At 59.9% G+C, this 55791-nt stretch carries 57 protein-coding genes and 2 tRNA genes (2 of these 59 running past the window's edge); 37 read left to right on the top strand and 22 right to left on the bottom strand.

Features of this window, described 5'->3' with window-relative positions:
- A protein-coding gene (gene ldtR, locus RIB87_RS02690) for a transcriptional regulator LdtR (protein ID WP_350143527.1) crosses the window boundary here: on the top strand, window positions 1-40 show its end. 479 nt of this gene lie to the left of the window's left edge; only the last 40 of its 519 coding nucleotides appear in the window; its start codon lies off the left edge, out of view; it ends in the stop codon at window positions 38-40.
- Between the two features lie 5 nt (window positions 41-45).
- Here the strand turns inward: ldtR and RIB87_RS02685 are convergent, their stop codons facing one another.
- Entirely contained in the window at window positions 46-846 is an 801-nt protein-coding gene (locus RIB87_RS02685; protein ID WP_350143225.1) for a DUF1295 domain-containing protein, read from the bottom strand.
- A gap of 346 nt (window positions 847-1192) precedes the next feature.
- Here RIB87_RS02685 and RIB87_RS02680 point away from each other — a divergent pair, with 346 nt between their 5' ends.
- The 4 genes from RIB87_RS02680 (at window position 1193) to RIB87_RS02665 (ending at window position 4992) form a co-directional block, all read left to right on the top strand.
- Window positions 1193-2515, top strand: coding sequence for a L,D-transpeptidase family protein (locus RIB87_RS02680; RefSeq protein ID WP_350143223.1), 1323 nt, complete (start codon window positions 1193-1195; stop codon window positions 2513-2515).
- A gap of 26 nt (window positions 2516-2541) precedes the next feature.
- The gene (locus RIB87_RS02675) at window positions 2542-3330 is read left to right on the top strand and encodes a glycerophosphodiester phosphodiesterase family protein (protein WP_350143221.1); all 789 of its coding nucleotides are present in this window, start codon (window positions 2542-2544) and stop codon (window positions 3328-3330) included.
- A 213-nt stretch (window positions 3331-3543) separates the two neighbouring features.
- Entirely contained in the window at window positions 3544-4764 is a 1221-nt protein-coding gene (gene hemA, locus RIB87_RS02670) for a 5-aminolevulinate synthase (RefSeq protein ID WP_502943200.1), read from the top strand.
- 6 nt (window positions 4765-4770) lie between these two features.
- Complete coding sequence (locus RIB87_RS02665; RefSeq protein ID WP_350143217.1) at window positions 4771-4992, top strand: DUF6898 family protein; 222 nt, start codon at window positions 4771-4773, stop codon at window positions 4990-4992.
- A gap of 48 nt (window positions 4993-5040) precedes the next feature.
- On the opposite strand, the gene RIB87_RS02660 is transcribed toward RIB87_RS02665, so the two are convergent.
- On the bottom strand, window positions 5041-5484 hold the full coding sequence (locus tag RIB87_RS02660) for a Ros/MucR family transcriptional regulator (RefSeq protein WP_350143215.1): 444 nt from the start codon (window positions 5482-5484) through the stop codon (window positions 5041-5043).
- A 429-nt stretch (window positions 5485-5913) separates the two neighbouring features.
- Here RIB87_RS02660 and glyA point away from each other — a divergent pair, with 429 nt between their 5' ends.
- From glyA to RIB87_RS02615, 9 genes are all read left to right on the top strand, one after another.
- Window positions 5914-7218 carry a serine hydroxymethyltransferase gene (glyA, locus tag RIB87_RS02655; RefSeq protein WP_350143213.1) on the top strand — a complete coding sequence of 435 codons (1305 nt, stop codon included), beginning with the start codon at window positions 5914-5916 and terminating at the stop codon, window positions 7216-7218.
- A 45-nt stretch (window positions 7219-7263) separates the two neighbouring features.
- Window positions 7264-7734, top strand: a complete 471-nt coding sequence (nrdR, locus tag RIB87_RS02650; protein ID WP_350143211.1) for a transcriptional regulator NrdR — start codon at window positions 7264-7266, stop codon at window positions 7732-7734.
- Window positions 7735-7813: 79 nt separating this feature from the next.
- The gene (gene ribD / locus RIB87_RS02645) at window positions 7814-8947 is read left to right on the top strand and encodes a bifunctional diaminohydroxyphosphoribosylaminopyrimidine deaminase/5-amino-6-(5-phosphoribosylamino)uracil reductase RibD (protein WP_350143209.1); all 1134 of its coding nucleotides are present in this window, start codon (window positions 7814-7816) and stop codon (window positions 8945-8947) included.
- Between the two features lie 7 nt (window positions 8948-8954).
- A complete protein-coding gene (locus tag RIB87_RS02640) occupies window positions 8955-9572 on the top strand; it encodes a riboflavin synthase (RefSeq protein WP_350143207.1) in 618 nt (205 codons plus the stop codon).
- 60 nt (window positions 9573-9632) lie between these two features.
- On the top strand, window positions 9633-10766 hold the full coding sequence (gene ribB / locus RIB87_RS02635) for a 3,4-dihydroxy-2-butanone-4-phosphate synthase (protein WP_350143205.1): 1134 nt from the start codon (window positions 9633-9635) through the stop codon (window positions 10764-10766).
- Complete coding sequence (ribH, locus tag RIB87_RS02630) at window positions 10763-11233, top strand: 6,7-dimethyl-8-ribityllumazine synthase (RefSeq protein ID WP_350143203.1); 471 nt, start codon at window positions 10763-10765, stop codon at window positions 11231-11233. The genes ribB and ribH overlap by 4 nt, the downstream gene beginning before the upstream one ends.
- Before the next feature lie 13 nt (window positions 11234-11246).
- Window positions 11247-11750, top strand: a complete 504-nt coding sequence (gene nusB / locus RIB87_RS02625) for a transcription antitermination factor NusB (protein WP_350143201.1) — start codon at window positions 11247-11249, stop codon at window positions 11748-11750.
- Complete coding sequence (thiL, locus tag RIB87_RS02620; protein WP_350143199.1) at window positions 11751-12743, top strand: thiamine-phosphate kinase; 993 nt, start codon at window positions 11751-11753, stop codon at window positions 12741-12743.
- A 262-nt stretch (window positions 12744-13005) separates the two neighbouring features.
- Window positions 13006-15123: a sodium-translocating pyrophosphatase gene (locus RIB87_RS02615; protein ID WP_350143197.1), complete on the top strand. Its 2118-nt coding sequence runs from the start codon at window positions 13006-13008 to the stop codon at window positions 15121-15123.
- 275 nt (window positions 15124-15398) lie between these two features.
- Here RIB87_RS02615 and RIB87_RS02610 read toward each other — a convergent pair whose 3' ends face one another.
- Window positions 15399-15911 carry an outer membrane protein assembly factor BamE gene (locus RIB87_RS02610; RefSeq protein ID WP_350143195.1) on the bottom strand — a complete coding sequence of 171 codons (513 nt, stop codon included), beginning with the start codon at window positions 15909-15911 and terminating at the stop codon, window positions 15399-15401.
- Window positions 15912-16006: 95 nt separating this feature from the next.
- On the opposite strand from RIB87_RS02610, the gene RIB87_RS02605 reads away from it, so the two are divergent.
- From RIB87_RS02605 to RIB87_RS02575, 7 genes are all read left to right on the top strand, one after another.
- Window positions 16007-16639: a ubiquinol-cytochrome C chaperone family protein gene (locus RIB87_RS02605; RefSeq protein WP_350143193.1), complete on the top strand. Its 633-nt coding sequence runs from the start codon at window positions 16007-16009 to the stop codon at window positions 16637-16639.
- Window positions 16632-17180: a YceD family protein gene (locus RIB87_RS02600; protein ID WP_350143191.1), complete on the top strand. Its 549-nt coding sequence runs from the start codon at window positions 16632-16634 to the stop codon at window positions 17178-17180. Before RIB87_RS02605 ends, RIB87_RS02600 begins: the two co-directional genes overlap by 8 nt.
- A 172-nt stretch (window positions 17181-17352) precedes the next feature.
- Entirely contained in the window at window positions 17353-18423 is a 1071-nt protein-coding gene (gene plsX / locus RIB87_RS02595; protein ID WP_350143189.1) for a phosphate acyltransferase PlsX, read from the top strand.
- A complete protein-coding gene (locus tag RIB87_RS02590) occupies window positions 18420-19388 on the top strand; it encodes a beta-ketoacyl-ACP synthase III (RefSeq protein WP_350143187.1) in 969 nt (322 codons plus the stop codon). Before plsX ends, RIB87_RS02590 begins: the two co-directional genes overlap by 4 nt.
- Before the next feature lie 120 nt (window positions 19389-19508).
- Entirely contained in the window at window positions 19509-19847 is a 339-nt protein-coding gene (locus tag RIB87_RS02585) for an integration host factor subunit alpha (protein ID WP_350143185.1), read from the top strand.
- Between the two features lie 61 nt (window positions 19848-19908).
- Window positions 19909-20400, top strand: a complete 492-nt coding sequence (locus tag RIB87_RS02580) for a MerR family transcriptional regulator (RefSeq protein WP_350143183.1) — start codon at window positions 19909-19911, stop codon at window positions 20398-20400.
- A gap of 125 nt (window positions 20401-20525) precedes the next feature.
- A tRNA-Pro gene (locus RIB87_RS02575) sits at window positions 20526-20602 on the top strand.
- A 58-nt stretch (window positions 20603-20660) separates the two neighbouring features.
- Here RIB87_RS02575 and RIB87_RS02570 read toward each other — a convergent pair.
- The 3 genes from RIB87_RS02570 to RIB87_RS02560 are packed head-to-tail and all read right to left on the bottom strand — an operon-like array spanning window position 20661 to window position 23838.
- On the bottom strand, window positions 20661-21935 hold the full coding sequence (locus RIB87_RS02570) for an O-antigen ligase family protein (RefSeq protein ID WP_350143181.1): 1275 nt from the start codon (window positions 21933-21935) through the stop codon (window positions 20661-20663).
- Complete coding sequence (locus tag RIB87_RS02565; protein WP_350143179.1) at window positions 21907-23148, bottom strand: glycosyltransferase family 4 protein; 1242 nt, start codon at window positions 23146-23148, stop codon at window positions 21907-21909. The genes RIB87_RS02570 and RIB87_RS02565 overlap by 29 nt, the downstream gene beginning before the upstream one ends.
- Before the next feature lie 12 nt (window positions 23149-23160).
- Entirely contained in the window at window positions 23161-23838 is a 678-nt protein-coding gene (locus RIB87_RS02560) for a polysaccharide biosynthesis/export family protein (protein ID WP_350143177.1), read from the bottom strand.
- Window positions 23839-24056: 218 nt separating this feature from the next.
- Here RIB87_RS02560 and RIB87_RS02555 point away from each other — a divergent pair, with 218 nt between their 5' ends.
- Window positions 24057-26375 carry a GumC family protein gene (locus RIB87_RS02555; RefSeq protein WP_350143175.1) on the top strand — a complete coding sequence of 773 codons (2319 nt, stop codon included), beginning with the start codon at window positions 24057-24059 and terminating at the stop codon, window positions 26373-26375.
- 2 nt (window positions 26376-26377) lie between these two features.
- Here the strand turns inward: RIB87_RS02555 and RIB87_RS02550 are convergent, their stop codons facing one another.
- The 6 genes from RIB87_RS02550 to RIB87_RS02525 all read right to left on the bottom strand — a co-directional run bounded on the left by RIB87_RS02550 (window position 26378) and on the right by RIB87_RS02525 (window position 33567).
- A complete protein-coding gene (locus tag RIB87_RS02550; RefSeq protein ID WP_350143173.1) occupies window positions 26378-27286 on the bottom strand; it encodes a JmjC domain-containing protein in 909 nt (302 codons plus the stop codon).
- Complete coding sequence (locus RIB87_RS02545; protein ID WP_350143171.1) at window positions 27283-28554, bottom strand: GNAT family N-acetyltransferase; 1272 nt, start codon at window positions 28552-28554, stop codon at window positions 27283-27285. Before RIB87_RS02545 ends, RIB87_RS02550 begins: the two co-directional genes overlap by 4 nt.
- Before the next feature lie 112 nt (window positions 28555-28666).
- The gene (locus tag RIB87_RS02540) at window positions 28667-30103 is read right to left on the bottom strand and encodes an oligosaccharide flippase family protein (protein WP_350143169.1); all 1437 of its coding nucleotides are present in this window, start codon (window positions 30101-30103) and stop codon (window positions 28667-28669) included.
- The gene (locus RIB87_RS02535; RefSeq protein ID WP_350143167.1) at window positions 30100-31341 is read right to left on the bottom strand and encodes a GNAT family N-acetyltransferase; all 1242 of its coding nucleotides are present in this window, start codon (window positions 31339-31341) and stop codon (window positions 30100-30102) included. Before RIB87_RS02535 ends, RIB87_RS02540 begins: the two co-directional genes overlap by 4 nt.
- Window positions 31342-31347: 6 nt before the next feature.
- Window positions 31348-32277: a hypothetical protein gene (locus tag RIB87_RS02530; RefSeq protein WP_350143165.1), complete on the bottom strand. Its 930-nt coding sequence runs from the start codon at window positions 32275-32277 to the stop codon at window positions 31348-31350.
- Window positions 32278-32346: 69 nt separating this feature from the next.
- Window positions 32347-33567 (bottom strand): GNAT family N-acetyltransferase, encoded by a 1221-nt coding sequence (locus RIB87_RS02525; RefSeq protein ID WP_350143163.1) that lies wholly within the window; start codon window positions 33565-33567, stop codon window positions 32347-32349.
- Window positions 33568-33708: 141 nt separating this feature from the next.
- Here RIB87_RS02525 and RIB87_RS02520 point away from each other — a divergent pair, with 141 nt between their 5' ends.
- Window positions 33709-34779, top strand: a complete 1071-nt coding sequence (locus tag RIB87_RS02520) for a polysaccharide deacetylase family protein (RefSeq protein ID WP_350143161.1) — start codon at window positions 33709-33711, stop codon at window positions 34777-34779.
- 286 nt (window positions 34780-35065) lie between these two features.
- On the opposite strand, the gene RIB87_RS02515 is transcribed toward RIB87_RS02520, so the two are convergent.
- Entirely contained in the window at window positions 35066-35290 is a 225-nt protein-coding gene (locus tag RIB87_RS02515) for a DUF2842 domain-containing protein (RefSeq protein ID WP_350143159.1), read from the bottom strand.
- 122 nt (window positions 35291-35412) lie between these two features.
- Here RIB87_RS02515 and RIB87_RS02510 point away from each other — a divergent pair, with 122 nt between their 5' ends.
- The gene (locus tag RIB87_RS02510; protein WP_350143157.1) at window positions 35413-36480 is read left to right on the top strand and encodes a COX15/CtaA family protein; all 1068 of its coding nucleotides are present in this window, start codon (window positions 35413-35415) and stop codon (window positions 36478-36480) included.
- A 125-nt stretch (window positions 36481-36605) separates the two neighbouring features.
- Here the strand turns inward: RIB87_RS02510 and RIB87_RS02505 are convergent, their stop codons facing one another.
- The 3 genes from RIB87_RS02505 to RIB87_RS02495 form a co-directional block, all read right to left on the bottom strand.
- Window positions 36606-37883, bottom strand: a complete 1278-nt coding sequence (locus RIB87_RS02505; protein ID WP_350143155.1) for an O-acetylhomoserine aminocarboxypropyltransferase — start codon at window positions 37881-37883, stop codon at window positions 36606-36608.
- Between the two features lie 32 nt (window positions 37884-37915).
- On the bottom strand, window positions 37916-38335 hold the full coding sequence (locus RIB87_RS02500) for a CoA-binding protein (RefSeq protein ID WP_350143153.1): 420 nt from the start codon (window positions 38333-38335) through the stop codon (window positions 37916-37918).
- A gap of 61 nt (window positions 38336-38396) precedes the next feature.
- A complete protein-coding gene (locus RIB87_RS02495; protein ID WP_350143151.1) occupies window positions 38397-39218 on the bottom strand; it encodes an enoyl-CoA hydratase in 822 nt (273 codons plus the stop codon).
- A gap of 290 nt (window positions 39219-39508) precedes the next feature.
- Between RIB87_RS02495 and rplM the strand changes: the two genes are divergently transcribed.
- The 3 genes from rplM to RIB87_RS02480 all read left to right on the top strand — a co-directional run bounded on the left by rplM (window position 39509) and on the right by RIB87_RS02480 (window position 41778).
- The gene (gene rplM / locus RIB87_RS02490) at window positions 39509-39973 is read left to right on the top strand and encodes a 50S ribosomal protein L13 (protein WP_350143149.1); all 465 of its coding nucleotides are present in this window, start codon (window positions 39509-39511) and stop codon (window positions 39971-39973) included.
- 5 nt (window positions 39974-39978) lie between these two features.
- Entirely contained in the window at window positions 39979-40479 is a 501-nt protein-coding gene (gene rpsI, locus RIB87_RS02485; protein ID WP_350143147.1) for a 30S ribosomal protein S9, read from the top strand.
- A 507-nt stretch (window positions 40480-40986) separates the two neighbouring features.
- Window positions 40987-41778: an esterase/lipase family protein gene (locus RIB87_RS02480; RefSeq protein WP_350143145.1), complete on the top strand. Its 792-nt coding sequence runs from the start codon at window positions 40987-40989 to the stop codon at window positions 41776-41778.
- 21 nt (window positions 41779-41799) lie between these two features.
- Here RIB87_RS02480 and RIB87_RS02475 read toward each other — a convergent pair whose 3' ends face one another.
- Window positions 41800-42336, bottom strand: a complete 537-nt coding sequence (locus tag RIB87_RS02475; protein WP_350143143.1) for a winged helix-turn-helix transcriptional regulator — start codon at window positions 42334-42336, stop codon at window positions 41800-41802.
- A gap of 40 nt (window positions 42337-42376) precedes the next feature.
- Between RIB87_RS02475 and RIB87_RS02470 the strand changes: the two genes are divergently transcribed.
- From RIB87_RS02470 to RIB87_RS02430, 9 genes are all read left to right on the top strand, one after another.
- Complete coding sequence (locus RIB87_RS02470; protein WP_350143141.1) at window positions 42377-42748, top strand: VOC family protein; 372 nt, start codon at window positions 42377-42379, stop codon at window positions 42746-42748.
- A gap of 154 nt (window positions 42749-42902) precedes the next feature.
- Entirely contained in the window at window positions 42903-43859 is a 957-nt protein-coding gene (argC, locus tag RIB87_RS02465; RefSeq protein ID WP_350143139.1) for an N-acetyl-gamma-glutamyl-phosphate reductase, read from the top strand.
- A gap of 246 nt (window positions 43860-44105) precedes the next feature.
- On the top strand, window positions 44106-45626 hold the full coding sequence (locus tag RIB87_RS02460; protein ID WP_350143137.1) for an OmpA family protein: 1521 nt from the start codon (window positions 44106-44108) through the stop codon (window positions 45624-45626).
- Window positions 45627-45839: 213 nt separating this feature from the next.
- A complete protein-coding gene (locus RIB87_RS02455; protein ID WP_350143135.1) occupies window positions 45840-47090 on the top strand; it encodes an LL-diaminopimelate aminotransferase in 1251 nt (416 codons plus the stop codon).
- Window positions 47090-48409: a homoserine dehydrogenase gene (locus RIB87_RS02450; RefSeq protein ID WP_350143133.1), complete on the top strand. Its 1320-nt coding sequence runs from the start codon at window positions 47090-47092 to the stop codon at window positions 48407-48409. Before RIB87_RS02455 ends, RIB87_RS02450 begins: the two co-directional genes overlap by 1 nt.
- Window positions 48410-48501: 92 nt before the next feature.
- Window positions 48502-49497, top strand: a complete 996-nt coding sequence (glpX, locus tag RIB87_RS02445) for a class II fructose-bisphosphatase (protein WP_350143131.1) — start codon at window positions 48502-48504, stop codon at window positions 49495-49497.
- Window positions 49481-51292: a single-stranded-DNA-specific exonuclease RecJ gene (gene recJ / locus RIB87_RS02440; RefSeq protein WP_350143129.1), complete on the top strand. Its 1812-nt coding sequence runs from the start codon at window positions 49481-49483 to the stop codon at window positions 51290-51292. The genes glpX and recJ overlap by 17 nt, the downstream gene beginning before the upstream one ends.
- Window positions 51293-51458: 166 nt before the next feature.
- Window positions 51459-51533 (top strand) — tRNA-Glu (locus tag RIB87_RS02435).
- 60 nt (window positions 51534-51593) lie between these two features.
- Window positions 51594-52211, top strand: a complete 618-nt coding sequence (locus RIB87_RS02430) for a PAS domain-containing protein (RefSeq protein WP_350143127.1) — start codon at window positions 51594-51596, stop codon at window positions 52209-52211.
- A 22-nt stretch (window positions 52212-52233) separates the two neighbouring features.
- Here the strand turns inward: RIB87_RS02430 and RIB87_RS02425 are convergent, their stop codons facing one another.
- The 4 genes from RIB87_RS02425 to RIB87_RS02410 are packed head-to-tail and all read right to left on the bottom strand — an operon-like array spanning window position 52234 to window position 54550.
- Complete coding sequence (locus RIB87_RS02425) at window positions 52234-52830, bottom strand: YceI family protein (RefSeq protein ID WP_350143125.1); 597 nt, start codon at window positions 52828-52830, stop codon at window positions 52234-52236.
- 9 nt (window positions 52831-52839) lie between these two features.
- Entirely contained in the window at window positions 52840-53460 is a 621-nt protein-coding gene (locus RIB87_RS02420) for a cytochrome b (RefSeq protein ID WP_350143123.1), read from the bottom strand.
- 22 nt (window positions 53461-53482) lie between these two features.
- Window positions 53483-54118 carry a hypothetical protein gene (locus tag RIB87_RS02415; RefSeq protein ID WP_350143121.1) on the bottom strand — a complete coding sequence of 212 codons (636 nt, stop codon included), beginning with the start codon at window positions 54116-54118 and terminating at the stop codon, window positions 53483-53485.
- Between the two features lie 12 nt (window positions 54119-54130).
- Complete coding sequence (locus tag RIB87_RS02410) at window positions 54131-54550, bottom strand: VOC family protein (RefSeq protein ID WP_350143119.1); 420 nt, start codon at window positions 54548-54550, stop codon at window positions 54131-54133.
- Window positions 54551-54652: 102 nt separating this feature from the next.
- On the opposite strand from RIB87_RS02410, the gene RIB87_RS02405 reads away from it, so the two are divergent.
- Window positions 54653-55387, top strand: a complete 735-nt coding sequence (locus tag RIB87_RS02405; protein WP_350143117.1) for an SIR2 family NAD-dependent protein deacylase — start codon at window positions 54653-54655, stop codon at window positions 55385-55387.
- Between the two features lie 19 nt (window positions 55388-55406).
- On the opposite strand, the gene RIB87_RS02400 is transcribed toward RIB87_RS02405, so the two are convergent.
- Window positions 55407-55791 carry the 3' portion of a PAS domain-containing protein gene (locus RIB87_RS02400; protein ID WP_350143115.1) on the bottom strand. The gene runs 221 nt beyond the window's last position, so only the last 385 of its 606 coding nucleotides appear in the window; the start codon falls outside the window, past its right edge; the stop codon is at window positions 55407-55409.

Below are 55791 nucleotides of genomic sequence, written 5' to 3'. Positions count from 1 at the left end.
TGAACGGTTCTGGACGGATCAGATTCGCTACCGGCTGTAGTGGTTTTATCCCGCGTGCTGCGTGCGTTTTTTGCGCGGCGGGCGGGGGATGAACTTGGGCGTGCGGGCGACATAGTCTTCGTATCCCGGCTTCGACTTTTGAAGCCCGCGCTCAAGCAGGTCCGCGCCTGATACCCTGATGATGAGCCATGTCATGATGGCGGGGCCTATCAGGGTCCACAGGTTTGTATGGTCAGCGACGGCGATTGCGAACAGGCCCCACCAAATGAGTGTATTGCCAAAATAGTTGGGGTGCCGCGTCCAGGCCCATAGTCCGGTGTCCAGCACCTTGCCGTTATTCGCTTCATCGCGCTTGAAGGCGGCAAGCTGTGCATCAGCGATCGACTCAAAAAGAAAGCCTGCAGTGAACGCGATGACGCCAATCGCATCCAGCACACCCAGCGGCGCATTGGCATTGGCCATGCCAAAGATGACGGGCACGCCGACTATCACAATGAGCGCGCCCTGCAACCCGAACACCACATAAATGCTTTGCCATTTGAAGTGTGGCCGTTTGCGGCGCATGGCCTGGTAGCGTTTGTCTTCGTGGGGTTCACCCAGCCAGCGGGCAAACAGATAGGTGCCAAGGCGGATGGACCAAAGTGACGTGAGGGAAAGCAGCAGCATGGCACGGGGGTGCTCAGGCGACAGAGCAAACCAGGTGGTCCAGGCCACCACGCCAAAGCCGACCGGCCAGAACGCATCAACAAAGCTGACGTCAGCAAGGCGAAGGCTGATGAGCCACAGTACAAACACGGTGGCGGCCATGACTGCCACGTTGAGCAGGATAAGGTCGATGCCTGACAAAAGCGGGCGCCTTTTCGTTTTTCACCGCGCGCGAACAGCGCTGCGGTCTCCCTGAATGCCGACGTGTTTTCTGGTGCCGGTCGCTTTTGAGCGTAACAAACATTTGAAGGCGGGGCCTAGCCCGGTCTTTCAAAGCAGGCTAGAGTTTTTTGGTGCTGTTTCAGGGGCTTGGGGGAGTATCCTGTGGCGCAGTGCCGGTTGTTGACCGGCTGATTTTTTGGGGGTCTTGAAGCACGTTGTGATCTGTCGTCCTGTAGGCGCGCATTTGCACCAGACTTGCAGGGAATGAGTGGATTCTAAGGGTTTGCCCCCTTTTTACGGCTTTTGGAATTGGGATTGTTCCGCTTTGGCACGCACTTTGATCAAAACCGTCCTGTTTGCCCTCAGCGTTGTGGCGCTTGGCGCGCTGGCGGCTGTTGCAGCGAATGCCGAGACGGCGCGCTCCTATGATGTGTTTGGCGGCGGCCAACAGGCAGCCCCAACCCAGGCATCCCCAAGTTCGACCTTTGTGGATGATCCCTGGGCAGTGGACTGGATTGACCCGTGGGATGCGCCGCGCCGCATTGAAGATTTTGAAAATGCCAAGGCGCCCTTGTCCGACGCGCCGACATTGGGGGATGCGGGCTACTGGCCGCTGCTGCGCGCCATATCGATGTATTCCAACATCGTGGAGTGGGGCGGCTGGCAACGCATTCCCGACGGTGAACCGCTGGAAGAAGGCACCATCGACGAAGCCCGTGTGCCGCTGCTGCGCAAGCGGTTGATTGCTACCGGCGACCTTGATGGCTCGGCCGGCAACCCGACCGTGTTTGATGCCACTGTCACCAAGGCCGTGCAGCGCTTTCAGGCGCGCAATGGTTTGCTGCCCGACGGCGTTATCGGCAAGCGCACGCTGGACGCACTGAATGTGTCCGCCAAGGCACGGCTGGCGTTGCTGGAGCGCAACCTCAAGCGCATCAACAAGCTGTCTGAAAATCTGGGTGATCGCTACATCTTCGTGAACATCGCAGGCCAGAAGCTGGAAGCCGTATCGAACGGTCGCGTTGAACGGCGACACCGGGTTGTCATCGGCAAGGTGGATCGTCAGACCCCGGAATATACCTCCAAGATCACGTTTTTGGCCTTCAACCCGTATTGGCATGTGCCGCAGTCCATCGCCACCAAGGATATTCTGCCGCAGGTGCGCCGTGACCCAAGCTATCTGAAGCGGCTCAACATGCGGGTGTATAGCGGTCGTTATGGCGGGCGCGAAGTGAACCCCTACAGCGTCAACTGGAACCAGGCGACCGGCAGTTCATTTCTGTTCCGGCAGGACCCCGGCCCGCGTAACTCGCTGGGCACGGTCAAAATCCATTTCCCCAATCCTCATGCGGTATATCTGCATGACACGCCCTCAAAGAGCCTGTTTGGCCGCAACATCCGCGCCAACTCATCGGGCTGTGTGCGGGTTGAAGATGTGCATGACCTCACGACGTGGCTGCTGAAGCCGCAGGGCTGGGATAGGGCGCGTGTGGATGCACTGGTCAACAGTGGCGACCGCAAGGACATTCGCCTTGATGAGACGGTGCCGGTGTACATGATCTATCTGACCGGCTGGGTGGACGAGCACGGCGTGGTCAATTTCCGCGATGATATTTACGGGCGCGACGGACGGCAGGCATCGCTCTAAAGCCGGTCTCGCTTTAGAGTATGCAGATGACTCGTTCTTCAAAGCGTCCCGTCCGCCCCGCTCGTTATGCCTATCTTGAGCATGACGGCATTCTTGCCTTTGCGCATCGGGGCGGGGCTGTGGATTTTCCCGAAAACACCATGGCCGCCTTCGAGGCGGCCGTTGGCATGGGCTATCGCTATCTTGAAACCGATGCCTATGCCACGCGCGATGGTGTGCTGCTGTCTTTCCACGACGACAGGCTGGACAGGGTCACGTCGCATTCGGGCGCCATCGAAGAACTGGATTATGCGCAGGTTGCGCCCGCCCGCATTGAAGGCCGCGAACCCATTCCGCTGATGGAGGATCTGATCGGGTCGTTCCCTGATGCACGCTTCAACATTGATCCCAAGCACGATGCCTGCGTGGGCCCGCTGATTGATGTCATCAGGCGTACCAATGCTGTTGAACGGGTATGTGTCGGCTCATTTTCAGACAAACGCATCGGTCAGCTTCGCGACGCGCTTGGACCAAAGCTGTGCACCAGCATGGGACCCTGGGCGACAACACGGATGCGGTTTTCAGCCTGGGGGGTGCCGGTAGGCCGCTTCACGAATGTGGGCGCAGCGCAGATACCCGTGGTGCAGTTTGGTGTGACGCTGGGCAACCAATCGTTCGTCGAGCGCTGCCATGATCATGGTCTGCAGGTGCATATCTGGACAATTGATGACCCTGTCGAGATGAACAGATTGCTGGATATGGGCGTGGACGGGCTGATGACTGACCGGCCAGCGGTGCTGCGTGATGTGCTCCAAAAGCGCGGACTTTGGGCCTAAAACCGATTGCCGGGGTCGGCCGGGGGTGGACATCGGGGGGATTGGCCCCCATTTTCCTGCGGCAATCCGCACTTTGCGGATATGGACTCCGTGTCCTAGATTTATGTCAATGAATCCAGCACGTTTGCTGGAATAATATGACGTCACCCGAAGGTCCGCTGCGTATGTTCAGGCGGGTGGGAAGACGAAAGGACCGGATCGAACATGAACCGGATTGATTACGACGCCGCCCTGCAGGGGGCCCTCGACACATTGCGCGCCGAGGGGCGGTATCGCGTGTTTGCGGAGCTTGAGCGTCAGCAGGGCGCATACCCCACCGCCAACCGCTATATCGACGGTACGCTGGACGGCAAAATCACCGTGTGGTGCTCGAACGATTATCTGGGCATGGGTCAGCACCCCGATGTGCTGGCGGCGATGCACGAGGCGCTTGAGACAACCGGCGCGGGCTCCGGCGGTACACGGAACATTTCCGGCACACACCATTATCATATTTCGCTTGAGCGCGAGCTTGCGGACCTTCACCAGAAGGAAGCAGCCCTGCTGTTTACATCCGGCTACGTGGCCAACGAGGCAACGCTCTCAAGTCTCGCGCGCATTCTCAAGGGCTGCGTGATTTTTTCCGACGAAATGAATCATGCCTCCATGATTGAAGGCATCCGCCATGGCGGCGGGCCCAAGCGCATTTTCCGCCATAACGATCTGGCGCATCTTGAAGAGTTGCTGGCTGAGACAGACCCGGCGCTGCCCAAGGTGGTGGCATTTGAGAGCGTGTATTCGATGGATGGCGACATTGCCGATATCGGCGCTATCTGCGACCTCGCCAAAAAATACAACGCGCTGACCTATCTTGATGAGGTTCATGCCGTTGGCCTGTATGGAGCACGCGGCGGCGGCATTGCCGACCGTGATGGCGTGCTGGACAAGGTGGACATCATAGAAGGCACGCTGGCCAAGGGGTTTGGCGTGATGGGCGGCTATATTGCCGCCTCGGCGCGCGTGGTGGATGTGGTGCGCTCCTACGCGCAGAGCTTCATTTTCACAACCTCCCTGTCGCCGGTGCTGACGGCAGGCGTGCTTGCCAGTGTGCGGCATCTCAAGGCCAGCAACGTAGAGCGCGAGGCGCAGCAGGCACAGGCTGCCAAGCTGAAGGCGGCTCTCAAAGAGCGCGGCCTGCCGGTGCTGGAAACCCCCAGCCATATTGTGCCCGTCATGGTGTGGGACCCGGTTGCGTGCAAGGCAATCTCGGATCGGTTGCTGGAGGTGCACAACATCTATGTGCAGCCGATCAATTACCCCACAGTGCCGCGCGGCACGGAGCGGTTGCGCTTTACGCCGGGGCCGTTCCACGACGACACGAAAATCGCCACTCTCGTTGATGCGCTGGACCAGGTGTTTGTCGAGTTCAAGATTGACCGCAGTCGGGCGGCCTGACCCCGCATGGCCCGGTCACGCCTCCCCTCCGGTGGTGCCAGGGGCGGCGTCATTTTTGAGTTCTGGCCACGGGGGGCTTATGTCAAAGTCAGCGCAGTTGACGAGGCGACGGGCACCGAAGTTTCCATTGTCGGAGATGCGCGGGTAACGCAGGCAGACCTGCAACGCATTGCCCTGCGTAAGCTTGAAAAAGCACTTGCCGCCGACCAGCCAAAGAAAAGGCGCTGAACCCAAGACGGGCCGGCGCCTTTTCTTGTTTCTGTGGGGCGCGCAGGTCTAGCGGCGACCACGACCGCCACGACCGCCGGTGCCAAGGCCGATGTCCTTGGCAAACTGGGAGCGCTGTTTGGAGTAGTTGGGGGCGACCATGGGGTAGTCCGTCGGCAGGTTCCATTTGGCGCGATAGTCATCCGGTGACATGTCGTAATGCGACCGCAAATAGCGCTTGAGCATTTTCAGGCGTTTGCCGTCTTCAAGACACACGATGTAGTCCGGCGTGATGGACCGCTTAATGGGCACGGCCGGCTTCTGCTTTTCGGCGGGGGCCTGTGCTTCCACACTGCCGACGCCACCAAGAGCTGAATGCACCGTGCGAATCAATTCTGGTAACTCGCTTGGAGAAAGCTCGTTATTGCTGACATAAGCCGCGATCACGTCTGCGGTAAGGCGGACAATTTCTTCGCGGTCCATAGCGTCCAAGTCTTTGTCAAAGTCACTCATGTTATGACGGCCCTTGTTCATGGGTTTTTATTTCTTGCGATGCGTATATCGCGCGCGGTTACTGATAGCAACATGCTGTGCGGGGCCCTTTACACAAACACAATGACCGTTTTGTGTTTTCGCGCTCCGGGCGCAGCCGGTTGCACCGGTTTTGACTTTAGACATTGCCGTAAACCCGGTGTTCGCGTGCCCATGCAGTTTGCACTGGCAAAAAAAGAGGGCGGGGAACTACAAAGTGTTGCCACAAGGCTGGTGTTCAGCGACGGGGCATGTGGTATGCCTGTGCGCACCACACACTATATGCGCACGGCAGATGTGCCTCAGGTGGCTTGCTTAGCCGGGGGAACCGGCTTACCTCCTGTGTTTAAGGGGCGCGATCTCAACCGCGTCGTCCCCGCTATTTGCGTTTTTCAAGGATGAGGGCCGCCCATGTCGCTTCAGGACACCGCAGACCAGCCATATTCAACCGAAACGTTTTTCAGCCGCTCGCTTGCCGACACCGACCCGGATGTGTCCAAATGGGTTGGTCGTGAGCTTGAGCGCCAGCAAACGCAGATTGAACTGATTGCGTCGGAAAACATCGTCAGCCGCGCCGTGCTTGAAGCACAGGGGTCAGTCCTCACCAACAAATATGCCGAAGGCTATCCCGGTCGCCGCTATTATGGTGGTTGCGAGTTTGTGGACGAGGTTGAAACGCTGGCTATTGAGCGTGCCAAAAGGCTGTTCAACTGCGGTTTTGCCAATGTGCAGCCCAACTCAGGCAGTCAGGCCAACCAGGGCGCCATGATGGCCATGATAAAGCCCGGCGATACCATTTTGGGCATGAGCCTTGATGCAGGCGGGCACCTGACACACGGGGCCAAGCCCAACCAGTCCGGCAAGTGGTTCAACCCTGTGCAGTACGGTGTGCGCAAGCAGGACGGGCAGATTGACTATGAGGAAGTGGCGGCTCTCGCGCGTGAACACAAACCGGCGCTGATTATTGCCGGTGGGTCTGCCTATTCGCCGGTGATTGATTTCCAGAAGTTCCGCGACATCGCTGATGAAGTTGGCGCGTTTTTGATGGTGGACATGGCGCATTTCGCGGGCCTTGTGGCGGGCGGTGTCTATCCCAGCCCGCTGCCGTTTGCGGATGTCTGCACCACCACCACCCATAAAACCCTGCGCGGTCCGCGTGGCGGCATGATCCTGACCAATGACGAGAAGCTGGCCAAGAAAATCAATTCGGCGATTTTTCCCGGCATTCAGGGCGGACCGCTGATGCACGTGATTGCCGGCAAGGCTGTGGCGTTTGGCGAGGCGCTGCGTCCGGAGTTCAAATTGTATGCGCGCAACGTGGTGGACAATGCCCGTGCGCTGGCGTCATCGCTGCAAAAGGGCGGCGTGGACATTGTGTCAGGCGGCACCGACAGCCACCTGATGCTGGTTGATCTGCGGCCCAAGGGCCTCACCGGCAAGGTGGCGGAAGCAGCGCTCGAAAACGCACATATCACCTGCAACAAGAACGGCGTGCCGTTTGACCCCGAACCGCCGGCGGTTACGTCGGGCGTGCGGCTGGGCACACCGGCGGGCACCACGCGCGGCTTTGGTGTGGCAGAGTTCACGCTCGTGGGTGATCTGATCACCGAGGTGCTGGACGGGCTGGTAGCGAACGGCGATAACAACGGAAGTGTTGAAGCTTCCGTCAAGGCGCGCGTTCTGGAGTTGTGTTCACGATTCCCGATTTACGGCTAGCGGCACCAAAAACGGACCAAAAACAAAAGTATCAGGGGATAGGGTATGCGCTGTCCGTTTTGCGGCAACGAAGACACGCAGGTTAAAGACTCGCGGCCAACCGAAGATGCAGCGGCGATCAGGCGGCGGCGTTTTTGCACCGGCTGCGGGGCGCGGTTCACCACATTCGAGCGGGTTCAGCTTCGCGACCTCACGGTGGTGAAACGCAACGGCAAGCGCGAACCGTTTGACCGCGACAAGCTGGTGCGGTCGTTGCAAATCTCATTGCGCAAACGTCCGGTTGAGCCTGAACGGGTGGAGCGTATGGTGTCGGGCATTATCCGGCAGCTTGAAAGCACCGGCGAGAGTGACATTCCGGCCTCGATGGTTGGCGAGTTGATTATGGAGCGTTTGAAGCTGCTTGATGAAGTGGCCTATGTGCGCTTTGCCTCTGTGTACCGGAACTTCCGGGAAGCAAAGGATTTTGAAAAGTTTCTGGGCGGCCTGAATGACCCGCTCGAAAAAATGGACGACTAGCGGGTTCGCCGTCGGGCATGTGGCCGGTTTCGGTGTCACGCTGGGCAGTGCCGCCAGGCGTTGATGCCGAGACACACAGATGGCAGCAGGTTTTACACAGCAGCAGACGGATGCACGCTTCATGCGTGCTGCACTGACGCTTGCCGCGCGCGGGCTGGGGCAGGTGGCGCCCAATCCGTCCGTAGGCTGCATTATTGTTGCAGATGATGCGGGCACACCGATTGTTGTCGGGCGCGGGTGGACGCAGCCGTGCGGGCGTCCGCATGCAGAGACCGAAGCGCTGCGGCGGGCAGGCAACAAGACGCGCGGCGCAACTGTCTATGTGACCCTTGAACCGTGCGCGCACTCTGGCAAGACCGGGCCATGCGCACAGGCATTGATTGAAGCCGGTGCGGCGCGTGTGGTGGTGGCGTGCGGTGATCCTGACGACCGCGTCAATGGCAAGGGCATTCAAATGCTTCGGGGTGCCGGTATTGAGGTGACAGCCGGCGTGCTTGAGGCCGAAGCCCGTGAGCTCAACGCGGGGTTCATGACACGGGTCACGGCCCAGCGACCACTGGTGATACTCAAGATTGCGTCAACGCTGGACGGCAAGATTGCCACCCATACCGGCAAGAGCCACTGGATCACCGGAGACATGGCACGCGAACGCACTCACCTTATGAGGGCGCAGGCGGATGCCATCATGGTTGGCAGTGCCACGGCCATTGTGGATGATCCGCAACTCACCTGCCGGTTGCCGGGCCTGTCGCACCGTTCGCCGATCCGGGTGATTGCAGACGGGCGGTTGCGGCTTCCGCTCACTTCTAAACTTGTGCAAAGCGCGCGCGAGCATCGGCTGATCGTTCTCACACGCGGGGACGCTGAAAGGCATCGTCACGATGCCTTTGAAGATCTGGGTGTAGAGCTGGTGGATGTGCCTGTGGGTGCTGACAACCGCATGGATATGACAAAAGCACTTGTGTTGCTTGCGGGACTTGGCATCACGCGCGTGATGGTGGAGGGCGGCGCGCGGCTGGCTGCCTCGTTGTTGCGCGCGGACCTGGTTGATCGTATCGAGTGGTTTCAGGCGCCCAAGATCATTGGTGACGACGGGTATTCCGCCGTGGCCGGTCTGGGGCTCGACGATATTGATCTGGATGCGGGCTACGAGCAGGTGGCGGTTACGCCACTTGGAGAAGATGTGCTCACCAGCCTGCGCGTAAGGACATAAGGCTTCAATGTTTACCGGCATCATCACTGACATCGGCAAAGTCACCGAGATAGAAGAGCGTGGCGACACGCGGTTTCGCATTGCCACGCGTTATGACGCTGACGGTATTGCCTTGGGGGCATCCATCGCGTGTTCCGGGGCATGTCTTACGGTGATAGGGAAAGGCCGCAGCGATGCACAAACATGCTGGTTCGATGTTGAAGCATCAGGCGAGACATTGGCGCACACCAAGCTGGGAAGCTGGCGTGTTGGGTCACGCATCAACCTTGAGCGCGCCCTGAAGGCGGGCGACGAGTTGGGTGGTCATATCGTGAGCGGGCATGTGGATGGCGTTGGCAGTCTTTTGTCCAGCGTGCCGGAGGGCGATAGCTGGCGGCTCACATTCAGGGCACCTGCCGAGATGATGGCGTATATTGCGCCCAAGGGCTCAATCACCATTGACGGTATCTCGCTGACGGTGAACGAAGTCGGGGACGACACTTTCGGGGTTAACATCATTCCGCACACCCAAAGCGAAACCACGCTTGGCGACCTCACGAACGGCGACCCGGTCAATCTGGAAATTGACATGCTGGCGCGCTATGTGGCCCGTCAGGTTGCAGCGCTTGCCGGCAATAACGCATAAAAGACAGTAACAAGGCCGTACCGCACATATATGTGCGGGGCTGAAAAAGGACACCTGCGCATGAGCGAATTTACCAGTTATCTGTCTCCGATCGAGGATGTAATCGAGGACGCGCGCAATGGCAGGATGTTCATTCTTGTTGACGCAGAGGATCGCGAAAACGAGGGTGATCTGATTATTCCGGCACAAATGGCGACGCCGGACGCGGTGAACTTCATGGCCAAATATGGTCGCGGGCTGATTTGTCTGGCGATGGGCGAAGACCGGGCGGCGCAGCTAAATCTTGAGCTGATGTCGGCTCACAATCAGTCGCGCCACCAAACTGCCTTTACCATTTCCATTGAGGCGCGCGAAGGTGTGACGACGGGCATTTCAGCGCATGACCGGGCACACACGATTGCGGTGGCGATCGACCCCACCAAAAACTATGCCGACATTGCAACGCCGGGCCATGTGTTTCCCCTGGTGGCGCGCAAGGGCGGCGTGCTGGTGCGTGCGGGCCATACGGAAGCTGCTGTTGATATTTCGCGGCTTGCGGGGCTTAACCCTGCGGGTGTCATCTGTGAAATCATGAACGATGACGGCACCATGGCGCGGTTGCCGGACCTTGTGCAGTTTGCCCAGTTGCACAGCCTTAAGGTTGCTACCATCGCAGACCTCATCGCCTATCGCCGCAAGCACGATAATTTCATGAGCCGTGCCATTGAAAAGCCCTTCCACAGCGAAGCAGGTGGTGAATGGCAGATGATGGTATATCAGAATAAAGTTCAGTATGCGGAGCATGTGGCTCTGGTAAAGGGTGATGTCAGCACCGCCGAGCCGGTGCTGGTGCGGATGCACGCGGTCAATGTGTTTGATGATCTGTTGCTGGGCTCGGGCGGCCGGGCGGGCATCATCGAGGACAGTATGCGGGCTATCGCAGACGAAGGCCGCGGGGTGATCGTGATTATTCGCGATACGGACGCGACCATTGTGTCTGACATGCTGCTGATGGATGAGAAAACCCGTAAGGAGCAGGGGCCACGGCGTTTGCGTGAATATGGTATCGGCGCGCAGATATTGCTGGATCTGGGGGTGCGGAAGATGGAGCTTTTGTCCAATTCGCCCAACCCGACGATTGTGGGCATTGAAGGCTACGGGCTTGAAGTTGTCGGCCAGCGGCCCATTACGCAGATGAAGGAGGCGGGCGAGTGACCGGCACCAAACCTCCCCACATTCTCATCATTGAAGCGCGCTTCTATCCCGAACTGACGGACGAGATGGCGCGCGGTGCGATTGCTGAAATTGAAGCTGTTGGCGGCACCTATGAGCGCATGGAAGTACCCGGCGTGTTGGAGATACCGGCGGCGGTGGTGTATGCGCTACGTGCCATGGCTGTGACCGGGCGACAGAAGCAGTATGATGGCTTTGTCACGCTTGGCTGCGTCATTCGTGGCGAGACGGCGCATTTTGATATTGTTGCATTTGAAAGCGCGCGGGCGCTTATGGACCTGAGCGTCGAACATGCGCTGGCGCTGGGCAACGGCATTCAGACCGTTGAAAACGAAGATCAGGCGTGGGCGCGCGCCAACGTGGATGACAAGAACAAGGGCGGCGGTGCTGCGGTGGCGGCGTTGGCCATGATTGCCCACAAGCGCGCGATGCGCGTGGACGGACTTTAGCGGTGGAACTCTCTTGAACGCCAAAGCAAAGCCTTATGAGCCGCACGAAGCACGCAGCAATGCGCGGCTGGCTGCCGTGCAGGCGCTGTATCAGATGGACATTGGCAGCGCCGACATTGGCGATGTCATTGCCGAGTTCCGCGCCGCGCGCCTTGGCCGTACCTATGATGGCGAGACGGCGCAGGAACTCCGCGATGATGCGCCGGCAGACGCGGACTTTTTTGAGTCGATCGTGCGCGGCGTTGTTGACCGGCAGGGCGACCTTGACCCGGCGATCGACGGTGCGCTTGCACAAGGCTGGCGGTTGCCGCGTCTCGACGCCACCTTGCGCGCGGTGTTGCGGGCGGGGGCATTCGAGATTCACGGTCGCAGCGATGTACCGCCCAAGGCCGTTATCAATGAGTATGTCAGCGTTGCGCACGCCTTTTTTGACGGCGACGAACCCAAGGTGGTGAATGCGGTGCTGGACCGGCTGGCCCGCGAACTGCTGGGGTCGCAGACGCTGGATCAGGCCTAGGTGGCGGTGCCGCCCGACAGCGAGTTTTCCCTTATTGCGCGCCTGTTTGCGCCGCTCTCTGATGCGCCGCACGGGCTTGGCCTGCGTGATGACGCGGGTTTTGTGCCCGCGTCTGAGCCGGGCCAGCGTACCTGCATCACCAAGGACATGATCGTCGCGGGCGTGCATTTTCTGCCCGACGACCCGCCGGACCTGATCGCGCGCAAGCTGGTGCGGGTGAATGTGTCTGATCTGGTTGCCAAGGGTGTGGTGCCAAATGGCTGCCTGCTGGCTGCTGCCTTCAATGAGAACCGCGACGTTGCCTGGCTTGACGCCTTTGCTGCCGGCCTCGCGCAAGACCTTGAAACTTACGGCATGGTGCTGATCGGCGGTGACACGGTCCGCACGCCGGGGCCGGACAGTTTTTCACTCACAGCGCTTGGGCATGTGGCCGATGGCGGGTTTGTGGGCCGCAATGGTGCGGGCGAGGGCGACGGGTTGTATGTCACCGGCACCATTGGCGACGCGGGCCTCGGCCTCAAAATCCTGCGCGGTGACCTGGGTACAGTCGCCCTTGGCCGTCGCACGCCGCTGATAGAGCGCTATCACCTGCCGCACCCGCGTGTGGCGTTTGGCGCAGCGCTGGCCGGGTTTGCGACGGCAGCGCTTGATGTGTCAGACGGGCTGGTGGCGGACGTGGGCCACCTCACGCAGATGTCCGGGCTGTGCGCCCGTATTGAGCTTGAGCGTGTGCCGTTGTCTTCCTCAGCGCAACGGCTGGTCAAATCGGACCCGGCATTGCGCCTGTCGCTACTGGGAGCAGGGGATGACTACGAAATTGTGTTTTCAGCGCCTGCCGACGCTGCTGAGGCGATTGCTGCCGCATCGGGTGCCAGCGATACGCCGGTGACGCGCATAGGCCATATTCTGGCCGGTGAGGCGGGCCGGGTGGATGTTGTTGATTCGGCTGGCAGCGTTATTGATGTCCCACGTGCAGGGTTCCGGCATTTCTGACGGTTTCCGGACGGTCCAAGCATCTATGGGTGACCGGGTACAGCGGCGCTGCTAACCCCTCGTGATCTTCAACATCATCGCCGGTTGCCTTGTGGGGGTACATTTGGCATGTTCCGCGCGATCTTCAGGGGTGGGGACGACAGGGCGTGACGGGCCGGATTAGCGGCTTTTTCACGCCTGCCATAAATCCACCGCTCAGTTGTTTAACCAAAACTCAAAGGCTGCCGGGCCAACCGGCTGCCACATTAGGAAGCACACGCAAATGAGCACGACGATGATGGCCATTCTGGCCGCTGGCGCTCTGTCGCTTGTCTATGGGGCCTGGGCTATTCGCTCGGTTCTGGCGGCAAGCGCGGGCAATGCGCGCATGCAAGAAATTGCAGGCGCAATTCAGGAAGGCGCTGCTGCCTACCTCAACCGTCAATACTCCACGGTTGCCATTGTGGGCATCGTGATTTTCGCCATCGTCTGGTGGTTGCTGGGTATGCTGACGGCTATCGGCTTTGCTGCCGGTGCCGTGCTGTCGGGTATCGCCGGCTATATCGGCATGATTGTGTCGGTGCGCGCCAATGTGCGTACCACGCAGGCGGCATCCGAAAGCCTGGCCGCGGGCCTCAACATCGCGTTCAAATCCGGTGCTGTCACCGGCATGTTGGTGGCCGGTCTCGCGTTGCTCGGTGTGGCGGTTTATTACACCGTGCTGACCGACACGCTGGGCCATGCAGCCAATTCGCGTCAGGTGATTGATGCGCTGGTGGCGCTTGGCTTTGGTGCCTCCCTCATTTCAATCTTTGCGCGTCTTGGCGGCGGCATCTTCACCAAGGGTGCGGATGTGGGCGGCGACCTTGTGGGCAAGATCGAAGCGGGCATCCCCGAAGATGACCCCCGCAACCCCGCCACCATCGCCGACAATGTGGGCGACAACGTGGGCGACTGCGCGGGCATGGCGGCTGACCTGTTTGAAACCTATGCGGTGACGATTGTCGCCACCATGGTTCTGGCGTCCATCTTCTTCGTTGGCGCTGCCGGTGAAACGATGATGCTGTATCCGCTGGTTATCGGTGCCACCTGCATCGTGACGTCGATCATCGGCACGTTCTTTGTGCGGCTTGGCTCGAACGGCTCCATCATGGGGGCGCTCTACAAGGGCTTTATTGCATCAGCAGTGCTGTCGTTGATCGCGCTCTACTTCACCACTGATTATGTGGTTGGTCTGGATACCACCTATACGCTGGCCAGCGGTCTCAGCTTTACCGGCATGAGCCTGTATCTTTGTGGTGTTGCGGGTCTGGTGATTACGGGTCTCATCATCTGGATCACTGAATACTACACGGGCACGAATTACCGTCCGGTGCAGTCCGTGGCGCAGGCATCTGTGTCCGGTCACGGCACCAACGTGATCCAGGGTCTGGCTGTGTCGCTTGAAGCAACGGCGCTGCCTGCCATCGTCATTGTTGCGGGCATCATTGTGACTTTCAACCTTGCGGGTCTGTTCGGCATTGCCATTGCAGTGTCCACCATGCTGGCGCTTGCGGGCATGGTTGTGGCGCTTGATGCGTTTGGTCCGGTGACGGACAACGCAGGCGGCATTGCTGAAATGGCCGAGCTGGACGAAAGCGTCCGCAAGACCACTGACGCGCTGGATGCTGTGGGGAACACCACCAAGGCTGTAACCAAGGGCTATGCCATTGGTTCTGCCGGTCTGGGTGCGCTGGTGCTGTTTGCGGCCTATACGGAGGATCTGAAGTTCTTCGCGGCTGATCCGGCAACGTATCCGTATTTTGCAGGCATCAACGTCGATTTCTCGCTGTCCAACCCTTACGTCGTGGTTGGTTTGCTGGTCGGCGGCATGTTGCCGTTCCTGTTCGGGGCCATGGGCATGATGGCTGTGGGCCGTGCGGCTGCGGCCATCGTGGAAGAAGTGCGCCGTCAGTTCAAAGAAAAGCCCGGCATCATGCAGGGCACGGAGAAGCCTGATTACAAGCAGGCCGTTGACCTGCTGACCAAGGCGGCTATCCGCGAGATGATTGTACCGTCCATGCTGCCGGTGCTGTCACCCGTGGCGCTGTACTTCATCATCATGTGGGTGGCAGACAAGTCGGCGGCATTCTCAGCCGTTGGTGCCATGCTGCTGGGTGTGATCGTGACAGGTCTGTTCGTGGCTATCTCGATGACTGCCGGTGGCGGTGCATGGGATAACGCCAAGAAGGTGATCGAAGACGGTGCCCATGGCGGCAAGGGCTCTGATGCTCACAAGGCGGCCATCACCGGCGATACGGTGGGTGACCCTTACAAGGACACTGCCGGTCCGGCGGTGAACCCGATGATCAAGATCACCAACATCGTGGCATTGCTGCTGCTGGCGGTGCTTGCTCACTAGGGTTTAGGGCTTTAGCAAAACAAGAAGGCGGCGTCCTGATCGGGACGCCGCCTTTTTTCTTGTGGCTGTGGAAAGGGGCTCTGGGCCCCGTGGTCAAGCCACGGGGAGGCAAGTGAGAGTGCGGCGAGCCCTAACCTCCCACTTCTGCCGTGGCTTGGGGCTCTGGGCTCCGTGGTCGAGCTGCGGGGAAGCAAGTGAGAGTGAGGGGAACCCTAACTTCCCACTTTTGCCTTACCGCGACTTGATCGCGGTATCCAGGGGCAGCTTGTAGCCGGCTACAGACCCGGCGTCGGGTCGGCGCGGGTGCCGGAGCCGAAGCGGCCGAGGTTGCCGAACATTTGTTGCAGGAACGTCAGCTCCTTGCCGCGGGTGGGTGTTTCGCGGTCGATGAAATTGACGATCTTGCCGTCTTCCAGCCCGAAATAGCCAAGCTGTTTGACGTTGTTATCCTCGTCAAAATAAACCGCGACAATTTCGCGGTCCACGGTCTCCTCGCGGAAGAACGCAAACTGCTCTTCGATGCTGGAAATGTAATACCAGGTGCCGCCATCCACCGTGGACAGGGTGGAGGGTGACCCGAATGTGGTCAGCACGCTGTCCTTGTTGTCGATGCCGACGCGGATTTCGGCCAGCAAATCCTCGTTGGGCACGTAGCCGCGCTGGCTCACAACAGGGGCGCAGGCCACCATCAGTCCGGCAAGCGCTGCGGCTGCCAGTGTCTGTTTGAGGGGCAGGGTCTGCTTGAGGGGGCCAATCGGCCGCAGTTGGTTTTTCGTGAGCCTGCGCACATCTCTCTCCATGAAGCCAAAGCGGTGCTGCCAATTTTTGAGTGACAATACATGAAGAGCCGCGCGCCGCTTGGCAAGAGGGGCCTTTGGGCTTAATGCCCTCCTGTGAAGCGTCTCAGGCGGGCGCAGCTAAGACCTACGAAAGCGGATACCTCATGGTGATGCAGCGGATATTGGCACCTTTCAGGGCAGCCCGACGCAACAAGCCGGTGCTGGACGCGCTGTATGGCGTGATCATGGCCCAGGCGCGCGACCCCTATTTTTACGCGCAGCTTGGCGTTCCCGACACCGTTGAAGGCCGTTTCGACATGGTGACGCTGCATACATATCTGGTGAATGCCCGGTTGCGCGGTGGCGGCGAGGCCGCGCAGGCGCTGTCGCAGGACCTGTTTGACCATATGTTCAGGGATATGGACCATGCCCTGCGCGAAATGGGAGTGGGCGACATGGGCATCGGCAAGCGCATTCAGAAAATGGCCTCCAAGTTTTATGGCCGCACGGATGCGTATGAAAAAGCGCTTGCTGACGCAGACCCGGCAGCGTTGCGCGATGCTGTTGGACGCAACATCTATGCAGGTGTTGCGCCGAACCCCACCGGCGTTGCGGTTATCGCCGCCTATATTCGCCAGGCCCGCGCCGACCTTGGGATACAGTCGCTGGACCGGCTGATGGAAGGCGAGTTGCACTTTCCCGCCATTGCCACTGCCAAGGGTGACGGCGATGTCTGAAGTGCCTGAGTTTTCCTATCGTGTTGATGTCGCGAGTCTGCCGGGCACCGGCATTGAACGGCCGCTGCGGCCCACGGCAGACGAACTGGCAGCGGTTGCCAGGCGACTTGATCTGCAGGCCATTGAGCAGATGGACATCAAAATCCGCGTGACGCCGTGGCGCAGTTTCGGGGCCAAATTGCACGGCACATTCAGCGCGGATGTTATCCAGACCTGCGTGGTTTCGCTGGAGCCGGTATCAGCCCATGTGGAAGATGAGTTCGACATTCGCTATCTGCCCGCACGGATGATCGAGGAGGATGCGTCGAAAGGCGAGGTCTTGTCTGACCCGTCGTCTGACGAGGATGCGCCGGAGGCTTTGGGCGGTGATACAGGCTCAATACTCGATGCGGGGGAGGCTGTGGTTCAGTATCTGTCGCTGGCGCTTGATCCGTATCCGCGTCACCGCGATGCGAGCCTGCCGGACGAGGCATCGCTGCCTGATGAGCCATCCCCGTTCGCGGTACTGGCAGCGCTGAAGCTGCAAGATAAAGACAAGTAATTTCAAGCAGTTAACCCTAAGGTTGAGTTAGCCGGGGGTTGCTTTATGTTGCAGCCGCGTGCGCCGGACAGGTGAGTTCACGATTCGTGGAATCCTTCGCTTCGGGGCGTGCGGTCATTTTCGTGTCATGGCTTTATGCGCCACTGACACCAATCATGAAGCGGAGTTGCGCTTGGCTGGCGGCATTACCATCGCGCTGGACGCTATGGGCGGCGATCTTGGCCCTGAGGCTGTGGTCGGCGGCGCATCCCTTGCCCGCATCCGCCATCCGAATGTGCATTACGAGTTTCATGGCGATGAAAAGTTGCTGGCCCCGCTGCTGGAGACAGACGCTGAGCTGAAAGCTGTATCGAGCATTCACCACACCGATGTGGCGGTATCAATGTCGGACAAGCCCAGCCAGGCCCTGCGGGCCGGGCGGCGCGTTTCCAGCATGTGGCTGGCGATTGATGCGGTAAAGCAGGGCCGCGCGCAGGCGGCGTTGTCGTGCGGTAATACCGGCGCGCTGACGGTGATGTCGCGGATGATTTTGAAGACCATGCCGGGCATCGACCGTCCGGCACTCGCCGCCATCTGGCCCACCATGCGTGGTGAAAGCATCGTGCTGGATGTGGGGGCCAATGTGGTGGCCGAGGAAAAGAACCTCGTCAATTTCGCCATCATGGGCGAGGCCATGGCACGTACAGCGCTGGGCCAGCCCAAGCCGACTGTTGGCCTGCTCAACATCGGTGCCGAAGAAATGAAGGGCAACGAAAACGTCAAGGGTGCCGCGCAGGTGCTGCGCAACACGGACCTTGAGTTTGAGTTTTACGGGTTCGTGGAAGGCGACGACATTTCAAAAGGCACGGTGGATGTTGTGGTGACCGACGGCTTCACCGGCAACATTGCCCTCAAGACCGCCGAAGGCACGGCGCGGCTGATCGGGGATTATCTGTCCAACGCCATGCGCCGGTCGCTGGCTTCGCGCATCGGCTATTTGCTGGCACGCGGCGCTTTCAACGTGCTGCGTAAGCGGATGGACCCCAGCAGCGTCAATGGCGGTGTGTTTTTGGGGCTTAACGGCGTGGTGGTGAAAAGCCACGGGTCGGCAACGGCTGCGGGTATCGCAAGTGCGCTTGATCTGGCCATCGATATGGCCCGCCATGACATCATCAAAAAAATATCGGCTGATCTTGAAACGGTTCACACCGATGAGGCGTCTGCGGGTGAGGCTACAGCCGAACCGGAGCCTGTCGCATCATGATCCGATCCATCGTCAGGGGCACAGGCGCGTATCTGCCTGAGCGCATCGTCACCAATGCCGAGATGGCGACTTTGGTGGATACATCGGACGAGTGGATTGTGGCCCGCACCGGCATTACCCAGCGCCACATTGCTGCTGACGGCGAGATGACATCCGACCTTGCCATTGCGGCTGCCAAAGCCGCGCTTGCGGACGCCCAAGTGCATGCGGATGACGTGGACATGATTGTCATGGCTACGGCAACACCGGACGATACGTTTCCCGCGACGGCAACCGTCGTGCAGGCGGCGCTTGGCATTGAGCGCGGGTTTGCGTTTGACATGCAGGCGGTGTGTTCGGGTTTTGTGTATGCGGTGGCAACGGCGGATAACTTCATCAAGGCGGGGCAGGTCAAGACAGCGCTTGTTATCGGCGCTGAAACCTTCTCGCGCATTCTCGATTGGGAAGACCGGACCACGGCTGTGCTGTTTGGCGACGGCGCGGGGGCGCTGGTGTTGCAGGCGGGTGAGGGCGAGGGCACCACGGATGATCGTGGCGTCCTGACCTCGCACTTGCATTCAGACGGGCGCTACCGCGATAAGCTGTATGTGGACGGCGGGCCATCGCGTGGCACGGTGGGGCATCTGCGCATGGAAGGCCGGGAGGTGTTTCGTCATGCGGTTGTGAATATAGCCGACGTGATTGACGAGGCGCTGGATGCCACCGGGCTGAGCGCTGCCGACATCGACTGGTTCGTGCCGCACCAGGCCAACCGGCGCATTCTGGATGCCACGGCAAAGCGCATTGGTCTGCCACCGGAAAAGGTGGTGATGACGGTCGGCCAGCACGCCAACACGTCCGCAGCCTCAGTGCCGCTGGCGCTGGATGTGGCCCGCAGGGACGGGCGGATCAAGCAGAACGACATGGTACTGCTCGAGGCGATGGGTGGCGGGTTTACCTGGGGGTCAGCCCTGGTCCGCTGGTAAAGGCCACTTTGGAGCCGCAATTTGCGTTAACATATTAGTTTAAGTCACTGGTGGCATTGGCTTTTGTCTGGCTGTAAGGTCATTGCGGGCAAAGCGACGCCGGAGTACAAATAGAGAATCATGAGCAAGACACTTACACGCGCCAATCTGAGCGAGGCCGTCTATCAGGAAGTCGGCCTGTCCCGTAACGAATCCGCGGATTTTGTGGAACGGGTGCTCGAAGAAATCTCGTCTAGCCTTGAGCAGGGGGAAACCGTGAAGGTGTCATCCTTTGGTGCTTTTTCCGTGCGGGAGAAAGGCGGGCGTGTCGGGCGCAACCCCAAGACCGGCGAAGAGGTGCCAATCAAACCGCGCCGTGTTTTGGTGTTCCGCCCCAGCCATGTTCTCAAGGACCGGGTCAACAAGTCTGCGGCGCGTGATGCCATGACGGACAGTTCCGCAACGCCTGAGACTGTGTGAGACATAAGCGTTGAGCCCGGATTCCGGAGACAGCGCGGGTGGACCGGGAGGTTCACAAAGTATGCAAAAATCTCCCGATGCATTCCGCACCATTTCAGAGGTGGCTGTTGACCTCGACGTGCCGCAGCATGTTCTGCGTTTCTGGGAAACCAAGTTCACACAGATCAAGCCGCTGAAACGCGGCGGTGGCCGACGCTATTACCGGCCCGAAGACGTGGACCTGCTGCGCGGCATCCGCACGCTGCTGTATCACGACGGCTACACCATCAAGGGCGTGCAGAAGGTGTTTCGCGAGCAGGGCGTACGCCATGTCAGCGAAATTGGCCGTGAGGAATATGAAGCCGAGCTTGCCGAGGCGGAGGCCACACAGGATATGGATGAGGGGGCTGAGGAAGCCGCCGCACCAGACCCTGTAAAGCCGCATATTGCGCCTGCACCGTTTCCGCCCCAGCCGCTCACCGAAGAGCAGATGGATGAACTTGAGCGCATCCTTGAAGAACTTGAGGGGCTGAAAAGCCGGATTGAGGCGGCGCGGCAACCCGCCGTTTTCTAGTCTGAAAGGTGCCGCGACCGTGTGGCAATTTTCTGGGGTTTGCGGCGTTGCGATAGGGCAGAACCGCCCCTATAGTCCGCCTCCCTCCCGGCGGCATGTGGGCCTTCGCCCGCCGCTGATCTTAACGGAGCGTAGCGCAGCCTGGTAGCGCACTTGTCTGGGGGACAAGGGGTCGTCGGTTCAAATCCGGCCGCTCCGACCAATCGGCAAAAGCCGCATAGCGGGCCGGATCTGGCAACTGTCAGGTGCGGCCCGTTTTGTTATGGCTGTTTTGCATCCTGTGCCGGCGGCAGGGCCAGCATCAGGCCCCAGACAATGCCCATCAGCACATACATGTGCCGCCAGTGATTGACGTCGATGATTATGGCTTCGCCAAACAGGCCGGCAAGGGTGGCGTAGGCGACAATGAACACGCCCCGGCGCGGACCGTTAAGCGCATAGCGCCAGCCGCGCACCATGGTGATGGCAAATGCGCCAACAAGACCCACAAGGCTGATGAAGCCGCCACCTACAAACACGTTGAGGTAAATGTTGTGGGTGTCCTGACCCGCCAACATGCCCCAGTTGTTGGGGCCGATGCCAAACGGATTGGTCATGGCCATTTTCAGGGCGGCAAGCTGGCCCGAAAAACGTCCGCCTTCGCGGGTGTCGTAGCTTTGCAGGCCCAGCCGATCGCCCAGCAGGTCACGGATTTCGGGAATGGTCAGTGCCCAGGCAATGGCCATGGTCAGCATCACACCGAGCAGAATGAGAATAAGCACAATGCGCCCGCGCTGACCGCGCGCCTGGGGTGCCATGCTGGTGAGCAGGGCAAAAACTCCGGCTGATACCAGCAGATGTATCCATGCGCCGCGCGAAAAGCTGAGAAACAGGCCAAGCGCCAGAATGGTGGCGATCGGGCCCCAGAAAAAAACTGTGGCGGCCGCACTGCGCGTGGTCATGCGCCATACGGCGTAGAGTGTCGGCGCCACGAGAAACGGTCCGTACACGTTGGGGTCTTCAAACAGGGCTTTGGCACGTCCTGCGCCCAGCAGTATTTCGCCGCCGGGGATGACATTCAGATAGGCCCCGATACCCAGCATGGCGGCGCTCATTCCCGCCACAAGATACCCGCCCCATATGGCGCGCAACGCCTTGTCGGGGGAGGCCGCCACAACGCTGGTGAAGAAAACGAATGTGAGGGTCAGAAATGTAGAGGTCTGCATGAAGGTGATGGACAGATCGATGTACCGCGCATTGGTGCCGCCGATCATATAGCCCAGCAGCACCAACGAAAGCAGACCGAAGGGCAGGGCCACGCCTGCGGGAATGCGCATCCCGAACACAAAGGCGACACCCGCGATTGCAATGACTGCCAGGTCATAGGGAGACGGCTCGCGCAACACGTAATGCGACACAGACAGAGCACAAAACAGCAGTACACTGATGAAAGTAGAGTTGGCAATGTTGGTGGTGCTGGTGAAAGTGTGCGCTGGTGCACCAGCCGTGTGTACACCCGCGCCCATGTCAGGCACCGGCAGTGGTCTGCTGGCCATGCGACGCGTCAAGAATGCGTTCGTCGCGGGCCTTACTGTCGGCCATTACGGTGCGGTACACATCATCAACACCTTCCACCATGGTGCCGACGGAGAACCGGCGGGCGATGTCCTGACGCATTTCGAGGGCTGTTTCCAGCGCCTGTTCGCGGTGGTCGAGGGTGTGGGTTAGTTCAGCCGCAAGGGCACGCGCATCGCCAGGGGGCACAAGCTGGTTTTCACGGCCTGCAAAAATCTCAGGAATGCCGCCTGAGCGGGTTGTGACAACCGGCATACCGGCGGCGATGCTTTCAAGCACAATGTAGGGGAGTGACTCCGCCAGCGACGGCACCACTACCATGTGGGCCTGTGCAAATATCTCGCGGGCTGGTTTAGCACCGGGAAACGTAACCTGCGGAGCAAGCCCCAGGTCACAGGCACGGCGTATAAAGTGTTCGCGGTCAGGACCATCACCGGCGATCACCGTGCGCAGATTGCGGCCGGCTAGCGCTGCGAGCGCATCAAGCAGCACGTCCACACCCTTGAGCAGGCGCAGCTCGCCGACAAAGGCAATGTCATAGCGTTTTTGCGCGGGCGGCAGCGGGCGGAAATCACCTTCGCCCACACCGTTGTGCACAATGCTGGAATAGGCGGCCGGCGTGCCAACCTTCATGGCAAAGGCTTCGCGCGCAAACATGCTTTCAAAAATGAACGCATCGGTGCGGCGGTTCAGCAGGCGCTCAGCGCCCAGATACAATATGCCCGCAAGCGAGCGCGTATCGTAGTGCAGTGAACCGCCATGGGGCGTGTAAATAGCGCGGGCCTGGCGGTCGGGCGTTCCTGCAGTCACGTTGGCAGGCGGGCGGTGTACGCCCAGCCGCGCCATCATGCCGCCTTTGGCACCGTGGCCATGCAATATGTCCAGGTGAAGTTCAGAGCGCAGCGTACGGACGGTTGCGATTGCAGCAAGGTCGCGTGGGTGTGCAATGCGGGAAATAGGAATGCGCCGCAATCCCAGACGCAGGCCGGGGCGCAGAGCCTCAAGTCGGGCGGTTGCTGAATCGCAGGTGCCGTTTGAGGCGCACAGAATACCCACGCGATGCCCGGCGGCAATTTGTCCGCGTACCAGATCTTCCACATGGCGCAGCAGGCCGCCTGCGGGTGCGCGAAAAACATGCATGATGTTGAGGCGGCTATCCGTGCCGCGTGGTTTTACCGGCATGAGGGAGGCCATCTGTGTACCCCCTTAAAAAAAGCGTTCGCGGATAAACACCGTGTCGCCCGGCATTATCTGCGCGCTTGTATCGGTCTTGAACTCGCCACCTGTGGCTGGTGTGCCGCGGGTAATGCGGGCACGGGATTTGTTGGCCCGGTAGGTGTACCCACCGGCAATGGCGACAGCGGTTTCAACGGTCATGCCCGCTACATACGGGTACTGGCCCGGCGCGTTGACCTCGCCCAGAATGAAGAACGGACGAAAGGCTGACACCTCAACGGAGACGTTGGGGTTGCGCAGCAGGGTTTGCGCCAGCGTTTGTTCAATGTTGCGCTTGGCTTCATGGGCGGTCTGGCCGCGCACGATGAGCGGCGGCAGCAGCGGCATGGTGATGGCGCCGCCATCATCCACGCGGAACGTGCCGGACAGATTTTCCTGGCCGAACACGATCACGCGCAGTTCGTCACCAGCATCAAGGCGGTATTGGGAGGTGGCGCCAGGGCGCTGCATCAGCGGTGCGCCCGCCTGTGCCTGGGCCTGTGCCGGGGCTTGTGCCTGGGTATTCTGGGCCGCATTGGGGTGCGCAGGCAGGGGAGCTTGCGGGGCTGTATGTGGCTGGCCTGCAAAAGTGCCACAGCCCGCCAGCGCCGCACACAGCATTGCCGCAAGCGCTGTTTTCAGCCGATATGAAATATGCAGAACCGTCACCGCATCACCCGTTTGTCGTAGGTCGAGTGTGCGAGACTAGAACGGGCACAGTTACCATCGCCTTAGCGCGGCAGCACCTGCGCGGATACTTTTTGCGGCGATACAAGCCAAAAACGGGGGCGGTTAACACCCCGGTTACCTTAAGCCCGTTAAAAAACAGGATTGAAACGTAAATGCGCGCCCGGCGATTCGGTCGCGCGTGCCCGCAGCAGGAGCATGTGAGCCAGACTATGACCTACGGCGTGGCCAACCGCGACATGCAGCAGGCATCCTCAGAGGGGAGTGGTGCCGACGGAATCGACATCTGGTCGCTTCTGGTGCGGGTGTGGGCGCGCAAGTGGTTTTTGATGCTGTTTGTGAGTGCGGGTGTTGTGCTGGCCTATGTCGCGGTCAGCATGGTGACACCGCATTATACGGGCGAAGTCCGCATACTGATTGAGGGTCGCACGGCGGACCCTACCGTGCCGCTGTCGTCGCAAAATGTGCGCGAGGCCGACCAGCAAAAAATCGAGAGCGAGATACAGGTGCTGCTGTCACGCACCCTGGCAGACAGCGTCATTACTGCGCTGAAGCTGGAGACATGGGATGAGTTTTCCTCGTCGGGTGGCGGGTTGTTTGGGCTGGGTGCAAAAAAAGCTGCCAACCGTGCGGATGTTGTGGATGCCTATTTCGAGCGCCTGAATGTGTATCAGCTTGGCGAGTCCCGTGTGATCGCAGTCGATTTTTGGGCTGAGCATCCGCGCAGTGCCATGATTGTGGCGAACGCGATTGCTGATCTGTATGTCTCCGGCCAGCTTGATGCGCAGGTCGCTGTCACGCGGCGAGCCAGTTCGTGGCTTGACCAGCAAGTTGAGAAACTGCGCGGCGATGTGCAGGCGTCGGAAGCAGCCGTAGAGACTTTTCGCCGCCAGAACGGGCTGTTTGAAACCAACGGCAACCTGCTGAAAACAGAAGAACTGTCTGAGCTCAATACGCAGCTTATTCTGGCCAGCGCTGCCAAGGCGGAAGCTCGTGCGCGGCTTGATGGTGCGCGGGCGTTGCTCAATTCGCCTGCGGGTATTGAAACCTCGTCTGAGGTTCTGGACAGCAATCTGATCCAGCAATTGCGCGAGCAGGAGGTGGCGCTGCAACGTCAGATCACGGAACTTTCCGCTGACCTGCTGCCGCAGCACCCCGACATGATTTCGCGTCAGGCGGAGCTTGATGATCTGCGGCGTGCCATTGGTGCTGAGGTCGGAAAAATTGTTCGGCGGCTTGAAAACGAAGTGCGTGTGGCGGCGGCGCGCGAGACGGCGTTGCGCCGGTCTATCGCGGGCCTGAAAAAGGAAGTCAGCACGGAAAAACAACGCGAATCCGAATTGCAGTCGCTGGAGCGTGAAGCAAGTGCCAATCGCGGATTGCTTGAGTCGTTTCTGCTGCGGGCAAGCGAGGCCGGTGCGCGCGACGACCGTTCAATTCAGCGGCCGGAAGCGCGCGTCATTTCGCGTGCTGAAACGCCGGAAAGCGCATCGTTTCCTCAAAAAGCTCCCATTTTGATGCTGGCTTTCATGGCGTCTTTGACCATAAGCCTGCTTATTGTTCTGGGTACTGAGATGTTGGCGGCTGCACCGCTGGCAACGCCGGTTGCGTCGCGCCAGCCTTCGTTCAGGTCTCAGCCCTTTGTGGCGTCCCCGGCAAGTTACGACCAACAGGTGCCTGTTCAGCCAGCCTATGGCGGACAGCAGGGGGATGGGCAGACGGCATACCAACAGCCTGCACACGCCGCTTTTTATCCTGCCTATCGTTCTGCAGATGGCCTGGCAGATGGCCTCGCAGATGGGACGGGCTATGGCCCTGTCCATCGGTACGGTGAGCAGTATAAGCCCCCACGTGCCGCTTACCCCGCACAGCAGGCAGCACCACAGGCAGCACCACAGGCATTAGAGCACGCGTATTCCTATCAGCAGGTTCGGCGTCGGGTTCCGGTAACACAAATGGTGACGCGGCTTCCTGGCAGCCCGACCATGACGCAGCATGACCAGTGGCTGCTTGGGCAGGCGGCACAGGATATTCTGCGATTTGTCGCCTCGCGGCCTGTTCTGTCGGGCGCGCGGCGGTCAAGCCGCATTGTGCGGGTGGCCGGTGGCAATCGGGACGGGCGCGACCTGGCAGGCCTTGCGCGGCTGTTGTCACAGCAGGGCGTGAGCGTTGTGGTGATTGGCGGTGGCGCACGGCCCGACGCGGGCTTTACGGATGTGGTTGCACGGCATGCCGGTTTTGAACACGTGACGCGCCGTGATGCACATTCAACGGCACGGTTCATAAGCTGGGGCAGTATTCCCGTAAGTGATGATCCAACGACAATTCGCAGCGCGCTTGAGGCGGTTGCCCAAACCGCACAGCTTGTGCTCGTCGGCGATCCGGATGGTGCGGCCTACGGACTGAACAGGTCGTTCGATGCCGCCGCCGACACAGCGCTGGTGCTGATGCGGGGCAGCCAGCCTCTTGCAGACGGGCTGCCGCAAACGCAGGCCGCCGGTCTCATTCAGATCCAGTAATGTTATGACGTGACGGCTGCTCCGCGCAGCAGATGCCGTTTGACAAACTGGCGGGCTTTTTCATTGCGCCTGATCGGGTCCATCAACGCATTTACCGCGTCGTAGGCTGCCACTTTCGCCTTGTCGGCGGTCGGGCGTGTACCCGGACGCGGCTGTGCAAGGCCGATGCGGCGCAGGGTGTGGTTCACGGTTGCTACCTTGCGGCGCTGCCATGTTTCCATGTCATGGAATGTAATACCCATGGAGACGGATACCTCATTGCCGTTCTGCACATAATGCGGATCGTTGAAGGGCACGCACACAGCGTCTCCTGCTGTGAGTTCAAAGGTTTTGGCGAGCGGTGCGAAGGCTGCGCGATACTCGATATAGCGGCTCTTTGACGGAGATATTTCGATGTCCTGCGGGGTTGTGGTGGCGGTATGAGGCAGGATTGTCATGGTCTTATGGCCGCGCATCTGAAGCAGGAAGTTATGCTCGGAGTCCAGATGATAGGGTGTGACGCCGCCGGGCGACGTCACAAAGCCCAGTGCCACGCGGTGGCTGAAGGCTTTGGGTGACAGGCCGCTGAGGCGCGCCAGTTCATCCACGAGTTCATCGAGCAGGGCTGCGTAGGCGGGCACCAGTTCCATGCCCTTGAGCACCATCCATGAGCCGCAGGTTTCAATGTCGTGGACGGTTTGCGCCGGCGTCAGCCCGTTGCCGGGAATGGGCGCGCCTGCAACATCCACCGGCAGATTGGCGCGGTTGTAGTCCACCTTGTCGGCGGGCAGGTCGGTGGCGAGTGTCGCCATGGCTTCAAGGCTGAAAAGCGGGTCACCGGCCAGGTCGTGACGCAGCTTGAACGGTTCCATGCCTATGTGCATGTCGAGTGCGGCAGGGGCGGATGATGGCAGTGTGAAATGCTGTGTCATGAGTTTCTCCGGCGCAATGCTGTGGCTGCAAAAGCCAGCATTGCGCGGGCCTTTGTTTTGGCGGTAGCGAGGCAGGCTTCGAGCAGGCGTGTTGCACCCAGCAGCCAGGCAGGTGTCGCGGGTGATACGGCGATGTTGATGTCGTGCATGACGCGCCGTTCACGCCACAAATGATCAATCATCGGGTGGTCGGGGTTGGCGCAGCTATCTGCAAAGGCAAGGGATGGGTCGGCCAAGGTGCGGGCTGTCAGTTCCAGTTCCAGCAGCACGCCGGGGGAATAGCGCGCAAAGCCCTCGTCATAGGCAATCTTGAAGGAAAACAGGCCCGCGCCTGCGTCGGGTGCGGTGCCGTGCGCGGTACCTGTAAAATTGATGATGCTGGCAACGGCTGTGTTGTTGACCCGCAGGGTGAGTGTATTGAGGGTTTTGCGGGCGGCGGCGGCGCGGCAGGCATCGAGAAAAAACCGCTGCTCTGCGGGTTGCTGGGCAATGGCAGTGCCGTTGCGGCCTTTCCAGCCTGATTGCTCAAGCGCCAGAAACTCCAGCGCGGCACCTTCCACGGCTGCGGGGTCGGTTACTTCCACAGCTTCAAAGGTTACTGATCCTTCTTCGGCGAGGCGTCGGGTAATGCGGCCATATTCCTTGCGCTTCTTCCTGGAGATAGCAGCGGCGATGTAATCGTCGGCGGATGTGGTGCTTTGAAGAATGGCGCGTTCAAAACGGCGTGTTTCTGCCTGCGCGTGGTTCTTTGTGTTGAGAATGGTAGCCAGGGCCGCTGCGAAGGCACCATCTGCGGCGCTGTGCGCAAAGCGCATGACGGTAATGTGGCGGGCGCGCAGGGCGGCGATGATGCCCCGCAGCGCGTCCTGTTCGTGGCCTTTGCGCAGCAATGGCGTAGCGAGGAAGCAGTGGATGTGCTTCCAGCTTTGGGCGCTGCGCACCGGCAGGCCAAGATACGTGTTGGTGATTTTGACGGGCACCAGACCGATCAGGCGGTTGCTGTGGGGCGAGGCATGTATGGCGATCACATGCACTTTTGACCCACCGGGCAGATGCGTCATTGCGGGCAGCAGCATGTGAGGTTCGTAGAACGGGTTTGGTTCGCTGGCATTGTCTGCAAGGTCGCGCCAGTCAGCGATAATGGTCTGGCAGGCGTCAGCGCCGGTGAGCCATGATGTCTGGGCGGCGTAACCAGGTTCATTGGTTGCTGGCCATGCCGCGTCACGCAGTGTGGCGGGCAGGTCAAATGAGTGTGCTCGCGGGGTCATGCAGGCGTCCTGTCGTGGACCTGTGCCATTGCGGCACGCAGGGTCCGTGGGGGTACGTTCACCGAGCAAGGCTGATGCCAGGGTGGTGGCGGTGCAGCGAGCGTGCGCGAGATTAACGCGACGGGCGCAGCAGGAACGCGCTCAGGCCAAGGTGGCGGCGCACGGCGAATGCCAGCGCCGCGAGATTGGCCGTCATGGCGATAACGGTTGCAATGGCGGCTCCCAGCGTACCGAACTGGGGGATCAGCATGGCGTTGAGCGCCACATTGCCCAGCGCTGACAGGCAGATGATGCGTGTGGCGACCATCTGTTTGCCGGTCATCGACAAAAGATATTCCAGCGGTCCCACGGTGCAGCGCGCGATGTAGCCGATTGCCAGAATGGCCAGCACCAGATAGCCGGTTTCAAAACCCGCGCCGAACAGCGCAAGAATGTAGGGACCGACGGCGATGAGGGCGAGAGCGGCCAGAAATGTGGGCCAGAAACTCATGCGGTTGAGACCATCAAGGAAAGCCTGGAGGTCTTCGCGAGTGCCTGATGCGTTGATTTCGGCAAACTTGGGCACCGCGCGTGCGGCGGTGGCGAAATAGACAAAGCCGATGAGGCTTGCGGTGCGGGCGGCGGCAAAATAAATGGCCACGGCAGCCGGGTCCTCGATCTTGCCGAGCATCAGCACGTCTGTTGAGGCCATCAGCAGATAAGCGCCTTCAAACATCAGCATGGGAGCGGATATCTTGAGCCAGTAGCCGGCGTGATAGCGCGGTCGGGCATCGGGGACGGTGCGGGAGATGCCGCGAAACAGCAATACCGCCTGCACGCTCATGGCGATGACGCAGGCCGCAGTCATTGCCAGCAGCGCCGTCACTGCATCAGGTGCGAGGCCAATGAGCACCAGCGTGCCGATGCCGCACAGCAGCAGCAACGGGCGCACCACATAAGGCATGAGGTAGGCCAGCGTCACCCAGCCAAAGGCGCGCGAGGTGCCTTCCTGCATATCCATCATGGCATACAGCGGCATGGCGGCGAGGGCGACGACAAACGGCAGTATGTAGAATGCGTCTATTGACGGCGCGATGACATAGAGCACCGCTGCGCACAGGGCTGACGCACCAAGAGCTGCAGCGAGCACCATGAGGTGCGTGCGGATCAATAGCCCGCGCAACCGGCCCCAGCGTGAACGGGCGATATATTCGGGGACAAAGCGCAGGATGGATGTGTTGAGACCCAGCGGCGCCATGGTGCCGAGCAAAATTACCCAGGTCCATACATAGGCATAAATGCCAAACTCGAAGGCTCCCATCCAGCGCGCCAACAAGACCATGGAGGCAAAGGTGATGCCGGCTCCGGCAATGCGGATGAGCATGACGGAGGCGGCTCCGCGCAGCACGGCGGCCAGGTCACTGGCGCTTTCCAACTGGCTTTCCATACGGCGGGCAAGGGGGGTGGGCAGGCACCCCAGCAGGATTGTCAGCAGCCGCTTAATTGCTGACCCGGTGCGGGGCGCAGAGCCATGCCGTTTGGTTTCAAGTGTAGGTTCCGCCGTGCTCATTTTGGCACGATGGTCTTGAGCGTGCGGCGGGTGGCCAGTGCAAACGTGAACAGCCCAGGGGATGATTTGATGGCGCGTTTAGCCATGTCTTTGGCCCGCAGGATCGCGGTTGCCAGATAGCCTGCAATGGAGAGCGGCAAGCGAATGTCCACAAGATCCTGACGCATGTCGCACCAGTCTTTTTTGTATCCTTCGTCGCCAACGGTCAGGTCAAAAATGCTGATATCGTTATCGAAGCACCATTTGAGCAACTCATGAAGGTGCACGATACCGGGAGACTGACGAGCCACGTCACCGTCTGCGATTGTGCCGATCATGGCATAAAAGCGGTTGCCACGGGTGTAGCCCAGATTGCCGGCAATGACTTCGCCGTTCAGCGTCATGGCTGAAATGTGCAGAGCGGCTGCGGCTGACGGATCATCAATCAGGCTTTGCAGGAAGGCCTGCACGTCATCCGCCGCGAAAGGGTTTGTTATGCCGCGCGCTTCAAGCCACGCTGCCTTTTGGCTGAGAAGGCTTGTCAGCATGTCGTGGCGTTGCTGTGGCGTTTGGGCAATTTCGAACTTCAGGTCGCCCATGGCCTCAATCCGCTGGCGGCGTTGGCGATCCTTGCGGCGGGTCGATTTGCTGCGTTTGTCGGCGTACAGCTCGTCAAAGGTTCCATGCAGGGATATAGCGTGGGCTGCTGACGGGTGGGGCAGGTGCTGCATATGTGTCAGCGGGTTTAGAGCGCTATCAAATGTATGCACGGTTTTGATGAGGGACAACGCATCGGCTGAGGAAACATGCCGGGCAATGCGCGTGAGAATGTGCTGCATATCTGCTGCGGTGCAGGTTGCGGCAAACTCTTTTGTCATCAGTGGCGCGTGATAGTCCGCCTCGTCGCGGGCCATCCAGGTGAGTGTCGAGACACCCAGAATGTTTTCCAGCGCCAGCGGCAGGATCATGACAGGGCTGCCGGTTTTGTCGTGTACGAACGCAATATGCGGACGGCTGGCGCGCGCCTCGCCCACGGTGCGCTGCCAGCACTCAAGCCAGCCATAGGTCTGGAAGATGGTTGCAACTGCATCCTGCTCGAAAAGCCGCCATGCGGCAGCGCAGCTTTCAAGCGAAGTGTAGATGCTGACGGTGTAAGTGGCCGTTTCTTTGGCGGATGCTGATGCTGCGGTAGTCCGCAGGCCAACACCCAGCGCGGTTGCTAGTGACGAATTGACCAGACCGAGTGAGACTGCACCCATTGTCAGTTACGCCTTGCTGTCGGCAATGGGGGCGTAACCAAGGGCGCGGGACGGGTCCACCTCGAAGGTTGTTTCGTACACGCGCTCGTTTGGTTTCAGCACGCCCGACATACGCACGGCGGCGGCAATGGCGCATTTGCCCCAGGCGACAGGGCCAGTGGCCTTGATGCTGGTGGCGTTGATACCGGCGAGCCGGCGCATGGCGCCGTTCGCATACACGACGCCGTACAACATGCGGGCGGCAGGCGTGAAATAGGAGGTGGTGATGGAGACGTTGAGGCCTTCAAGATTATCGACGCGGTGTGGTGTGTGCATTTTCCACGACAGTGCATCGCCCGGCTCCAGGTCAAACACCTGTGCCTGGGCATCAAACTCCTTGCGGTAGGGAATCTCTTCTTCGGTTTCGCGCAGCACGACCTTTTCGCGCTCGGTCATTGGCAGCAGTTCTTCCGTATCGGGATAAAGCCACAGGCGCTTGCGCCCACGAATATGCCAGAGCGCGATAACGGGAATGTCGCAATGATAAAGCACGCGCGCCTGCGGGCTTGAAATCAGCAGGCCGGTGTTGTGGCGCATGGCACGGAAGCGCGGGTTGCGGTCCTCGATTTCAGCGAAGGCGCGTTTTACCAGCGCGTGATAACGCGGTGCCACTGTTTCGAGATGCTGAAGATTGATCCACAGCTTGCCATTGCGCACGGCCTCAAGCACTTCGCTGCCAGTGCGCGCGCCTATGGTGCCGTGCCGCCACTCTTGTGAGCCGTCGGCGTGATCGATGCTGGTGTTGATCTCGAAATGTTCAGTGGGATAGCCGTCGATCAGCTCCGCCAATGTGTCGTCACTGAACAGGCCGCTTTGCTCAAAGCGGTGCCGTGCGTGGACGGTACCCAAAGAAAAGCGGTCTGCATCCGCCTGGGATATATCAATAATCCGGGACATGTCCGGTCTCCGTCGTGAACATCGGGCAGACTGGTGCCCAAGATGGTTGCGACGGTTGCACGCGGGGTGTTACCAACCCGTTTTCATACGCAGGTCATGGACCTTTTTTCGCAGCTTCTGCGCGGTGTTCCAGAGTGGCTCATGGTGTTTGATTTTACGCTTTGCGGTGCGAGTGTGTGCGTTGAACCAAGCCAGCAAGCGGCCCTTGATGGTTAAGCCATAGTGAACGTCAAACAGTCCCATGGCTGTGTCGCACCAGTCGTCTTTGTAAGTTTCGTCACCGGCAGTGAAATCAAAAACCTTAAGACCGCGATCCGCGCTCCATGAAATCAGTTCATTGAGGTGCAACTGTCCGGTGGACAGGTGCTGATGTTCGCCGGATGTCATGGTGGAGAGCACGTAGTAGTAACGATCTCCCCACACCAACCCCCAGTTGGCGGCAACGGGTGTGTCGCCCGCATCCAGCGTTGAAAGTTGGCAGATGTCCGGGTGTTGTTCGGCCAAGGTACGATAGAAGGCACGCACTTGGGGTGTTGCAAACATATCGGCGACACCCATTTGGTTCAGGCGCGCACGTTTCTGGTCTATGAGTGCTGAAATAGCCCTGCTGCGGGCGGATGGGGTTGTTGCGATTTTCAGGCTGACGGGGCCTTCAGCTTCTTCGAGACGACGCTGTTTCTGGCGGAGTTTCTTGCGCGATGATGTTCCACGGTGCTCTTTGTACAGACGATCAAAATCAGGCTTCAGCGTGAGCGCATGGGAGGCAACGGGAGCTGGCTGATTGGGGTAAACAAGCAGGGGGTGGGCGGTTGATCCAAACTGTTCAGGCATATCCAGAAGTCGCACTGCATCAATGCGCGGGGCAAGTTTAACGGCGCTGTCAAACATCCGCTGCATTGCGCCGGCTGTCAGGCCGGGCAGCAGGTCGCGGTCGATCAGGGGGCCTTTGTAGTCGGCGTGTTCATCTCCCAGCCATACAAGTGTTCTCATACCTGCGCGGCTGTGAATGCCAAACGGCAACAGGGCGCGCATGGTGCCGTCACGGCTGTGCGCGGCAACGATGAACGGCTCAATTTTGCGGGCGGTGCCAATATGGGTGTGCCAATTCGAGACCCAGGCCCATGTCTGGAACACATGTCCGACGGCCCGCAGCTCCAGTCCACGCCACTGCTGCGCCAGCGATGCAATGTCCGTTGTGGCGCTCAATACCAGCGAATTGGCGTCAACGGGCGGTGGAACCACAAGGAAATCGTCGTTTCTTACGGCTGGCTGGATGATGGCAGGCTGCATGACGTGACCCTTCGTCTGCGATGATTTGAGACATGCAGCGCAAGGATGATGCCAGCGCATCTGCGCGAGGCGCGTCAATCGGTTGGCAATAGGTAGGCGCTAGGCTGCGGGTATCAGCGACCTTTCGGGAAACAGTTTTCCATGCGGCGTATCGGCAGTGACGTCTTGAAGTTCGGCCTCGGCGCGTTGCGCACCACGCGGGCCCACAAGGTGCTGGGCTCTGGATGGCGCGGCATGGGTGCTGTGTTCATGCTGCACCGGGTGGTCGAGGCGATGCCTGATGCGGGCAACAGCAACCTGGATTTCGCGCCCAATCGCATTCTGGAAGTAACGCCTGCGTTTCTGGATGCGGTCATCACCCGGGTGCGGGCAATCGGCTACGAAATTGTAACGCTGGACGAGATGGCAAAGCGTCTGCGGCGCGGCGGACCGGGGCCGTTTGCAGTGTTCACCTTTGATGACGGCTATCTGGACAATGCCGAACTGGCACTACCGATATTTGAAAAACACGAGGCGCCGTTCGCGGTCTATGTGGCCTCTGATCTGCCGGACGGTAGTGCTGATCTGTGGTGGCTCACGCTGGAAGCCTCCATTGCAGCGCTCGACCATATTGAAATGGAGATTGGCGGCGAGGTGATTGCCCACAGCGCACAGACCAATGTTGAAAAACGTGGTGCCTGGGAAAGCGTCTATTGGCGGCTGCGCGACATCAGCGAGGATGACGCGCGCCACGCGATTGCAAAACTGGCAGGTCTTGCAGGTGTGGACGGACAGGCACTGGCGCGCGGCCTTGCCATGACCTGGGATCAGGTGCGGATGCTGCACGCTCACCCGCTGTGCACCATCGGCGCGCATACAGCGTCGCATTACGCATTGGCCAAACTTTCAAGGGAGCGTGCCCGCGAGGATATGATGGCGGGCACAGCGCGGCTTGAAGCAGAGCTTGGATCGCGGCCGGCGCATTTTGCGTATCCCTATGGGGATGAAGGGTCAGCGGGCGCGCGCGAGTTTGATCTGGCGACAGCGCAGCGGTTTGCGACCGCAGTGACCACCCGCAAGGGATTGTTGTTTCCAGACCACGGCAACCATTTGCGCGCCCTGCCGCGTCTGTCGCTCAACGGCGACTTTCAGGACGTGGATCTGGTCGAAGTACTGCTGGGCGGTGCGCCCTTTGCCCTGTGGAACAAGTTCCGCCGGGTAAACGTGGCCTAGGAAAACCCTGCGTTGCCCCGGATTTGATCCGGGGTCCACCCTGGTTGGCCGTGCAGTTGATTGTTTGCGAGTAGGCCCCGGATCAAGTGCGGGGTAACAGGGTGAGAGCAAAGGGCATTTCGCCGCATTCGGCTCGCCGCATTTGGGGATCAAAGGCGAACCTTCTATAGTCCGGCACAGATTCACATCCTCAGGACGGACACACCGCCATGACCGCGATTATCGCCATCTGCATTTTTCTGGTTGTTCTGCTTGCGCTCAACAAGATGACGTTTGGCCGCTTCGACTAGGCATCGTCTTCGTCTGGTATCTGCATCCAGGCGATGAGATAGCGTGCGGGAATGGCCCACAGAATGCCCGCGGTCAGGTAGTAGGCAATCTCGGCGCCCATATGCTCCGGCAGGCGATAGACAGCGATGGTCATCACCAGCAGCGCATAGAAAAACATGAACGCCAGCAGCACCACGAGGCCGATCAGTTTGCGGATGCGCATGGGGATGCCGAAAGTCATGAAGAGCAGGCTCCGATTTTGTGCAGATGCGGCATCGCGCCGCTTGTCCGGTTTTGCTGGCCGGTCCAGTTAAACACTACCAGACCCGACATTTAGGCCGTGACGCTTCGGAGCACCAGCCTTTGACCTCCACAGACAACACCCTGCGCGGCGATGCCGCATCCACACCCGACCAGCGGCCGATTGCCATTTGGCTGCTGGCGGTTGCAGCGCTCGTGACCATCATGGTGGTGGTCGGCGGGCTTACGCGGCTGACGGAATCCGGTCTGTCGATCACCGAATGGAAACCCGTGACCGGCGCTATTCCGCCGCTGAGTGCAGACGTGTGGCAGCAGGAGTTCGACAAGTATCGGCAGATCCCGCAATACCAACTCGTCAACAAGGGCATGAGCCTTGACGAGTTCAAGGTCATTTACTGGTGGGAGTGGGCGCACAGGTTTTTGGGCCGCCTCATCGGGCTGGCGTTCTTCGTGCCGTTTGTCTGGTTTCTGGCCACAGGCCGGTTGCGCGGAAGGCTGGCATGGACATGCGCCGGGCTGTTTGTGCTGGGCGGCCTGCAGGGCTTCATGGGCTGGTACATGGTGGCCAGCGGTCTCACCGAGCGGGTGAGTGTGTCGCAATATCGGCTGGCAGCGCATCTGGGGCTGGCGTTTATTATTTTTGCGGCGCTGCTGTGGGTGGCGCTTGGTATTTTGCGGCAGGCTGCCGGTGCGGGCGAACGGCGCTGGATATTGTGGACCGGCGGTCTTGCAGCGCTTGTCTATGTGCAAATCGTGCTGGGCGCGTTTGTGGCCGGGCTTGATGCGGGGATGATCTACAACACCTGGCCCCTGATGGACGGCGCGTTCATTCCCGATCGCGTGTATGGCGTGCCTCTGGCAGCTTTCGAGGACCACATGACGGTGCAGTTCAACCACCGCATGGTGGCGTATCTGATTGCCATTGCGACTGTTGTCTTTTGCTGGCGGGTTGTAGCGGGCGGTGCGCCGCGTGACCTGCGCAAGGCGGCCATGTGGTTTGCAACCGCCGTTGTGGCGCAGATCCTGTTCGGCATCTGGACACTGCTGGCAGTTGTGCCCATCTGGATGGGCGGCGTGCATCAGTTTGGCGCCGTGGTGGTGCTCGGTGCCGCCATCTACCTGCTGCATATCGCGGTGCATGGCGGCAACCGGGCGGCAGTGCCTGCCTGACCACGCTAGCCCTGCTAACCACCACACTCCCTCATTGCCTTTCCGCGACTTGATCGCGGAACCCAGGGCATGTTGCTCTGGGCCCCGTGGTCAAGCCACGGGGAGGCAAGGAGTAAAAAAGTCGCTTAGGTCTTTGCCAGCGCCTGATCGAGGTCCGCGATGATGTCGGCGGCGTCTTCGATGCCGACTGAAATGCGCACCGTGTCGTCACCTGCACCTGCGGCGCTGCGTTGCTCCGGCGTAAGCTGGGCGTGTGTCGTGGAGGCGGGGTGGATAATCAGCGAGCGCGTGTCGCCGATATTGGCGAGATGCGACAGCAGTTTCACCGAATTGCATACGGTCTTGCCGGCATCGTAGCCACCCTTGAGGCCGAAGGTGAACACGGCCCCTGCGCCTTTGGGGCTGATCTTCTGCATCAGCGCGTGGCCGGGGTCTTCCTTGAGGCCTGCATATGACACCCACGACACTTTGGGGTGCGCCTTGAGGTGATGCGCAACCTCTACGGCGTTTGTGCAGTGGCGTTCCATACGCAGGGGCAGGGTTTCGCAGCCTGTCAGCAACAAAAATGCATTCTGCGGCGAGATGGCGGGGCCAAGGTCGCGCAGGCCCAGCACGCGGCAGGTGATGGCAAAGGCAATGTTACCAAACGTCTCGTGCATCTTGAGGCCATGATAGCTCTCGCACGGCTCCGACATGGTGGGGTAGTTGCCCGACGCCGACCAGTCAAACGTGCCAGCATCCACCAGAATGCCGCCCACCGAATTGCCGTGACCACCAATGAACTTGGTCAGCGAGTGCACAACAATGTCGGCACCGTGCTCAATGGGTCGGCAGAGATACGGCGTGGCCATGGTGTTATCGACAATCAGCGGAATGCCTGCATCCTTGGCGATGGCGGCAATCGCATCAATGTCCTGAATAACGCCGCCGGGGTTGGCGATGGACTCCATGAAGATGGCGCGCGTCTTTGGCCCGATGGCGGCCTTCACGGCGGCAGTGTCTGACATGTCGGCCCAGTCCACATGCCAGTCAAACTTTTTGAAGGCATGGCCGAACTGATTGATGGAGCCGCCATACAGCTGCCTGGCCGCCACAAAGTGGTCGCCGGGCTGCATGAGGGTGTGGAAAATCAGCAGCTGTGCGCCATGGCCTGATGCTGTTGCAAGCGCCGCCGTGCCGCCTTCAAGGGCTGCCACACGTTCCTCAAGCACCGCCTGCGTGGGGTTCATGATGCGCGAATAGATGTTGCCGAACTCCTGCAATCCGAACAGGCGGGCGGCATGGTCCACATCGTCAAACACATAGGATGTTGTCTGATAAATTGGTGTGGCCCGCGCGCCGGTTGTGGGGTCGGGGGCGGCACCTGCGTGCACGGCACGCGTTGAAAAACCCTGATCGCTCATTGTGTAATACTCCCTGTACGGATTGTTTTAAGTCAGGCGGCGCGCAGCCGCGGTATTTCCTGGGCCGGACACCGGTCCATGATGACGGTCAGGCCCGCAGCCTGTGCGCGGGCGGCAGCGGCCTCGTCAATGACGCCAAGCTGCATCCACACGGTCTTTGCGCCAACGGCAATAGCCTCGTCCACGGTTTCGCCGGCTACGTCGGAGTTGCGGAAAATATCCACCATGTCGATGGGCACCGGCACGTCGGCGAGGGACGCCAGCACCGTGCGACCGTGAATCTCAACGCCTGCCTTCACCGGGTTCACCGGATAAACGTCAAATCCCTCGCCCAGCAAAAACGCCATGACGGAGTTGCTGGCGCGGTTGGGCTTGTCGCTTGCACCAACAAGGGCAATGGTTTTTGTCGTGTCAAAGATGGTTCGCAGCGCATCGTCTGAATAGGTGGGCATTGGCGAGCGGGTCCGTAGCTGTTGCTTGGTGCACACTTAACACGAGCACGGCAGGCGCTGTCTAACGATCTTCCCAGCTTGGGTCTCGCTTCTCAATGAAGGCGTTGATGCCTTCTTCGGCGTCGCGGGCCAGCATGTTCTGCACCATCACGCGGCCGGCAAATGTGTAGGCGTCGGCGAGGCCCATTTCCAGTTGGTCATAGAACGCCCGTTTGCCTATGGCGACGGTGTGGGATGATTTGCCGGCGATGCGTTTGGCCCATGCATTCACTTCGTCGTCCAGAACGGCGAGGGAGGTGCACTGGTTGATGAGGCCGAACTCGACGGCGCGCTTGGCGTCAATCATTTCGCCCAGCAGCAACATTTCCATGGCCTGCTTGCGCGGCACGTTGCGGGACAGAGCCACCATGGGGGTGGAGCAGAACAGGCCGATATTGACGCCGGGCGTTGCAAAATGTGCATCGGTGCTGGCCAGCGCCAGATCGCAGCTTGCAACAAGCTGGCACCCGGCGGCGGTGGCTATACCGTGCACGCGGGCGATCACCGGCTTGGGGCACTGGACGATGGCCTGCATCATGGCTGAGCAGCGGGTGACCAAGTCCTCGAAATAGGCCTTGCCGCCGTCAGCATCGGCACGGTGGGCGGTCATTTCCTTGAGGTCATGTCCGGCGCAAAAGGCGGGGCCTGCACCATCCAGAATGATGACGCGGGCGGCCGGGTCATCCGCGAGGCGGGTGATGGCGGCGTGAAGCTCGGAAATCAGCGCATCAGAAAGGCTATTTCGGGCTTTGGGCCGGTTGAGGGTGAGGCGGGCGATGCCATTTGCCTGATGTTCAATCAGTACCGGCTCATTGGTGGCTGGACTGGCAACTGGCTGGGACATTGGGGGCTCTCGATTTTTGCCGCGGTGTTAGGCGGTAAGTGTAAGCAGGGCAGCGGGTCGCGTCAGCATATTTGCTGTGTCCTTGCAGAGGGGCCAAATGGGGTTTTATAATACCGCAATTACAAGCTGCTGGTTTTATTACCACTTTTCGCCGCTAGATGATTGACAACGCGCAGCGACGGCATCATAAACCGCCCCACATTGAGGTTTCGCCGGGCAGCGCTGTCCGGCGCTTTGCATTTGGGGCCTGCGGTATGCGGGCTCTGTTTTACGGGACGACAAGAAGACCAATGAAAACCTTTACCGCCACCCCCTCGAATATCGAGAAAAAGTGGGTGCTTATTGACGCTGAAGGCCTGGTTGTGGGGCGCATGGCCGCTATCATCGCAACCCGCCTGCGCGGCAAGCACAAGCCCACGTTTACCCCGCACATGGATTGCGGCGACAACATTGTGGTCATCAACGCTGAAAAAGTGGCCCTGACCGGCAAAAAGATGACCGACAAGACCTATTACCGGCACACGGGCCATCCCGGCGGTATCAAGGAAACCAACCCGACGCGGGTTCTTGAGGGCAAAAACCCTGAAGACGTGGTCATCAAGGCGGTTCAGCGGATGCTGCCCGGCGGCCCGCTGTCGCGCCAGCAGATGTCCAACCTGAAGGTGTATGCGGGTGCCGAGCATCCCCATGAGGCACAAAAGCCCGAAGCACTGGATATTGCAGCGCTCAACTCCAAGAACACGCCGAGGGATTAATCAGCATGTCAGAATCAGAAACCCATTCCCTGGAAGACCTCGGCAACGCCATGAGCGAAGCTGTGACCGGCACGCCTGCGGCAGAGCCTGAAGCGCTTCCCGATCCCAAGATCGACGAGCTTGGCCGCTCTTATGCCACCGGCAAGCGCAAGGATGCGGTGGCCCGTGTCTGGATCAAGCGCGGCACCGGCGTCATCACCGTCAACGGCAAGGATCAGGAGCAGTATTTTGCCCGTCCCGTGCTGCGGATGCTGGTGAACCAGCCGCTGGCGGTCGCTGAGCGTGCGACCGAGTTTGACGTTTTTTGCACCGTCACCGGCGGTGGGCTGTCAGGCCAGGCGGGTGCTGTGCGTCACGGCATCTCCAAGGCGCTTATTCTCTATGAACCTGCACTGCGCAGTGTGCTCAAGGGCGGCGGCTTCCTGACCCGCGACAGCCGCGTGGTGGAACGCAAGAAGTATGGCCGCGCGAAAGCCCGCCGCAGCTTCCAGTTCTCCAAGCGCTAAGTCACCGATACGCGATTACGAAAAAGGGCGGTTCCTCGGAGCCGCCCTTTTTTGTTCTTGAAGCCTGCCTGGGCCATACACTCCATGCCTGTCCGTGACTTGATCGCGGAACCTGGGGACGATCTGGTTTCGCCGTGCTGTTTAGCACTGGGCCCCGCGGTCAAGCCGCGGGGAGGCAGTAGATTGAGCGGACGGCGCATGAGGCTGCGTCGGTTCCACCTCCGTTGCCTTTCCGCGACTTGATCGCGGAATCTAGGGGTAACTTGGTCGGGCCGTGCTTTTTCGCTCTGGGGGCCGCGGGGAGGCAAGAGGTGGCACGGGCGGGTGTTGGGGGCGCTCGCCGGTGATCCACAAGTCCGTAGTAGCCGTATGGCTATTGACTGTGCGGTAAAAAAGCGGCGTCGTGCAGGCCGGACACAAGATGTTGTGGTCACGACGGTCTCATCCGATTGCCGCACATACGCGCAACACCCCCGACACATGTCTTTGCGACAGGATGGACATCTCATGCCCCGGGTCTCAGCTGACACCGATGCCACACCGCACCGGTATCGCCCCATAGCGCCGCCGCGCGCCTCGCTTCTGCCGCTTGAGCTTCGGGTGATGGGCGAGGGTGCTGCTTTGGCCGCTGCGTGGCCATTGCTGGACCGCGCGCCCAACGGTGACGGGCATGGGGTGATTGTTGCCCCGGGTTTTTCTGCTGATGATGCGTCCACGCTGCCGCTGCGCCGTTTCCTCAAAAACCGGGGCTATCATACGCGCGGCTGGCGCAACGGGCGCAATGATGGCCCGACGCAGGCGAACCTTGATGCCATTGTGAACAACGCAAAGGATCTGGCAGGCCGCACCGGCGAGAAGGTGTCGCTCGTGGGGTGGAGCCTGGGCGGCTGCCTGGTGCGTGAAGCTGCCCGTGAAAACGCAGATCTTGTGCGCGGCGTCATCACCATGGGCAGTCCGTTTCAGGATGTACGGGCAAACTCCATAGGCGCGCTGTGGAATCTGTTGGCCTCGAAGGATCGTATCGAGGATAAAGAACGTACCGAAGCATTGGGCGCGCCCATTCCGGTGCCGGCGACAGCCATTTTTTCAAGCACCGACGCTATTGTGGCAGGCGATGCCTGTCGCGAGTTGCCCGGTGGGCAGCGGGAATCCATCGAGGTTTTTGCCAGCCATATGGGGCTGGGTGTCAATCCGCTGGTGTATTTCGCGGTTGCTGACCGCTTGGCGCAGAAAAGCGGCACCTGGCGGCATTTTGAGCCACCGCGTCTGATGCGTCGTCTGTATGAGGTGCATAGCTAGGCGAGTTGGTGTCGTTCCGACCTAACGTAGCAGCCCTACTGCCTGGCTGATTTCCTGGCCTGTATTTACCGCATGGTAGACGGGTACTGGTGCACGACGGAACAGGTCAATGTCCCGCTTGAGCCAATTTGTCTCTTCCAGAACAACCAGTGACCTGGACAGTGCCCGGTCGGTGATTGGCGTCAGTCCCGATTTGATGGCCGTGAAGCGTTTTGGCGTTGTGGTTAGCGCCAGAACAGGCACGGACCAGCTTCGACGAACCACGGCAAATGCGTTGTCATCGGGCACGGCCTTAACGATACGGCCTGCCATTGCAGCAGCTTTTTTGCCGGTGGCGGTCAAGCGGAATTCGGGTCTCAGCGGATGACCGTGGCCGGGATTTCGTTCAAGCATTCCAAGCTGCACGAGATGGTTTAGGCTCGATGTAAACGAGCTTCGGCTAGCACCGATGGCGGCGACCAATAAGGCTTGGCGCCCCGGCACACCTGCGTCCAGACAGGCCAGAATCTTTAACGACCAAGCCTTTGAGGTGATGTTGACAAGTAGTGGAATGTCCATGAATTATAGTTACTATATTTTCACTACATAGGTAAACGTCATGGCAACTGTTGAGTTGGATAACACGATTACGCTAGCCCTTTCGGTTCGCGACAGGGTTGCGAGTGTTGCCTGGTATCAAAAGCACCTTGGCTTCAAGTTGCTCTATCACGCGGATGATGCCGGTTGGAGCGAGATGAAGACACATACGCAGGGCGTCACGGTAGGCCTCGGCGAACAGTTGGAACCAACACCGGGAAACTGCGTGCCTGTATTTGGTGTGCCGGATATCTCGGTTGCACGCGCGGCCCTGGAGAACTCCGATGTGCGTTTCGACGGCGAAACCGAGACAATTGAGGGAATGGTCAGCACGGCCACCTTCTACGATCCCGATGGCAATGCACTGATGCTGGCGCAGGATCTGTCGAAGTAGTACCGCCAGGCTCCCAAGGGCCCCGCTAACCATTAGATGCGTGGAATGGCGGGTTCAACGGTCAGCCATGAAGTTCGGCCCTAGGCCAATGCGGGGAGGCGTGATAGACCGCGCTTCCCCGTTTTTGTTGGTGGTTTGAAGGGCCTCACACGGTATGGCACATACGGTTTTCATTGATGGCGAGGCTGGTACTACGGGCCTGCAGATCCGTGATCGGCTTGAGGCACGGCCCGATATTGAGGTCGTGTCGATTGACCCGGCACGGCGTAAGGATGCTGCGGCCCGCGCCGAGTTGCTGAACGGCTGTGACGCCTCCATTTTGTGCCTGCCTGATGATGCCGCGCGGGAAGCTGTGGCGCTGGTCACCAACCCTGACGTTCGCATTCTTGATGCGTCGTCTGCGCATCGGGTGGCCGACGGGTGGGTTTATGGCTTCCCCGAAATGGCACCCGGTCAGCGAGAGGCTATCCGCAAGGCCAAAAGGCTATCCGTTCCAGGGTGTTACCCGACCGGGTTCATAGCGCTGGTCAGGCCGCTGATTGATGCCGGTATTGTGCCGCCGTCATGGGCGGCAACCGTGTTTGGCGTGTCGGGATATTCAGGCGGTGGCAACGCGCTGATCGACCGCTACGAGAACACGAAGAACGACGCCTATATATCTGAGGGACATAGACTTTATGGGCTTGGTCTTAACCATAAACACCTGCCTGAAATGACGCATTTCACAGGGCTGGAGCGGGCGCCGTTGTTTGTGCCGGCAACCAGCCAGTTCAGGCAGGGAATGCTTGTTCAGGTGCCCCTGCATATGGCGCCCTCCAGTGAGACAATTTCATCGTTAATTCAGTGTCTTGAGCGGTTTTACTCAGGTGCACGGTTCGTCGATGTTGCGGCTTCCAGCGCTGCTCCGGCTGAGATGTTTGGTGAAGCGCTGGTGGGGACGAACATGCTGCGGATCAGCGTTTTTGGGCATGATGCCGCCGGTGGCCAGCCCGGACAGGCGCTGCTGGTGGCCGAGCTTGATAATCTGGGTAAGGGGGCTTCCGGTGCGGCAGTTCAGTGCCTCAACCTGATGCTGGGGCTTGATGAAACGGCTGGGCTGGCGGCGCTGTAAGGCCGGTCGCCAAAGCCTCACTGCAACACTTCGTTAAGCATTTGAGGGCAAGCCTTTTTGGCGTTGCTGTGGCTCGCCGGCCCGGCACGCAAAAAGATTGTTGTTTTTGCCAAGGTGTTGCTGCGCTTGAGCCATAATTTTGGTATCAAGGAGTTTGCGGGGGCTGACAGGCTGTATGGCTGGCAGCACAAGAGGAAAGAGATCCTCCTACATTGCGGGCGGATCGTGGGACATAAAGAGAGCTTCATGACCAAAACATCTGCCACGTTGGCACGTCCTATCTCATCAGGCCGGTCATCACGCCGTGCTGCGCCGATTGTGGCGGCGGCAGCTGCCATGATGCTGGCGGCCTGTTCGACGCTGCCTGACTGGACCAAGCCCTCTACGGTGTCGGATGCGATAACCGGGCAGTCGCCGGGTACGCCTACCAACCAGACAGTGGCTGCACAGCAGCAGGCGGCAGAAAACGCATCATCTGATGCGAGCTTTCCCTCCGCAGGGACCGTGCCGCAGGTTCCCGCCACCGGCGACGCAACTGACAAGCGTGATCTTGCAAACAGCCTGATGGCTGACCGTCAGCACGCGCGTTATTCCGGCGAAGCGCTGCGCGGCGGTACCGAGCCGCCGGCGTCTCCGCTCCCGTCGCGCCGTGCCGCTCCGCTGCCTGACCTGCCGCCCGTGGCCGCCGAAGCAACACCAGCGTCGCCTGTTGCGCAGGCCGGGGTCATTCCGGCTCCTGAAATCCCTGCCTATCGCGCGCCGACCCGTCGCATGGGCGACACTGACAGGACAACCCGTGAGGCTGTTGCTGAAGCAGCGCCCGCGGCGACACCCGCAGAAACTCAGGACGTGGAAGTTTCGACGCTTCCCGCACCTGCGCCGGTTGTTGCGCCTGCTCAAGCACCTGAAACAACCGCTGTTGTTGCCCCGGCCGTCGTCGCTGCGCCCGTGGCCGTTCAAACCCCGGCTGCAGCACCGCAGGCCACGGCCGCAGCGCGCCGTCCGGCCGTCCCGTCGCGGGCGGTTCCGACCTTCGTTGCAGAAGCTGATGCAGCGCGCGAGATCTCGTCCAATGCGCCTGCTGCTGTCGCGGCCCGCGTGCCGGTTACGCCGCCGCAGACAACTGACGCGCTTGGTTTTGCAACCTCCACCGCGCCACCGTTGCCTGCTGAAGTGCGGGCGCAGGTTCCTGCTGTCGTGTCAGCACGGTTTGAGGAAACCAGCGGTGTGGCAGCGCCGGTTTCTACCGTTTCTGCTCCAGCACCTTCGAGTGGTGACGGCGTGGTGATTGACTATGGTGCTATCGGCGCGGGTTCGCCGGTCCCGGACCCTTCAACCTATGAGCAGGGCTCAGCGCTTACATTGCCGGTTGGTCAGTTTGAAGCGCTTGAGTTTTCGGGCGCTGAGGGCGGTCCGTTTACGCCCGTTGCCGTCTATTTTGCTCACGGCTCTGCTGCGTTGACCGCAGAGGACCGGGAGCAGATCAGCGAAGTGGCGGCGCTTCACAAGAAGCGTGGCACCGGCACGGTGCGGGTTGTGGGCCATGCTTCCAGCCGTACGTCCAACCTGCCGGTCGATTCACATCTGCTGGTCAATTTCGATATGTCGATGGATCGGGCCAATGTCGTGGCCTCGGAATTGATGCGGCGTGGTGTCGATGCCTCTGATCTGGTGATCGAAGCCGTCGGCGACCGCACGCCGGTCTATTATGAGTCGATGCCAGCGGGCGAAGCCGGTAACCGGCGCACGGAAATATTTCTTGAGTAACGTGTAGCCGGTCCGACATCTTCCAGACTTTTCTCAAGGTTCACCGGCTTGCCGGGCCGCGTGTTTTTGCGCGAGGCCGGCAAGCTGTTGCCGTCGGCGCGCCGTGACCTCCCGTTGTCAGATGCGTCATATATCTGCTAATGCCGCTGGGCCTGCCGCGCGGGGTTTTAAGCCGCTGCTGCACCGGCCTGTGCACGAACCGGAACTTTCACAATGAGCCAAGATTTTCGCCAGGAATTTCACCGTATCCGACGGTTACCGCCGTATGTCTTTGAGGTCGTCAACAAGCTGAAAGCCGAAGCGCGGGCGCGGGGTGAGGACATCATCGACCTGGGCATGGGCAACCCCGATCTTCCAACGCCGCAGCACATCGTCGACAAGCTGGTTGAGACGGTTTCAAAGCCGCGTACCAACCGCTATTCGGCTTCAAAGGGCATTCCCGGTCTTCGCCGTGCGCAGGCGGCCTATTATGAGCGCCGGTTTGGTGTGACGCTTAATCCAAACACCGAGATTGTCGCGACGATCGGGTCAAAAGAGGGGTTTGCCAACCTCGCGCAGGCCATCACCGCGCCGGGCGATACGGTGCTGGTGCCAAACCCGACCTATCCCATCCATGCGTTTGGTTTCATTATTTCAGGGGCTGTCATTCGCCATGTGCCGATGGGCACGGAGGCTGAGTTCATGGCCGGGCTTGAGCGTGCCATGCGTCATTCGGTGCCCAAGCCGTCTGCGGTGGTGCTCAACTTCCCGTCCAATCCTACAGCCCAGGTTGTGGATCTCGACTTCTACGCAGAGATGGTGAAGTTCGCCCACAAGCACGACGTTTACCTGCTTTCTGATCTTGCTTATTCGGAAGTCTATTTTGATGACTGTCTGCCGCCGCCGTCCATTCTGCAGGTGCCCGGTGCCAAGGACGTGGCCATAGAGTTCACGTCATTGTCCAAGACCTATTCCATGCCGGGCTGGCGCATGGGCTTCGCGGTCGGCAACGAGCGTCTTGTGGCGGCGCTCACGCGCATCAAGTCATACCTGGATTACGGCGCGTTCACGCCTATTCAGGTCGCTGCCGCAACCGCTCTCAATGGCCCGCAGGATTGTGTGGACGAAATGCGGGCGATCTATCAGGTGCGCCGGGATGCGCTTGTGCAGTCCATGGCCCATGCCGGGTGGGATATTCCATCGCCGCCCGCCACCATGTTTGCGTGGGCGCCGCTGCCTGAAAAGTTCCGCGAGGGCGGCTCGCTGGAGTTCTCCAAGCTGTTGCTTGAACACGCCAAGGTGGCCGTCTCGCCAGGCATCGGTTTTGGTGAATATGGCGACGGGCATGTGCGTGTGGCGCTGGTGGAGAACGAACAGCGCATTCGCCAGGCGGCACGCAATGTGCGGCGTTTCATGCTGAACGCCGACGCTATTCTGGCCGGCGAAAGCCCCGACCTTCGCCTTGGTGACGAGGTGAGCGCGTAATGGCTTCAGGTTCCAAGAGCGACCAACCGCTGCGTATCGGCATTGCAGGCCTTGGCACGGTTGGTGGCGGCGTCGTGAAGGTTTTTGCTGCCCATGCAGCCCTTCTTGAGGCGCGTGCGGGTCGCCCTGTGGTCATCGCAGGTGTATCCGCGCGCAACCGTGTGCAGGACCGCGGGATTGATCTTGCGCCGTTCACCTGGTTTGACGACTGCCGCGACATGGCAACGTCGCCTGACATTGATGTTGTCATCGAACTGATCGGCGGGTCAGACGGCATAGCAAGGGAACTTGTCGAACTGGCGCTGGCCAACGGCAAGCATGTTGTGACTGCCAACAAGGCACTGCTGGCACATCATGGGGTGGCGCTTGCCACTGTTGCTGAAGCGAAGAGTGTGACGCTTGCCTATGAGGCGGCGGTTGCCGGGGGCATTCCGGTTATCAAGGGACTGCGCGAGGGACTTGCGGCAAATCGGGTAACGCGCATTGTCGCCATCCTCAACGGAACCTGTAATTTTGTGCTTGGGCTGATGGAAGACCAGGGCATGAGCTTTGCCGATGCTGTGCGCAAGGCGCAGGACGTTGGCTTTGCGGAGGCTGATCCGACAACCGATATTGGCGGGTTTGACGCCGCTCACAAGCTTGCCATTCTGGCGAGCATTGCATTCAGCACGCAGGTGAATGTGAGCGCGGTGGACACCACCGGCATTGAGTCCATCGAGGCGCAGGACATCAAGGCTGCGGCTGAGCTTGGCTACCGCATCAAGCTGCTGGGCGTCGCCACGAATGATGGCGGTGGCTGCAGTCAGCGTGTGCAGCCTGCACTTGTGCCCCTCAGTCATCCGCTGGCGTTTGTGAGCGGACCGGGCAACGCGGTGCGTCTTGAGGCTGATTTTGTAGGGTCGGTCGAGTTTGTCGGCCCGGGTGCCGGCGAAGGCCCCACGGCCTCGGCGGTTGTTGCGGATATTTCCGATATTGCGCGCGGGCTGGATGTGCCGACGTTCGGAGTTCGGGTTGGCGAACTCAGCAAACCGGCAGTCTCTGCCATTGATGAAACCCCCGCAGCGTTTTATCTGCGGATGGAAATGGCCGACGAAAAAGGCACGGTCGCGGCTATGAGCCGTCTGCTGGCCGATAATGACATTTCCATTGAAACCATGATTCAACGCCCTGCGAAGGGTCATTCGCCCGGCGACATCATGCCGGTGATTGTTGTTACCTATCCGGCAAACCCCAAGGCGCTATTTGCGGCAGTTCGTGCTATTGAGGGGGCGAACATTCTTGCCCGCCTGCCGCACGTGATCCGCATCGAATCACTGTAATAACGTGGCGCAGCAGGGGGGCCGCGCCAATCCATTTCCCGTTCCGGTTGTTGCCGGATGATACGTAATTTGTACGAAAGATTGCATCGACCATGAGCAAGGCCACGCCGCAGGAAAAATCACTGGATTCGCTGCTTCACCGCGAACTGACCCTTGAACTGGTACGGGTGACAGAGAGGGCGGCTGTTGCAGCATCCCGGCTGCGCGGGCGCGGCGATGAAAAAGCCGCTGACCAGGCCGCCGTGGACGCCATGCGGCGCGAACTCAACGCGCTGGATATTGATGGCACCGTGGTGATTGGTGAAGGCGAACGCGACGAAGCACCGATGCTGTATATCGGTGAGGAAGTCGGCACCAAGAAGGGCCCGCGCGTGGACATTGCGCTGGACCCGCTTGAAGGCACAACACTATGCGCCAAGTGTATGCCCAATTCGCTGGCAACCATCGCCATGGCGGAAGGCGGCAGCCTGCTCAACGCGCCTGACGTTTATATGGAAAAAATCGCCATTGGCGGCGGCTATGCGGAGGGTCTGGTGGACCTTGACGCGGATCCCAAGGACAATGTGCTGAAGCTGGCGCAGGCAAAGGGTGTGGACCCGTCGCAGATCACCGTATGTATTCTTGATCGCCCGCGTCATGCGCATCTCATTAAGTCAGTACGCGATGCAGGTGCGAGTGTAACGCTGATCCCCGATGGAGACATTGCGGGCGTCATTCATACAGCAGAACCCAACACCGGCATTGATATGTATATCGGCACTGGTGGTGCTCCTGAGGGTGTGCTGGCGGCAGCCGCCCTGCGCTGCATTGGCGGGCAGATACAGGCGCGTTTGGTGTTCCGTGACGCCGAAGAACGCCGCCGCGCGGAACGCATCGGCTATTCAGATTTCGACCGCAAATACACCACCAACGAACTGGCATCGGGCGACGTATTGTTTGCCGCCACCGGCGTAACCGACGGCACCATGCTGGATGGCATCAAGTGGGACCGTGATAAAGTGACAACCCACACCGTTGTCATGCGTTCGTCCACCGGCACCGTTCGGTACATCAAGGCACAGCACAGCTATCTTGCAAAGTTCCGCTAGACCCGCAGATGAAAGCGACACCGCAGCACCGCTTTTGGGTGTTGCACAGTCCTTTGCGGGCCGAAGCTGGCACCTGCGGCACGCTGATGAGCGTATGGTGCAGGCCATTGTCCAGGCTCATGGGCTGGACCTGTTCCTGGCCCGGGTGCTGGCAGCACGCGGCGTAACCGAGCAAACAGTGCCGGTCTATTTGTCGCCCACATTGCGCGACCTGTTGCCGAACCCTTCCACCTTCACCGACATGGACAAGGCGGCTGAACGGCTGGCGGATGCAGTTATCGCTAACGAAGCTGTTGCTGTTTTTGGTGATTATGACGTGGACGGAGCAACCTCCAGTGCCCTGCTGGAGCGCTACTTGCGTGCGCTTGGCGCGATGCCACGTATCTATATTCCTGACCGGATCAAGGAAGGGTATGGGCCCAACGCCGTTGCCATGCGGTTGCTGGCTGAAGAAGGGGCACGCGTCGTCATCACCGTTGATTGCGGCACCATGGCGCATGAGGCGCTGGGTGTCGCCCGCGAGGCGGGGCTTGATGTGCTGGTGATTGACCACCACAAGGCCAGCCCGCAGCTTCCGCCTGCGTGGGCTGTGGTCAATCCCAACCGACTGGATTGTGTCTCCGGGCAGGGGCAGCTTGCTGCTGTGGGTGTTGCGTTCATGCTGGCGGTTGCCACCAATCGCGCGTTGCGGCAGCGCAGCTATTTTTCTGATCGGCGGCCTGAACCCAATCTCACGCAGTGGCTTGATCTTGTGGCCCTTGGCACGGTTTGCGATGTGGTGCCGCTCACGGGGGTCAATCGGGCCTTTGTCACGCAGGGGCTGAGGGTCATGCAGGCCCAGGGCAATGTCGGATTGCGGGCGCTTGGGGCGGTTGCCAGGATGGATGGCCATCCATCGCCGTATCACGCGGGGTTTTTGTTGGGACCGCGCGTGAATGCGGGCGGACGCATTGGGGCCTCCGGTCTTGGAGCCAAATTATTGGCAACCGATGACGCAGACGAAGCAACCCGCATTGCCGAGCGGCTGGATGTGCTGAACGCGGAACGTCGCGCCATTGAAGCTGATGTGCTGGACCATGCCCTGGGTATTGTCGAGCGCGACGGGCTGGCGGATCGCGCTGTGAGCGTTGTGGCAGGTGATGGATGGCACCCTGGTGTTATCGGCATTGTGGCAGCGCGCATAAAAGAGCGCACAAACAAGCCGGCGATTGTTATCGGGCTGGACGAAAAAGGCATGGGAAAAGGCTCCGGTCGCTCTGTCGCCGGTGTTGATCTGGGAGCGGGGGTTGTGCGCGCTCTTGAGGCCGGGCTGCTTGTGAATGGTGGCGGACACGCCATGGCGGCCGGGCTGACCATTGCAGCGGGCGCGCTTGACGCCTTCGCCGACTACATTGAGCGTGATCTGGCCGCTGAGGTTCAATCTGCGCTCACCCATTCAGGGCTGACGCTGGATGGTGCCGTATCGTGTGGCGGGGCCACCGCGCAGCTTGTGGACCTGATTGCGCAGGCAGGGCCCTATGGCTCCGGCAATCCCGAGCCACGAATCGCTGTTGCGGATGCCCGCGTGGCGTTTGCTGATGTGGTAGGCACGGGCCATGTGCGCGTTACCCTCAAGGGCGAGAGCGGCAAAAACCTTAAAGCCGTGGCCTTTCGCAGTGCGGACCGACCGCTGGGGCAGGCGCTTTTGAATGCACAGGACCAGCGTATTCATGTGGCGGGACGTCTCAAGCGTGATACCTGGCGTGGGGGAGAGGCCGTTGAGCTGCATATCGAGGATGCCGCACCGGCAGCATGAGAGTGATTGCAGTCACCGGCTGATAAACCGGCTGATAAAAAGTCGCACAAATTGCCTGATTTAGGGATGGATTAGGCTTGAACGTGACGGGGAGGCGGTGTACCACCTGCACCGCATCAGTTATGCGCACCGCGTTTGCAGGGGTTTGCCCAAAAGCGCACATTGTGCGCCCTTCGTCTATCGGTTAGGACGCCAGGTTTTCAACCTGGAAAGAGGGGTTCGACTCCCCTAGGGCGTACCATTTCTTCACACGTTTGCATGACACTGCCGGTTGACCTGAAACCGGCGAACAGCATGTGTGATGCAAAACCCTATACCCGATAGAAAAATCGACCTGTCAGCGTATGGCACGGCCATCGCCATGTCTGATGCGCCGGATCGGCTGATCGCGTTTTTGATGGCCTATGAAGCCGCGCGGGGAAACAAAACGGTACCGCGCCGCAGTGACCTCAATCTGCGCCAGATGGCCTCGCTGCTGCCTGACCTGACAATCATGGAGCGCATTGCGCCGGGCAACGTTGTTTATCGGCTGATGGGAACGTCTGTTGCGCATCGTCTTGGTACGGACCTGACCGGCCACAACTTCATTGAATATCTGGATGCTACAGAGCGGCTTCGGATCGACGAATGTATTGCGCTCGTGGCTGACAGGCCGTGCGGCACTTTTTCAGTATATGAGAATACATACGCTTCCGGTGCGCATGTGAGGGCGGAAACCATCACCCTGCCGCTGGACAGTGGTTCAGGGTGCGCCCCCTACCTGGTGTTGGGGCTGCACAGCGCACAGGCCATTATGAGCTATGACGTGGCACAGCAGGGGTCGGTCATTGGCACATGCTGGCGCGATGGTGTGGTACTTGATCTTGGCTTTGGCGTCCCTGAACAGTCGGTTTTGGACCGTTTGAAAACCACACCATGACTGCATTGCCTGTACACACTGCCTACTCGGCAGGGGATTGGTCCTGCGTCAGGCTTGCGACAATATCAATCGAGATGGTGACATCCAGCGACACCGTATTGCCGGTCAGAAAATCGCCCTGTCCGACGCCAAAATCGGTTCGCGTGATGGTTACAGCGCCTGTTGCCTTCGTGCCTTCGTCGGTTTGCGCAAGAGTGAACGGCAGGGTAATGGGGTTTGTCTGGTCGCGGATGGTGAGGTCTGCGTCCATCTCAAAAGTGTTGCCGCCTGTCTGGCGGAATGCAGTACTGACAAGTGTTGCCTGCGGATGGGCCTCAGTGGCAAACCAATCTGGTCCTGCGAGGGCGCTGTCGCGGCTGCTGTCGCCGGTATCGGCTGTCGCGGTTTGAATGGTGACGGACACAGTCGCGTTTTCAAGGTCGGTTTCGTCAAAGGTGATGTCGGCTGACCACTCACCAAATGTTCCGCTGACTGGGCTGCCCAGCACGGCCGTTTCAAAGCCCAGGGTGCTGGCGTCGTCATTGATGGTCCACTGAGCCGCCCCGGCTGGCAGAGCGAGCAACAATGCTCCGGCAAGTGTCACGGTTGCTGCAACTGATCGGATGACGGCGATGTTCATCTATGGGTCCTAACGTTGGGCTGACTGCTCATGGGCCTTGCGTTCCTGATAGGCACGTTGCGACACCGGCAGCATTTTGAGCAATACCGTGTCGTGCAACTTGATGTGATGATAGAGCGCGGCCCCCACATGGGCGAGGAACAGCAGCAACATTCCGTCTGCAAACAACGCGTGCAGATCCTCAAAGGTGCCTTCGAGCGCCTGTTTGTCCGGTGATGTGGCAATGAACTCCATATGGGGCACGGTAAACAGGCCGAATACGACCGTGGGCACATTGAAGCTGGAGGCTGAGACCATGGCCCACCCGGCAAGTGGCGCGGCCAGCAGCAGAGTGTAGAAACCCCAATGGGTGGCTTTGGCCGCCAGCACCTGCCAGCGCGGCATTCCCGGTGGCAGGGCGGGGCGCGGGTTTGCAATTCGCCAGATCAGCCGCAGCACTGTCAGGACAAGCACGGTGATACCAAACGACTTGTGCAGTTGATAAAGCTCGAACTGTTGCAGCGACGGTTTCATGTCCACCATGAAAGTGCCGACGCCATAGAGTCCGATCACGGCAAATGCAATGAGCCAATGCAGTGTGATGGCAACAACGCCGTAGCGCTCCTGTGAGTTGGTCAAGGGACGGACCATGGGCGTATCTCTCCTGCAGGGGCTAAGGTGCGTGCGCGCTGGTGTGCCAAAAAACCGGCGTCCAGTTGCGGGCACGGTCAATGCCGCTTAGGTAGTCGGCACGGGGCACGCGCGCGCGAATGGCGGATGCAAGGTCAGGGTCCAGTGCATGTCCGCTGCCAATGCGCAGGCGCAGGGCGTTGTTCTCATACAAATAGAGCCACATTGCGGCGTCGGCGTGAGGGAGGTAAGCCGTGCCTTCTTCCGCATAGAGCCGCAGGTGTGTTGCCTGCGCGTCAGCAAGCCCCGCATTGGCAGCGCGGTTGATCCAGTCAAGACCTGAAGTACGATCGCCGGTCTCAAGCAGGCACAAGCCCAGAATGTGCTGTGCCTTTTCGTAGCCGCGACCGCGATTTGCCATCCGCGTGAGATCGTCTATCGCCTCGGTGCACCGACCATCGCGGGCAAGCTCGAAGGGTGTCCAGTAGCGGCCGGTGCTGTCGGTCTCTTTCGCCACCTGTTCCACTTGTCGGCGTCGCACAACCTGAGCGCCGGATTCGCGCGGTTCGGGTGTTTGTGCGTGAGCGGGTGCCGCCCCTGAAAATGCTGTTCCGGTGGCACCGTTCAGCAAAGCTGCAAGCCCGATAACAACAATGATGGCGGTGGTAATGCGGATCACGCGATGGGTTTCCTACCAGTGGCCAATATTTTCCATTGATGCCCACGGCTCAAGCGGAGGTTTGGGCGGGCCTTTTTGCAGCAGTTCAACAGAGATATTGTCCGGCGAGCGCACAAACGCCATGCGGCCGTCGCGGGGTGGTCGGTTGATGGTTACGCCGGCGTTCTCCAGCTTCTGGCAGGCGGCGTAAATATCCTCCACCTCATAGGCAAGGTGGCCAAAGTTGCGGCCTTCGCCCATCTCTTCATCGTCCCAGTTATGGGTCAGTTCAATCTGCGCTGTGTGGTCGCCGGGGGCCGCCAGAAATACCAGTGTAAAACGGCCGTCTTCAACATCGAAGCGGCCAAGCTGTTCAAGGCCCAGATGATCGCAATAAAACGCCAGCGACGCATCCAGATTGCGGACGCGGACCATTGTGTGAAGATATTTCATGATTTGTTTTCCGGACCTGTGCGTGGCCAATGGGGTGGTATGTTTTGTAAGATGATCGCCTAACCGGTTCGCAGGGTCAAAGAGCACACCAGAGGGTACTACATGACGACGCCGCTCAAACAGCTTGTGGATGAGGCCCGTCAGGTAGTGGTGTTTACCGGCGCCGGTATTTCCACCGAATCCGGCATCCCCGATTTTCGCAGTCCCGGCGGTCTGTGGACACAAAACAAGCCCATTTACTTTCAGGACTTCATGGCGTCTGAAGAAACCCGCATCGAAGCATGGCGGCGCAAGTTCAATATGGACGATGCGTTTGCGAAAGCCCGGCCCAACGCTGGCCACATGGCGATTGCGCGGCTGGTTCAGCAGGGCAAGGTTTCTGCCGTGATTACCCAGAACATCGACAATCTGCATCAGGAGTCAGGCATTCCCGCTGACAAGGTCATTGAGCTGCACGGCAACACGACCTATGCCAAATGTCTGGACTGCGGCAGCCGTCACGAGCTTGAGTTTGTGCGCGCGGCGTTTGGTGAGGTGAATGCGCCACCGCCCTGTCGTGCGTGTGGGGGTATTCTGAAAACAGCCACCATCTCCTTTGGGCAGTCGATGCCGCAGGGTGAGATGATGCGGGCGGAAGCTGAAACGCTTGGCTGCGATCTGTTTATTGCGGTTGGGTCATCGCTCGTCGTGTATCCGGCAGCGGGGTTTCCCATCATTGCCAAGCAAAATGGCTCCGGGCTGGTCATCATCAACCGTGAACCGACCGAAATGGATGAGATAGCGGATCTTGTAGTGAACGATGAAGCCGGTGCCACGCTTGCCGCGCTCGTGCCGTAAAACCAGGCCCCGTTTGGCGTCAATTCTGCTGCAGAAACGACGTCAAAGGTATCTGCATTTCAGTGGCATCGCGGGGCGTGGTTGCAAAACAGGCTACGGGCAGAAAAGTTTTCGGGTCAAAGATGGTTCGCGCTTCAAGAACACCGAGTTTGAGTTTGCTCTCAACGTCCTTGCGCGGTCGCAGTGGAACATCGGTTCTGCGGGCCACCAGCACATAGCGGTCATGGATGCCCTCTTCGTTGCCCAGCGGCATGAGGATTTGTTCCAGAGTCATGTGGGCGCCGGTCTTGCGCTTGTAGGTGCGCAACGAGTGGCTGAGATAGTGATCTGGAAAAATCAGGTCGTAGAAGGGGTGAAGTTCAGCAAGTTCTTCAGGCGGGTAGATGTCCGCGACATCCATGCCG

Source organism: Pyruvatibacter sp., assembly GCF_040219635.1.
Classification (GTDB): domain Bacteria; phylum Pseudomonadota; class Alphaproteobacteria; order CGMCC-115125; family CGMCC-115125; genus Pyruvatibacter.
Note: the sequence above shows the minus strand (reverse complement) of the source record. Positions and strands in the feature narration are given on the sequence as shown.

What these genes read in the sequence shown, in the direction of transcription:
- RIB87_RS02675 (WP_350143221.1), top strand. Translation starts at nt 2,542, where the DNA reads ATGACTCGTTCTTCAAAGCGTCCCGTCCGCCCCGCTCGTTATGCCTAT.
- RIB87_RS02665 (WP_350143217.1), top strand. Translation starts at nt 4,771, where the DNA reads ATGGCCCGGTCACGCCTCCCCTCCGGTGGTGCCAGGGGCGGCGTCATT.
- RIB87_RS02660 (WP_350143215.1), bottom strand. Translation starts at nt 5,484, where the DNA reads ATGAGTGACTTTGACAAAGACTTGGACGCTATGGACCGCGAAGAAATT.
- glyA (WP_350143213.1), top strand. Translation starts at nt 5,914, where the DNA reads ATGTCGCTTCAGGACACCGCAGACCAGCCATATTCAACCGAAACGTTT.
- nrdR (WP_350143211.1), top strand. Translation starts at nt 7,264, where the DNA reads ATGCGCTGTCCGTTTTGCGGCAACGAAGACACGCAGGTTAAAGACTCG.
- ribD (WP_350143209.1), top strand. Translation starts at nt 7,814, where the DNA reads ATGGCAGCAGGTTTTACACAGCAGCAGACGGATGCACGCTTCATGCGT.
- RIB87_RS02640 (WP_350143207.1), top strand. Translation starts at nt 8,955, where the DNA reads ATGTTTACCGGCATCATCACTGACATCGGCAAAGTCACCGAGATAGAA.
- ribB (WP_350143205.1), top strand. Translation starts at nt 9,633, where the DNA reads ATGAGCGAATTTACCAGTTATCTGTCTCCGATCGAGGATGTAATCGAG.
- RIB87_RS02615 (WP_350143197.1), top strand. Translation starts at nt 13,006, where the DNA reads ATGAGCACGACGATGATGGCCATTCTGGCCGCTGGCGCTCTGTCGCTT.
- RIB87_RS02605 (WP_350143193.1), top strand. Translation starts at nt 16,007, where the DNA reads ATGCCCTCCTGTGAAGCGTCTCAGGCGGGCGCAGCTAAGACCTACGAA.
- RIB87_RS02600 (WP_350143191.1), top strand. Translation starts at nt 16,632, where the DNA reads ATGTCTGAAGTGCCTGAGTTTTCCTATCGTGTTGATGTCGCGAGTCTG.
- RIB87_RS02590 (WP_350143187.1), top strand. Translation starts at nt 18,420, where the DNA reads ATGATCCGATCCATCGTCAGGGGCACAGGCGCGTATCTGCCTGAGCGC.
- RIB87_RS02585 (WP_350143185.1), top strand. Translation starts at nt 19,509, where the DNA reads ATGAGCAAGACACTTACACGCGCCAATCTGAGCGAGGCCGTCTATCAG.
- RIB87_RS02580 (WP_350143183.1), top strand. Translation starts at nt 19,909, where the DNA reads ATGCAAAAATCTCCCGATGCATTCCGCACCATTTCAGAGGTGGCTGTT.
- RIB87_RS02570 (WP_350143181.1), bottom strand. Translation starts at nt 21,935, where the DNA reads ATGGCCAGCAGACCACTGCCGGTGCCTGACATGGGCGCGGGTGTACAC.
- RIB87_RS02565 (WP_350143179.1), bottom strand. Translation starts at nt 23,148, where the DNA reads ATGGCCTCCCTCATGCCGGTAAAACCACGCGGCACGGATAGCCGCCTC.
- RIB87_RS02550 (WP_350143173.1), bottom strand. Translation starts at nt 27,286, where the DNA reads ATGACACAGCATTTCACACTGCCATCATCCGCCCCTGCCGCACTCGAC.
- RIB87_RS02545 (WP_350143171.1), bottom strand. Translation starts at nt 28,554, where the DNA reads ATGACCCCGCGAGCACACTCATTTGACCTGCCCGCCACACTGCGTGAC.
- RIB87_RS02540 (WP_350143169.1), bottom strand. Translation starts at nt 30,103, where the DNA reads ATGAGCACGGCGGAACCTACACTTGAAACCAAACGGCATGGCTCTGCG.
- RIB87_RS02535 (WP_350143167.1), bottom strand. Translation starts at nt 31,341, where the DNA reads ATGGGTGCAGTCTCACTCGGTCTGGTCAATTCGTCACTAGCAACCGCG.
- RIB87_RS02530 (WP_350143165.1), bottom strand. Translation starts at nt 32,277, where the DNA reads ATGTCCCGGATTATTGATATATCCCAGGCGGATGCAGACCGCTTTTCT.
- RIB87_RS02525 (WP_350143163.1), bottom strand. Translation starts at nt 33,567, where the DNA reads ATGCAGCCTGCCATCATCCAGCCAGCCGTAAGAAACGACGATTTCCTT.
- RIB87_RS02520 (WP_350143161.1), top strand. Translation starts at nt 33,709, where the DNA reads ATGCGGCGTATCGGCAGTGACGTCTTGAAGTTCGGCCTCGGCGCGTTG.
- RIB87_RS02515 (WP_350143159.1), bottom strand. Translation starts at nt 35,290, where the DNA reads ATGACTTTCGGCATCCCCATGCGCATCCGCAAACTGATCGGCCTCGTG.
- RIB87_RS02505 (WP_350143155.1), bottom strand. Translation starts at nt 37,883, where the DNA reads ATGAGCGATCAGGGTTTTTCAACGCGTGCCGTGCACGCAGGTGCCGCC.
- RIB87_RS02500 (WP_350143153.1), bottom strand. Translation starts at nt 38,335, where the DNA reads ATGCCCACCTATTCAGACGATGCGCTGCGAACCATCTTTGACACGACA.
- RIB87_RS02495 (WP_350143151.1), bottom strand. Translation starts at nt 39,218, where the DNA reads ATGTCCCAGCCAGTTGCCAGTCCAGCCACCAATGAGCCGGTACTGATT.
- rplM (WP_350143149.1), top strand. Translation starts at nt 39,509, where the DNA reads ATGAAAACCTTTACCGCCACCCCCTCGAATATCGAGAAAAAGTGGGTG.
- rpsI (WP_350143147.1), top strand. Translation starts at nt 39,979, where the DNA reads ATGTCAGAATCAGAAACCCATTCCCTGGAAGACCTCGGCAACGCCATG.
- RIB87_RS02480 (WP_350143145.1), top strand. Translation starts at nt 40,987, where the DNA reads ATGCCCCGGGTCTCAGCTGACACCGATGCCACACCGCACCGGTATCGC.
- RIB87_RS02475 (WP_350143143.1), bottom strand. Translation starts at nt 42,336, where the DNA reads ATGGACATTCCACTACTTGTCAACATCACCTCAAAGGCTTGGTCGTTA.
- RIB87_RS02470 (WP_350143141.1), top strand. Translation starts at nt 42,377, where the DNA reads ATGGCAACTGTTGAGTTGGATAACACGATTACGCTAGCCCTTTCGGTT.
- argC (WP_350143139.1), top strand. Translation starts at nt 42,903, where the DNA reads ATGGCACATACGGTTTTCATTGATGGCGAGGCTGGTACTACGGGCCTG.
- RIB87_RS02460 (WP_350143137.1), top strand. Translation starts at nt 44,106, where the DNA reads ATGACCAAAACATCTGCCACGTTGGCACGTCCTATCTCATCAGGCCGG.
- RIB87_RS02455 (WP_350143135.1), top strand. Translation starts at nt 45,840, where the DNA reads ATGAGCCAAGATTTTCGCCAGGAATTTCACCGTATCCGACGGTTACCG.
- RIB87_RS02450 (WP_350143133.1), top strand. Translation starts at nt 47,090, where the DNA reads ATGGCTTCAGGTTCCAAGAGCGACCAACCGCTGCGTATCGGCATTGCA.
- glpX (WP_350143131.1), top strand. Translation starts at nt 48,502, where the DNA reads ATGAGCAAGGCCACGCCGCAGGAAAAATCACTGGATTCGCTGCTTCAC.
- RIB87_RS02430 (WP_350143127.1), top strand. Translation starts at nt 51,594, where the DNA reads ATGCAAAACCCTATACCCGATAGAAAAATCGACCTGTCAGCGTATGGC.
- RIB87_RS02425 (WP_350143125.1), bottom strand. Translation starts at nt 52,830, where the DNA reads ATGAACATCGCCGTCATCCGATCAGTTGCAGCAACCGTGACACTTGCC.
- RIB87_RS02420 (WP_350143123.1), bottom strand. Translation starts at nt 53,460, where the DNA reads ATGGTCCGTCCCTTGACCAACTCACAGGAGCGCTACGGCGTTGTTGCC.
- RIB87_RS02410 (WP_350143119.1), bottom strand. Translation starts at nt 54,550, where the DNA reads ATGAAATATCTTCACACAATGGTCCGCGTCCGCAATCTGGATGCGTCG.
- RIB87_RS02405 (WP_350143117.1), top strand. Translation starts at nt 54,653, where the DNA reads ATGACGACGCCGCTCAAACAGCTTGTGGATGAGGCCCGTCAGGTAGTG.